Annotated in this window: 57 protein-coding genes (2 of these 57 running past the window's edge); 13 read left to right on the top strand and 44 right to left on the bottom strand. The window is 64.6% G+C overall.

Features of this window, described 5'->3' with window-relative positions; all coding sequences use genetic code 11:
* From purF to FQK05_RS15595, 6 genes are all read left to right on the top strand, one after another.
* Positions 1–510: the 3' portion of an amidophosphoribosyltransferase gene (gene purF / locus FQK05_RS15620; RefSeq protein ID WP_158968442.1), read on the top strand. It extends 945 nt beyond the left edge of the window; only the last 510 of its 1,455 coding nucleotides appear in the window; the start codon falls outside the window, past its left edge; the stop codon is at positions 508–510.
* Between the two features lie 165 nt (positions 511–675).
* Positions 676–951 (top strand): pilus assembly protein PilZ, encoded by a 276-nt coding sequence (locus FQK05_RS15615; protein WP_158968440.1) that lies wholly within the window; start codon positions 676–678, stop codon positions 949–951.
* A 67-nt stretch (positions 952–1,018) separates the two neighbouring features.
* Positions 1,019–1,726: an SDR family NAD(P)-dependent oxidoreductase gene (locus tag FQK05_RS15610; protein WP_158968438.1), complete on the top strand. Its 708-nt coding sequence runs from the start codon at positions 1,019–1,021 to the stop codon at positions 1,724–1,726.
* Between the two features lie 212 nt (positions 1,727–1,938).
* Positions 1,939–2,721, top strand: a complete 783-nt coding sequence (gene surE / locus FQK05_RS15605) for a 5'/3'-nucleotidase SurE (protein ID WP_158968436.1) — start codon at positions 1,939–1,941, stop codon at positions 2,719–2,721.
* On the top strand, positions 2,718–3,365 hold the full coding sequence (locus tag FQK05_RS15600) for a protein-L-isoaspartate(D-aspartate) O-methyltransferase (RefSeq protein ID WP_158968434.1): 648 nt from the start codon (positions 2,718–2,720) through the stop codon (positions 3,363–3,365). The genes surE and FQK05_RS15600 overlap by 4 nt, the downstream gene beginning before the upstream one ends.
* A 74-nt stretch (positions 3,366–3,439) precedes the next feature.
* On the top strand, positions 3,440–4,594 hold the full coding sequence (locus FQK05_RS15595) for a peptidoglycan DD-metalloendopeptidase family protein (RefSeq protein WP_158968432.1): 1,155 nt from the start codon (positions 3,440–3,442) through the stop codon (positions 4,592–4,594).
* A gap of 268 nt (positions 4,595–4,862) precedes the next feature.
* On the opposite strand, the gene FQK05_RS15590 is transcribed toward FQK05_RS15595, so the two are convergent.
* The 4 genes from FQK05_RS15590 to tatA are packed head-to-tail and all read right to left on the bottom strand — an operon-like array spanning position 4,863 to position 7,504.
* Positions 4,863–5,735 (bottom strand): ATP-binding protein, encoded by an 873-nt coding sequence (locus FQK05_RS15590; RefSeq protein ID WP_158968535.1) that lies wholly within the window; start codon positions 5,733–5,735, stop codon positions 4,863–4,865.
* 31 nt (positions 5,736–5,766) lie between these two features.
* Complete coding sequence (tatC, locus tag FQK05_RS15585; RefSeq protein WP_158968430.1) at positions 5,767–6,738, bottom strand: twin-arginine translocase subunit TatC; 972 nt, start codon at positions 6,736–6,738, stop codon at positions 5,767–5,769.
* A gap of 9 nt (positions 6,739–6,747) precedes the next feature.
* A complete protein-coding gene (tatB, locus tag FQK05_RS15580) occupies positions 6,748–7,281 on the bottom strand; it encodes a Sec-independent protein translocase protein TatB (protein ID WP_158968428.1) in 534 nt (177 codons plus the stop codon).
* 7 nt (positions 7,282–7,288) lie between these two features.
* The gene (gene tatA / locus FQK05_RS15575) at positions 7,289–7,504 is read right to left on the bottom strand and encodes a twin-arginine translocase TatA/TatE family subunit (protein WP_158968426.1); all 216 of its coding nucleotides are present in this window, start codon (positions 7,502–7,504) and stop codon (positions 7,289–7,291) included.
* A gap of 199 nt (positions 7,505–7,703) precedes the next feature.
* Here tatA and FQK05_RS15570 point away from each other — a divergent pair, with 199 nt between their 5' ends.
* Positions 7,704–8,378 carry a helix-turn-helix transcriptional regulator gene (locus tag FQK05_RS15570; protein WP_158968424.1) on the top strand — a complete coding sequence of 225 codons (675 nt, stop codon included), beginning with the start codon at positions 7,704–7,706 and terminating at the stop codon, positions 8,376–8,378.
* 34 nt (positions 8,379–8,412) lie between these two features.
* Here FQK05_RS15570 and FQK05_RS15565 read toward each other — a convergent pair whose 3' ends face one another.
* From FQK05_RS15565 to FQK05_RS15555, 3 genes are all read right to left on the bottom strand, one after another.
* Positions 8,413–9,474: a Hint domain-containing protein gene (locus FQK05_RS15565; protein ID WP_158968422.1), complete on the bottom strand. Its 1,062-nt coding sequence runs from the start codon at positions 9,472–9,474 to the stop codon at positions 8,413–8,415.
* A gap of 300 nt (positions 9,475–9,774) precedes the next feature.
* Positions 9,775–10,884 (bottom strand): ABC transporter ATP-binding protein, encoded by a 1,110-nt coding sequence (locus FQK05_RS15560; RefSeq protein ID WP_158968420.1) that lies wholly within the window; start codon positions 10,882–10,884, stop codon positions 9,775–9,777.
* Positions 10,885–10,982: 98 nt separating this feature from the next.
* A complete protein-coding gene (locus FQK05_RS15555; protein ID WP_158968418.1) occupies positions 10,983–11,762 on the bottom strand; it encodes an SDR family oxidoreductase in 780 nt (259 codons plus the stop codon).
* 170 nt (positions 11,763–11,932) lie between these two features.
* Between FQK05_RS15555 and FQK05_RS15550 the strand changes: the two genes are divergently transcribed.
* From FQK05_RS15550 to FQK05_RS15540, 3 genes are all read left to right on the top strand, one after another.
* Complete coding sequence (locus FQK05_RS15550; RefSeq protein WP_158968533.1) at positions 11,933–13,540, top strand: peptide chain release factor 3; 1,608 nt, start codon at positions 11,933–11,935, stop codon at positions 13,538–13,540.
* Positions 13,541–13,565: 25 nt separating this feature from the next.
* Positions 13,566–14,312, top strand: coding sequence for a hypothetical protein (locus FQK05_RS15545; RefSeq protein WP_158968416.1), 747 nt, complete (start codon positions 13,566–13,568; stop codon positions 14,310–14,312).
* A gap of 384 nt (positions 14,313–14,696) precedes the next feature.
* Positions 14,697–16,211, top strand: a complete 1,515-nt coding sequence (locus tag FQK05_RS15540; protein ID WP_158968414.1) for a DEAD/DEAH box helicase — start codon at positions 14,697–14,699, stop codon at positions 16,209–16,211.
* A gap of 354 nt (positions 16,212–16,565) precedes the next feature.
* Here the strand turns inward: FQK05_RS15540 and FQK05_RS15535 are convergent, their stop codons facing one another.
* From FQK05_RS15535 to FQK05_RS15395, 30 genes are all read right to left on the bottom strand, one after another.
* Complete coding sequence (locus FQK05_RS15535; RefSeq protein ID WP_158968412.1) at positions 16,566–18,236, bottom strand: ribonuclease J; 1,671 nt, start codon at positions 18,234–18,236, stop codon at positions 16,566–16,568.
* 4 nt (positions 18,237–18,240) lie between these two features.
* Complete coding sequence (locus FQK05_RS15530) at positions 18,241–19,014, bottom strand: type III pantothenate kinase (protein ID WP_158968410.1); 774 nt, start codon at positions 19,012–19,014, stop codon at positions 18,241–18,243.
* Positions 19,015–19,044: 30 nt separating this feature from the next.
* Positions 19,045–19,800, bottom strand: coding sequence for a biotin--[acetyl-CoA-carboxylase] ligase (locus FQK05_RS15525; protein ID WP_158968408.1), 756 nt, complete (start codon positions 19,798–19,800; stop codon positions 19,045–19,047).
* Positions 19,790–21,235, bottom strand: coding sequence for an NADH-quinone oxidoreductase subunit NuoN (gene nuoN / locus FQK05_RS15520; protein ID WP_158968406.1), 1,446 nt, complete (start codon positions 21,233–21,235; stop codon positions 19,790–19,792). The genes FQK05_RS15525 and nuoN overlap by 11 nt, the downstream gene beginning before the upstream one ends.
* A 15-nt stretch (positions 21,236–21,250) precedes the next feature.
* Complete coding sequence (locus tag FQK05_RS15515; RefSeq protein WP_158968404.1) at positions 21,251–22,798, bottom strand: NADH-quinone oxidoreductase subunit M; 1,548 nt, start codon at positions 22,796–22,798, stop codon at positions 21,251–21,253.
* Entirely contained in the window at positions 22,798–24,924 is a 2,127-nt protein-coding gene (nuoL, locus tag FQK05_RS15510; RefSeq protein WP_158968402.1) for an NADH-quinone oxidoreductase subunit L, read from the bottom strand. The genes FQK05_RS15515 and nuoL overlap by 1 nt, the downstream gene beginning before the upstream one ends.
* A gap of 4 nt (positions 24,925–24,928) precedes the next feature.
* Entirely contained in the window at positions 24,929–25,234 is a 306-nt protein-coding gene (nuoK, locus tag FQK05_RS15505) for an NADH-quinone oxidoreductase subunit NuoK (RefSeq protein WP_158968400.1), read from the bottom strand.
* A gap of 112 nt (positions 25,235–25,346) precedes the next feature.
* Positions 25,347–25,949 (bottom strand): NADH-quinone oxidoreductase subunit J, encoded by a 603-nt coding sequence (locus tag FQK05_RS15500; protein WP_158968398.1) that lies wholly within the window; start codon positions 25,947–25,949, stop codon positions 25,347–25,349.
* Positions 25,946–26,356, bottom strand: a complete 411-nt coding sequence (locus FQK05_RS15495) for a carboxymuconolactone decarboxylase family protein (RefSeq protein ID WP_158968396.1) — start codon at positions 26,354–26,356, stop codon at positions 25,946–25,948. Before FQK05_RS15495 ends, FQK05_RS15500 begins: the two co-directional genes overlap by 4 nt.
* Before the next feature lie 115 nt (positions 26,357–26,471).
* The gene (gene nuoI / locus FQK05_RS15490; protein ID WP_158968394.1) at positions 26,472–26,966 is read right to left on the bottom strand and encodes an NADH-quinone oxidoreductase subunit NuoI; all 495 of its coding nucleotides are present in this window, start codon (positions 26,964–26,966) and stop codon (positions 26,472–26,474) included.
* A gap of 15 nt (positions 26,967–26,981) precedes the next feature.
* Positions 26,982–27,770, bottom strand: a complete 789-nt coding sequence (locus FQK05_RS15485; RefSeq protein ID WP_158968392.1) for a class I SAM-dependent methyltransferase — start codon at positions 27,768–27,770, stop codon at positions 26,982–26,984.
* 5 nt (positions 27,771–27,775) lie between these two features.
* Entirely contained in the window at positions 27,776–28,816 is a 1,041-nt protein-coding gene (gene nuoH / locus FQK05_RS15480) for an NADH-quinone oxidoreductase subunit NuoH (protein ID WP_158968390.1), read from the bottom strand.
* A 6-nt stretch (positions 28,817–28,822) separates the two neighbouring features.
* A complete protein-coding gene (locus tag FQK05_RS15475) occupies positions 28,823–29,188 on the bottom strand; it encodes a hypothetical protein (RefSeq protein WP_199252686.1) in 366 nt (121 codons plus the stop codon).
* Between the two features lie 26 nt (positions 29,189–29,214).
* Positions 29,215–31,230 carry an NADH-quinone oxidoreductase subunit NuoG gene (nuoG, locus tag FQK05_RS15470; RefSeq protein ID WP_158968385.1) on the bottom strand — a complete coding sequence of 672 codons (2,016 nt, stop codon included), beginning with the start codon at positions 31,228–31,230 and terminating at the stop codon, positions 29,215–29,217.
* 4 nt (positions 31,231–31,234) lie between these two features.
* Entirely contained in the window at positions 31,235–31,675 is a 441-nt protein-coding gene (locus FQK05_RS15465) for a DUF5333 domain-containing protein (protein WP_199252681.1), read from the bottom strand.
* A gap of 98 nt (positions 31,676–31,773) precedes the next feature.
* On the bottom strand, positions 31,774–32,115 hold the full coding sequence (locus tag FQK05_RS15460) for a hypothetical protein (protein WP_158968383.1): 342 nt from the start codon (positions 32,113–32,115) through the stop codon (positions 31,774–31,776).
* Between the two features lie 203 nt (positions 32,116–32,318).
* Complete coding sequence (locus tag FQK05_RS15455; RefSeq protein WP_158968381.1) at positions 32,319–32,741, bottom strand: MAPEG family protein; 423 nt, start codon at positions 32,739–32,741, stop codon at positions 32,319–32,321.
* An 84-nt stretch (positions 32,742–32,825) separates the two neighbouring features.
* The gene (locus tag FQK05_RS15450; protein WP_158968379.1) at positions 32,826–33,254 is read right to left on the bottom strand and encodes a DUF5333 family protein; all 429 of its coding nucleotides are present in this window, start codon (positions 33,252–33,254) and stop codon (positions 32,826–32,828) included.
* A gap of 47 nt (positions 33,255–33,301) precedes the next feature.
* Positions 33,302–34,582 carry an NADH-quinone oxidoreductase subunit NuoF gene (gene nuoF / locus FQK05_RS15445; protein WP_158968377.1) on the bottom strand — a complete coding sequence of 427 codons (1,281 nt, stop codon included), beginning with the start codon at positions 34,580–34,582 and terminating at the stop codon, positions 33,302–33,304.
* 4 nt (positions 34,583–34,586) lie between these two features.
* Positions 34,587–34,814: a DUF5337 domain-containing protein gene (locus FQK05_RS15440; RefSeq protein WP_158968375.1), complete on the bottom strand. Its 228-nt coding sequence runs from the start codon at positions 34,812–34,814 to the stop codon at positions 34,587–34,589.
* A gap of 19 nt (positions 34,815–34,833) precedes the next feature.
* The gene (locus tag FQK05_RS15435) at positions 34,834–35,934 is read right to left on the bottom strand and encodes an NADH-quinone oxidoreductase subunit E (protein ID WP_158968373.1); all 1,101 of its coding nucleotides are present in this window, start codon (positions 35,932–35,934) and stop codon (positions 34,834–34,836) included.
* A gap of 68 nt (positions 35,935–36,002) precedes the next feature.
* Positions 36,003–37,223 carry an NADH-quinone oxidoreductase subunit D gene (locus FQK05_RS15430; RefSeq protein ID WP_158968371.1) on the bottom strand — a complete coding sequence of 407 codons (1,221 nt, stop codon included), beginning with the start codon at positions 37,221–37,223 and terminating at the stop codon, positions 36,003–36,005.
* Positions 37,223–37,393, bottom strand: coding sequence for a hypothetical protein (locus FQK05_RS25895; RefSeq protein ID WP_199252680.1), 171 nt, complete (start codon positions 37,391–37,393; stop codon positions 37,223–37,225). Before FQK05_RS25895 ends, FQK05_RS15430 begins: the two co-directional genes overlap by 1 nt.
* A gap of 2 nt (positions 37,394–37,395) precedes the next feature.
* Positions 37,396–38,001, bottom strand: coding sequence for an NADH-quinone oxidoreductase subunit C (locus FQK05_RS15425; RefSeq protein WP_158968369.1), 606 nt, complete (start codon positions 37,999–38,001; stop codon positions 37,396–37,398).
* A 148-nt stretch (positions 38,002–38,149) separates the two neighbouring features.
* The gene (locus FQK05_RS15420) at positions 38,150–38,683 is read right to left on the bottom strand and encodes a NuoB/complex I 20 kDa subunit family protein (protein WP_199252679.1); all 534 of its coding nucleotides are present in this window, start codon (positions 38,681–38,683) and stop codon (positions 38,150–38,152) included.
* A complete protein-coding gene (locus FQK05_RS15415) occupies positions 38,674–39,039 on the bottom strand; it encodes an NADH-quinone oxidoreductase subunit A (RefSeq protein ID WP_158968367.1) in 366 nt (121 codons plus the stop codon). Before FQK05_RS15415 ends, FQK05_RS15420 begins: the two co-directional genes overlap by 10 nt.
* Positions 39,040–39,312: 273 nt before the next feature.
* On the bottom strand, positions 39,313–41,265 hold the full coding sequence (locus tag FQK05_RS15410; protein WP_158968365.1) for an acetyl-CoA carboxylase biotin carboxylase subunit: 1,953 nt from the start codon (positions 41,263–41,265) through the stop codon (positions 39,313–39,315).
* 3 nt (positions 41,266–41,268) lie between these two features.
* Positions 41,269–41,706: an ASCH domain-containing protein gene (locus FQK05_RS15405; RefSeq protein WP_158968364.1), complete on the bottom strand. Its 438-nt coding sequence runs from the start codon at positions 41,704–41,706 to the stop codon at positions 41,269–41,271.
* A 70-nt stretch (positions 41,707–41,776) separates the two neighbouring features.
* A complete protein-coding gene (locus FQK05_RS15400) occupies positions 41,777–43,390 on the bottom strand; it encodes a carboxyl transferase domain-containing protein (RefSeq protein ID WP_158968363.1) in 1,614 nt (537 codons plus the stop codon).
* A gap of 52 nt (positions 43,391–43,442) precedes the next feature.
* Positions 43,443–44,972 carry an AMP-binding protein gene (locus FQK05_RS15395; protein ID WP_158968362.1) on the bottom strand — a complete coding sequence of 510 codons (1,530 nt, stop codon included), beginning with the start codon at positions 44,970–44,972 and terminating at the stop codon, positions 43,443–43,445.
* Between the two features lie 95 nt (positions 44,973–45,067).
* Here FQK05_RS15395 and FQK05_RS15390 point away from each other — a divergent pair, with 95 nt between their 5' ends.
* Entirely contained in the window at positions 45,068–45,670 is a 603-nt protein-coding gene (locus tag FQK05_RS15390; protein WP_158968360.1) for an OmpW/AlkL family protein, read from the top strand.
* A gap of 88 nt (positions 45,671–45,758) precedes the next feature.
* Here FQK05_RS15390 and FQK05_RS15385 read toward each other — a convergent pair whose 3' ends face one another.
* From FQK05_RS15385 to FQK05_RS15370, 4 genes are all read right to left on the bottom strand, one after another.
* A complete protein-coding gene (locus tag FQK05_RS15385) occupies positions 45,759–46,277 on the bottom strand; it encodes a lysozyme inhibitor LprI family protein (RefSeq protein WP_158968358.1) in 519 nt (172 codons plus the stop codon).
* The gene (locus FQK05_RS15380) at positions 46,274–46,666 is read right to left on the bottom strand and encodes a DUF1622 domain-containing protein (protein ID WP_158968356.1); all 393 of its coding nucleotides are present in this window, start codon (positions 46,664–46,666) and stop codon (positions 46,274–46,276) included. Before FQK05_RS15380 ends, FQK05_RS15385 begins: the two co-directional genes overlap by 4 nt.
* A gap of 4 nt (positions 46,667–46,670) precedes the next feature.
* Positions 46,671–47,834, bottom strand: coding sequence for an isovaleryl-CoA dehydrogenase (locus FQK05_RS15375; RefSeq protein ID WP_158968354.1), 1,164 nt, complete (start codon positions 47,832–47,834; stop codon positions 46,671–46,673).
* Positions 47,835–48,239: 405 nt separating this feature from the next.
* Positions 48,240–49,826 (bottom strand): putative bifunctional diguanylate cyclase/phosphodiesterase, encoded by a 1,587-nt coding sequence (locus FQK05_RS15370; RefSeq protein WP_158968352.1) that lies wholly within the window; start codon positions 49,824–49,826, stop codon positions 48,240–48,242.
* Between the two features lie 198 nt (positions 49,827–50,024).
* On the opposite strand from FQK05_RS15370, the gene FQK05_RS15365 reads away from it, so the two are divergent.
* Positions 50,025–50,456, top strand: a complete 432-nt coding sequence (locus tag FQK05_RS15365; protein ID WP_158968350.1) for a hypothetical protein — start codon at positions 50,025–50,027, stop codon at positions 50,454–50,456.
* Between the two features lie 200 nt (positions 50,457–50,656).
* Here the strand turns inward: FQK05_RS15365 and FQK05_RS15360 are convergent, their stop codons facing one another.
* A complete protein-coding gene (locus FQK05_RS15360; RefSeq protein WP_199252678.1) occupies positions 50,657–52,423 on the bottom strand; it encodes a SulP family inorganic anion transporter in 1,767 nt (588 codons plus the stop codon).
* A gap of 48 nt (positions 52,424–52,471) precedes the next feature.
* Entirely contained in the window at positions 52,472–54,151 is a 1,680-nt protein-coding gene (locus FQK05_RS15355) for a bifunctional protein tyrosine phosphatase family protein/NAD(P)/FAD-dependent oxidoreductase (protein WP_158968348.1), read from the bottom strand.
* 551 nt (positions 54,152–54,702) lie between these two features.
* Here FQK05_RS15355 and FQK05_RS15350 point away from each other — a divergent pair.
* Positions 54,703–55,455 carry an SDR family oxidoreductase gene (locus FQK05_RS15350; protein ID WP_158968346.1) on the top strand — a complete coding sequence of 251 codons (753 nt, stop codon included), beginning with the start codon at positions 54,703–54,705 and terminating at the stop codon, positions 55,453–55,455.
* Positions 55,456–55,585: 130 nt separating this feature from the next.
* Here FQK05_RS15350 and FQK05_RS15345 read toward each other — a convergent pair whose 3' ends face one another.
* Positions 55,586–55,934, bottom strand: partial view of an alanyl-tRNA editing protein gene (locus FQK05_RS15345; protein WP_158968344.1) — the final stretch only. It continues 377 nt past the right edge of the window; 349 of the gene's 726 nt are visible here — the last part of the coding sequence; its start codon lies beyond the right edge, outside the window — the gene reads right to left on this strand; the stop codon is at positions 55,586–55,588.

Raw genomic sequence — 55,934 nt, 5'->3', positions numbered from 1 at the left:
ATTCCCTATGCCATGGGGATCATCCGGAACCAGTATGTGGGCCGGACCTTCATCGAACCCACGGAACACATCCGCAACATGGGCGTCCGGCTGAAGCTGAACGTCAACCGCGCCCTGATCAAGGGCAAGCGGGTGATCCTGGTCGACGATTCCGTCGTGCGCGGGACCACCACCCGCAAGATCAAGGAAATGCTGCTGGAATCCGGCGCGGCCGAGGTCCACTTCCGCATCGCCTCGCCCCCCACGGCCTGGCCCTGCTTCTATGGCGTCGACACGCCGGAACGGGAAAAGCTGCTGGCCGCGACCATGACCGAAGACGAGATGCGCAACCATCTGGGCGTCGACTCGCTCAAGTTCATCTCGCTCGACGGTCTCTACCGCGCACTGGGCGAAGAAGGCGGTCGGGACACGCGGCATCCGCAATATTGCGATGCCTGCTTCTCGGGCGAATACCCGGTCCAGCCCAGCGACCAGATCGATCAGGGATTCCAGCTGAAGGCTGCCGAATAGATCGTGACTGACGGCAAGGCGCTGCCGAGTGCAGCGCCGGCCCCTTTCCTTTCCCGTTTGCCAGACCTATGTCCGCCGCCCGACACGCAGTCATCGCCTGCGCGTCGGACACCGAAAACGGACAATGATCGTGGCGGATCTCTGCCGCGGCTGGGGAAAACGAAAATGACCAATGCCCTTCCGGGTCAGGGCCTGACGCCCGAGAACGTGGCCAAGCTGGCCACCAACGAAACAGACCTGAACCTGCGCACGACCACGCTGATCGGCCTTCTGGGCTCTCCCAAGGCGCCCTCGGCCCTTCTGCGTCTGTCCTCGGGCAAGATCGTGACCGTGCGACCGGGCGACCGTGTCGCCGGCCGTCAGGTTTCAGCCATCGGCGACGACAGCATCACGCTGGGGACCGGCGCCGGCACCAAACGGCTGCACATGCCGGGCAGCTGAGGCCGCCACACTCTTGGGCGCTGCGCCGCACTTGACGGCGCCGCGCCGGCGATGCACATCGCGGTCCATGACCAGCACCCTGCCCGACGCCTCCGACACTCCCTCCGCTGCCGCGCCTTCCGGCCCGAAACCGGTTCTGGTGACCGGCGCGTCCCGCGGCCTGGGCTTTGCCCTGGCCGAAGCGCTAGCCCCCGATCACCACGTCGTGGCCGTGGCCCGCACCATCGGTGGCCTGGAAGAGCTGGACGACCGTATCAAGGCCAGGGGCGGCCGGGCCACGCTGGCGCCGATGGACATCAACGTACCCGAAGCCATGGCCACGCTCTGCCGCGGGATCTGGGATCGCTGGGGCGGTGTGTCGACCTGGTATCACTGTGCCATCCACGCAGCCCCACTGGGCCCGGTCGATCACATGGACGACAAGGACTGGTCCAAGTCGATCGAGACCAATACCAATGCCACCGCGCGCCTGATCACCTATGTCTCGCCTCTTCTGGGGACCGAGGGACGTGCGGTCTTCTTCGATGACGTCCACGCAGGCGAGAAATTCTATGGCATCTACGGCGCCACCAAGGCTGCGCAGATCGCGCTGGCCCGCAGCTGGGCGAACGAACAGGCGGCTTTCGGCGACCGGATCAAGATCCTGACGCCGCCGCCGATGCCGACCGCGCTGCGCGGCCGGTTCCACCCGGGCGAGGATCGGACGCGCCTGACACCCCCGGCCCAGGCCGCAGCACAGCTTCTGGCGGAACTCGCCACCGTGACCGCCGCCTGACGGCGCGCGCGAACACCACCAAGGTCTTCAAGTCCGCGTCCCCCCACCGGGGCGGCGCATCGCGTCTTGACCGTCGGGGCGGGCGGGTCGGGTGCGAGAGGCGCGATCCCCTGCCTCGATCAAGGGGCGCCGACCTGTCGCTGCCTGCTGGGCGCGGGCCCGGTTGCTCCGCCCCTGCCCCATGGGTATCAAGGACGCGGAAAGGATCCTTCATGCGTATTCTGGTCACAAATGACGACGGCATCGCGGCCCCGGGCCTGGCCGTCCTGGAAGAGATCGCGGCCGAGATCGCGGGCCCCAAGGGCGAGGTGTGGGTCGTGGCCCCCGCCTTCGAGCAATCGGGCGTGGCGCACAAGATCAGCTATACCCACCCGATGCTGATCGCCAAGCTGGGCCACCGCCGCTATGCCGCCGAAGGCGCGCCGGCGGATTGCGTGCTGGCCGGCATCCACGATGTCATGGAAGGCCTGATGCCCGACCTCGTGCTTTCTGGCGTGAACCGCGGCAACAACTCGGCCGAGAACGCGCTTTATTCCGGCACACTGGGCGGGGCCATGGAAGGCGCGCTGCAGGGCCTGCGCGCCATCGCCCTGTCGCAGTTCCTGGGCCCCAGGATCTTCAACGCGCCCGATCCGTTCGAGGCCGCCCGCGTTCACGGGGCCGAAGTCGTGCGCCGGATCCTGGCCCACGATCCCGAGGACCAGGTCGATTACCGCCTGTTCTACAACGTGAACTTTCCGCCCGTTCCCGCGGCGGACGTGCAGGGCTTTCGCGTCGTGCCGCAGGGCTTTCGCCGGGACACCGCCTTCGGGGTGGAACCGCACCTGTCGCCCTCGGGCCGGCGGTTCCTGTGGATCAAGGGCGTCAACCAGCAGATCCGCACGGCGCCCGGTACGGATGTCGATGCCAACCTGGACGGCCATGTCTCGATCACGCCGATGCGCGCCGATCTCAGCGCTCACGACATGATCGACCGGCTGAAATCCATCGAATGACCGGCCCCGGCCCGGACGTGCTGATGCAGTTCCTCTACGCGCTGCGGTCCAAGGGCGTGACCGACAAGGCCGTCCTGACCGCCATGGAAGGCGTCGACCGCGGCCGCTTTGTGCGCGGCATCTTTGCCGAACGCGCCTATGAAGACCTGCCGCTGCCCATCGCCTGCGGCCAGACCATCTCGCAACCGTCCGTCGTGGGCCTTATGACCCAGGCGCTGGAGGTAACGCCCCGCGACAAGGTGCTGGAGGTCGGCACCGGATCGGGCTACCAGGCGGCCGTGCTGGCGCGGCTGGCGCGGCGGGTATATACCGTCGATCGCTTTCCGCAGTTGGTCCGCGCGGCCCGCGATCTCTTTGCCGAGATCGGGCTGTCGAACGTGACCGCGATCACCGCAGACGGGTCCCGCGGACTGCCGGAACAGGCGCCCTTCGACAAGATCCTGGTCACAGCCGCGGCCGAAGATCCGCCCGGCCCCCTGATGGCCCAGCTGAAGCCCGGCGGCGTCATGGTCGTGCCTGTCGGGCAGTCGGATGCGGTGCAGACGCTGATCCGTGTGCGGCGGCTTGCCGACGGATACGACTATCAGGAAATACGGCCCGTCCGTTTCGTCCCGCTGCTTGAAGGGCTGGGCAAGGACGGGTAGGACCGGACCAGGGGACATAGTGGGGACCGGCTGGCCTCGGCTGGCGGTCCCGCAATCGTGGGAACGAGGAAAGCATGATCCGAATGAACGATATCCGCACTGCACGGATCGGGTCCTGCCTTGTGGCACTGACCCTGGTGGCCGCCTGCTCGGAACCCTTCGACTATGACCTGCGGGGCAAGATGGGCGGATTTTCCACCTCTCAGGCCGCGCGCACCGCGACCGAGGCGCGGCCCAAGCCCGATGCCAACGGCATCATCTCGTACCCCAATTACCAGGTGGCGGTGGCCCGGACCGGCGACACCGTGACCACGCTTGCGAACCGGATCGGCCTGACCCCGGCCGAGGTCGCGACCTATAACGGCCTGCAGGTGGGCGACCCGCTGCGCGCCGGCGAGGTGGTGGCCCTGCCCCGCCGCGTCGGTCCCGGAGTGGCGGCGCCCGGGTCGGTCGATATCGCGACCCTGGCCGGCAATGCCATCGACACGGCGCCCGCCACGCCTGGCGCGGCCACGACGACCGGCACCGCCGCGGCCACCGCCGCCGGCAGCGAACCTGTCCGTCACAAGGTCGAACGGGGCGAGACGGCCTATACAATCGCCCGGCTTTACAACGTGCCGGTGAAGGCTCTGGCGGACTGGAACGGGCTGGATGCGGAATTCACCGTACGAGAAGGCCAGTACCTGCTGATCCCGGTGACGACCGCCGCGGCGCCGAAGGCCGCGGCCGCATCGACAACGCAGCCCGGCCAGGGCTCGCCCACGCCGCTGCCGCCGAGTGCCGCCAAGCCGCTGCCGGCCGAGACCATCGCCACGACGCCCATCGCCGAGGCGCCGAAACCCAGTTCGACCGTGGCGCTGACTCCCACGGCCAAGTCCTCGGCCCGGATGTCGATGCCGGTGTCGGGCAGCATCGTGCGGCCCTACAGCAAGGGCAAGAACGACGGGATCGACATTGCGGCGGCGCCCGGAACCGCCGTGCACGCGGCCGAAGGCGGCACGGTAGCGGCGATCACCGCCGATGCCGACCAGGTGCCGATCCTGGTGCTGCGCCACCCGGACAACGTCCTGACCGTCTACGCGAATGTGCAGGACATCAAGGTCAAGAAGGGCGACACCGTGTCCAAGGGCCAATCGATCGCCCAGCTCCGCAGCGGCGACAATGCCTATGTCCACTTCGAGGTCCGCAAGGGGTTCGAGAGCGTGGACCCGATGCCCTATCTTCAGTGATGTAGGAACGGTGCGTGCAGAGCACGCACCCTACCGGTCGGGCGAAGGTCCGGCGTCTTGATCGTGTTCAGGCTCGCATTGGGGGCGCTGCCCCCGCCGCACCTTTGGCGCGACTCCCCCGAGGGTATTTGGAGACCAAAGAAGTGAGGGCCCGCACCGGGGTTTCGGGTGTCAGCGCGCACATGGCAGGTTCGGGAAAGAAGCCGGGCAAGCCTTGCGGCGTGCCCGGTAGCGGACCCGGTGGCAGACCGGCCTAGACCAACCCCGACTAGCCCAGGCGGACGCCGTGGCGGCCGGCCAGGTCGGTGAAGAACTGCCAGGCGACGCGGCCGGAACGGGCGCCGCGGGTCGCCTGCCATTCGATGGCTTCCGCGGTCAGGACATCGGGGTCGACCGCCACATCCCAGGCGTCGCAATAGCCGCGGATCATGGTCAGGTATTCGTCCTGGCTGCAGGGATGGAAGCCCAGCCAGAGGCCGAAACGGTCCGAAAGCGAGACCTTTTCCTCGACCGCCTCGGACGGGTTGATCGCTGTCGAGCGTTCGTTGTCGATCATGTCCCGTGGCATCAGGTGGCGACGGTTCGAGGTGGCATAAAGCACCACATTGGCAGGACGACCGCCGATGCCGCCATCCAGGACGGCCTTCAGGCTTTTGTAATGCTGGTCGTCCTGGCTGAACGAGAGGTCGTCGCAGAACAGGATGAAGCGCTGCGGGGCGTTGCGCAGGTGGTCCAGCAGCCGGCCCACCGAAGGCAGATCCTCGCGCTGCAGTTCGACCAGCTTCAGGTCGGGATGGCCTTCGGCGACATCGGCATGGATCGCCTTCACCAGGCTCGACTTGCCCATGCCGCGCGCGCCCCACAGAAGCGCGTTGTTCGCCATGAAACCTTCGGCAAAGCGCAGCGTGTTGTCCAGCAGCGTGTCCCGGGCCCGGTCGACGCCGTGCAGCAGCGTCAGGTGAACGTGGGCGACCTGATCGACCGGTTCCAGCCGGTCCGGGTCCACATGCCACACGAAGGCCGAGGCCCGGCCGAAATCCGGGGCGGGCCCCGGCGGCGGCGACATCCGCTCCAGCGCGTCGGCGATCCGTTCGGCGGCAGCGGTCAGACCGTCGCCTTCCAACCCCAGTTCGCCGGCCATCGCCTGCAGCAATCCGTGTGCATCGGTTCCATCAGCGGTCACGGGTGTCGTCCCCTTCGTCTTCTCCGGCATCGTCGCCGAATTCGGCTGCAAGCGGATCCTCTCCGAGGTCGTCATCTTCGAAATACCCTTCCGCACGAAGTCGTGCCTCTTCCTTCTTCTCGACACGTTTCACGAGGAAGATCGAGATTTCGTAAAGACCGTAGACGACCACGAAGAGAATGACCTGCGTGATCACGTCCGGCGGCGTGATGATCGCGGCCAGGATCAGGATCGCGACCACGGCATATTTGCGCACCGATCCCAGGCCTGCGGCTGTCACCAGGCCAGCCTTGCCCATCAGGGTCAGAAGAACGGGCAGCTGGAAACACAGGCCGAAAGCCACGATCAGTTTCAGGGTGATGTCGAAGGTTTCGTTGACCTTGCCCTGAAAGACGATGGCGATGCCATGGGGCGTCGTGGGCATCTGGATCGGATCGGAGGCGGTGGCGCCCAGATCGGCCAGCCCGGTGTCCTGCAGCAGGGGTGCCACCAGCGAACTGGCGTCGGCGAAGCCCAGGAAGAACTTCATCGCCATCGGCGTGACGATATACTGCGCGAAGCTGCCGCCCAGGATGAACAGGAAGGGCGAGGCGATGATGAACGGCAGGAACGCGTTCTTTTCGCTGCGATAGAGCCCCGGCGCCACGAAACGCCACAACTGGTAGGCGATCACCGGAAAGGACAGCGCCAGGCCGAACACCATCGAGATCCGCACCAGCGTAAAGAAATACTCCTGCGGCGCGGTATACTGCATGGTCGGGTTCGGATCCCCCAGCGCCCGCAGAGAGGATTCGATCGGCATCAGCAGGAAATCGAGGATCGTCGAGCCGAAGGTGAATGTGATCACCATCCCCACGATGAAGGCGATCACGGAATAGATCAGCCGCTGGCGCAGTTCGGCCAGATGCTCGATCAGGGGCGCGGTGGAATCGTCGATGTCGTCGTCGGTGGCACTGGTCATCAGGTGATATCAGCTCTTGTCCGGGTCCGCCGGCATGTCGTCGGTGGCCGTCAGGCGCGCTTCGGCTTCCTGGGCGCGTTGCAGGGCCTCGTCCGCCTCGCGCTGGCGGCGTTCGGCCAGCTTGCGGGCGGCGATGGCTTCCATCCGCTTGGCGGTTTCGGCTCTTTCCGCCTCTTTCTGGGCGGCCAGCTTGCCGGTTTCGCTGTCGGGGTCATAGGCCGGCTTCTTTGCCGGTTGGGACGCGGTGTCCTTATCCAGCTTGCGCGGATCGAAATCCGCGGTCAGGTCGCCGGCGGCCTTCCGGACACCGTCCATGGCGGTGTTGATCGGATTGGTGGCCGCGCGCAGGGTCTTGGAAATGTCGCTGACGCCGGCATCGTCGGCGGCGTCATGCATCGCACGGGTGAATTCGCGCGCCATGCCACGGGCCTTGCCGACGAACTGGCCGACGCTGCGGAACAGCACCGGCAGGTCCTTCGGGCCCACGACGATCAGCGCGACGATGCCGATCAGCAGAAGCTCGGTCCAGCCCAGGTCGAACATGGCGCGATCAGGCCTTGTCCTTCTCGGGTTCCGGCGTGATGTCGCGCGCGGTCTCGCCCGTATCGTCCGTGATCTCGTCGTTGGCATCCTTCACGCCGCGCTTGAACGCGGTGATACCCTTGCCGACTTCGCCCATCAGCGACGAAATCTTGCCGCGGCCGAAGAGAACCAGGACCACGACGGCGATCAGAAGCAGGCCCGGCAGGCCGATGTTGTTGAGCATGTCAGTCTCCCTTCGCTGGGGCCGCCGCGCACGAAAGGCGGGCGCGGTCGGCAAATGTGCTCTGTCCGGCCCGGTCTAGAACGGGGCCGCGGCAGGCGAAAGACGCGACGGGGCTTCGGGACGGGCCAAAGCCGCGGGTTTCTGGGGCGCTTGGCGCTGCGACTTGACTCCTGACATGTTTTTGTCAGTAAATACCCCCATGACCCGCCCCGATCGCCTGCTTCGGATCCTGGACATCCTGCGCGACGGACAACGCCACCGTGCGGGCGACATGGCGCTGGCGCTGGATGTGTCGGAACGCACAATCTATCGCGACATGGACCGGCTTATGGCCGCGGGCGTGCCAGTCGAAGGCACGCGGGGCGCGGGCTATCGTGCGACCGGCGCCGTGACCTTGCCGCCCCTGACCCTGTCCCCGGCCGAGGCCGAGGCGCTGACCTTGGGGCTGGCCATCGTGGCCGAAGCCGCGGACGACCGGCTGCGCGGAGCGGCCGAGGCGCTGGCCTCAAGGATCGACGCCGTCCTGCCGGTGGATGTCCTGCCCGAATCCGAAAGCTGGCGCACGGCGCTGACGCCCTTTGCAGACACCGCGCGCGGCGTCGGACAGCTGGCGCGGATCCGGGCGGCGATCAACGGCAGGCAGAAGCTGCGGCTGGCAACGCTGCACACGGACGGAACCCGGACGGACCGGACCGTGCGCCCGCTAACGCTGGAAAGCTTGGGACGGTTCTGGACCCTGCTGGCCTGGTGCGAATGGCGGCGGGATTTCCGCCGCTTCCGACTGGACCTGATCGTCGAGGCAACCGCCCTGCCCGAACTGTTCCGGGACGAGCCCGGCAAGACACTGGCGGATTACCGATCCGGTCAAGTCTGAGACTGAGACTGAGACTGAGACTGAGACGGTCGGATCACGCGCAAAGCGCGCGACGGACAGCGACAGTCCGGATCCCGTCCAACTCATTGGCCACCACGTCCGCCTCGTACCGGCGCAGGACCGGCAGGCAGGTCGGGCCATAATAGCCGCGGCGGGCGACGATGGCATCCAGCACCTTCTGCCCGGCCGGATCCAGGACGGCGACGGCCTGAGGTCCCGGATACAGACTTTCGGCGGCGACGCCGTTTGCGACGATGACCTCGTGCCGGTCCAGCAGCAGGTTGTGATAGTGCAGATCGCGGGCAACCGGCGGTTCAGGCAGGCGCAGGCTGCCGGGCAGATGCTTGGCCGGAAGAAAGGCCGCATCCTCGCCACAGACCAGCTGCACGGCATAGCCCGTGATCCGCAGGCAATGGTTCCGCGACACGCCCAGCGGTCGGTTCGGCAGGCCCGCCCCAAGGGCGTCGGGCGCGATCATCACCGGCCGGAGGGACGGATCGCGCAGCCGTGCAAAGGGGTCCACGATACTGGTGGCCAGCCAGCGCACCCGCACCACGCGGCCATCGGCCGTCAGAACCGTGTCGCCGGGACGGAAGGCTTCAACCGGACGGTCGCCTTCGGGCGTCCGGATCAGGGTGCCGGCCAGATAACACAGCGGTTCCGGCGTGGGCGATCCATCCATATCCTGGACCCGGAATGCGCCGTTTCCGAAATCGTCCATGTCCTCTTGCGAGGCGCTGTTTTTCGGCAGGAAGACCAGACGGGCCGACTGGCCCGGCGCGGGATAGTCGATCACCGTGATCAGGTTCATCACGTCGCCCTTGTACTGGTCCGGGATCTGGTTGCCGCCCAGGTTTTTCCGCGTCGGAAGGGTGCCTGTGAACTCGTAGACGAAGGAATAGGTTTCGCCGTCGATGCTGATCACCGTCGTGGGATCGGGAATCCCCGCCCCCGGCTGCTGCAGCACCAGGTCGCCCGGGTCGCCCGAAGGCGTCAGCGGCAGGAATTCGATCCGGATCGCGCCGGCGGGCGTCAGATTGACGCCCGGGTTCTTCGCGTTGCTGTTATCTGTCCGGGCCCAGAACGAAACGACCATCGATAGTTTTCCTGACGCAGACGGCGCGGAAGTCCCGGCGCCGGATGTTACGAATGCAACCCGGTCATCGGATGCCCGACGACCGGCAGGGCCGGATATCAGAACTTCGGGAAAAAGAGAAAATCCCCCGAGCTGCCTTTCACAGAAATTTCAGAAACTTGTGCCAGGCATGAGCGGGAACCGACCGATGCAGCGCCCAACAGTTTACGTGGTGAAAGCATCTTCAACCGCAAGACGCGCGCGGCCTTTTGCAGACCGGGCGCGATCGGATCTTTGTTTCATGAACCGGGTCGCGGCAGATCAGGCGTTGGCCCGATTCTGTGCCGGGAAGATGAAACAGCGGTCGCGACGGACGGTCAGCCATAGCGGCGTGCCGGCCGACGGCAGGAAGACGCCCGGGACCGTGGCCTTCAGGTCGGATCCGTCGTGGTCCATGCGGAACTCGATCAGGCTTTCGTGGCCCAGGAACCGGGCGCGGGCGACCCGACCCCGGGCGGCCACGCCATCGGTCGGCGTGGGTCGCGGCCCATGCCCGTTGCGGTCGAAATCCAGCCGGACGTGCTGGGGCCGGAAGACGATGTCGACGGCCGTGCCGTCCGGGATCCCCGGCGCCAGGAAACGGCCGAAGGCGGAATCGGCCAGCGCCCCGTCCACCTTGGCTTCCAGCACGTTAACGTCGCTGAAGAAGGCCACCGCCGCCCGGTCCACCGGGTGGGTATAGACATTGTAGGGCGCGCCCCGCTGCACAATCCGCCCGTCGCGCATCAGCGCGATCTCGTCCGCCATGCGCATCGCCTCGTCCGGTTCGTGGGTCACCAGCAGAACGGCCGTGTTCTCGGATTTCAGCAGATCCAGCGTCTGGTCCCGGATCCCGTCCCGCAGACGGTTGTCCAGGCCGGAAAACGGCTCGTCCATCAGCATGATCCGGGGCCGCGGCGCCAGCGCGCGGGCCAATGCCACGCGCTGCTGTTCGCCCCCCGACAGTTGGTGCGGATAGGCATCGATGTGGCGCAGAAGATCCACCCGCTCCAGCAGTTCGACCACCCGGGCCCGGCGCTTGTCGCGCGGGCCCTTCAGACCGAAGGACACGTTGTCGGACACCGACAGGTGCGGGAACAGCGCGAAGTCCTGAAACATCAGGCCGATCTCGCGCTCCTCGGGCGGCACGCGGGTGATCGTGTCGCAAATCAGGCGGCCGTCGACCCAGATCTCGCCCTGCTCCTGCATCTCGACCCCTGCCACCATGCGCAGCGTCGTCGACTTGCCACAGCCAGACGGGCCCAGCAGGCAGGTCACCTGCCCCGGCATGACGGCAAGCGACACATTGTCGACCACTGGTCGGCCGTTGAACCGGCGGGTCAGGTTGCGGATTTCAAGCCGCGGCGCCAGCGGAGGATTGGGCTGCTGCAACGAACGGGCCTCTTGCCTTTTGTCCGATAGAATTGGTCAGGATCCCGACCGAATAGCAACCCGGACAGGATCCTGCAACGCGGCGGGTTGGCACCCTGTCACATGGTCAGAAGCGTGGCGCCGCCGTCCAGCATCAGGTTCTGCCCCACGATGAACCCCGCGTGCTGCGAACAAAGGAAGGCGCAGGCCTTGCCGAATTCCTCGGCCGTGCCATAGCGCCGGGCCGGGATCGTGGCTTCGCGCCGTTCGCGGGCTTCCTCGGCCGTGATACCCTGCGCCGCGGCCACCCCGCCATCGAGCGAGACCGCCCGGTCCGTGGCATGGATCCCCGGCAGCAGGTTGTTGATGTTCACGCCATAGGGCGCCACCTGACGCGCGGTGCCCGCGACATAGCCGGTCAGACCGGTACGCGCCGCATTCGACAGGCCCAGCTGCGCAATCGGCGCCCGGACGGATTGCGAGGTGATGTTGACCACCCGGCCCCAGCCCCTGTCCATCATGGCCGGCATCAGCCCCTTCATGAAGGCGATGGGCGTCAGCATGTTGGCATCCAGGGCCTTGATGAAATCCTCGCGGTCCCAGTCGGACCACATCCCCGGGGGCGGCCCGCCCGCATTGGTCACCAGAATGTCGACACCTGCCGCGGCCTCCAGCACCTCGGCCTGGCCCTGGGGCGAGGTCACGTCGATGGCGACCGTGGTGACCGTCACACCGTAATCCCTGCGGATCGCCTCGGCCGAAGCCTCCAGCGCCTCTGCCCCGCGTGCGTTCATCACCAGGTCGACGCCTTCCGCCGCCAGCGCCTGCGCACAGCCCAGGCCCAAGCCCTTGCTCGACGCGCAGACCAGCGCGCGTTTGCCTGCGATTCCAAGATCCATGGCCGACCCTTTCCGATAGTCCTGTCCCTAGGCGCGCCGGTCCTTCGGCGGCCCCTCGCGCCACCTAAACACCCCGCGTCGTCCTAGACCAGCCCCTCGGGCCGCGGGCGGGCCTCTGCTACCCGTTGCGCCGGACCCGCCCCGACGCTATGGGCAGGCGCATGACCGACATGCCCGAAATCCGCTCCAACCGTCCCGCGCTGCCGCCGGAAATCGCCCGGCGCCGGACCTTTGCCATCATCTCGCACCCAGATGCCGGCAAGACCACGCTGACCGAGAAATTCCTGCTATATGGCGGCGCGATCCAGATGGCCGGACAGGTCCGCGCCAAGGGCGAGGCGCGGCGCACCCGGTCGGACTTCATGCAGATGGAAAAGGACCGCGGCATCTCGGTTTCCGCCTCGGCCATGTCCTTCGATTACGGCGGCTACCGGTTCAACCTCGTCGACACGCCCGGTCACTCGGACTTTTCCGAAGACACCTATCGCACGCTGACGGCGGTGGATGCGGCTGTCATGGTGATCGACGGCGCCAAGGGCGTGGAAAGCCAGACCCAGAAGCTGTTCGAGGTCTGCCGCCTGCGCGACCTGCCGATCCTGACCTTCTGCAACAAGATGGACCGCGAAAGCCGCGACACGTTCGAGATCATCGACGAGATCCAGGAAAACCTGGCCATTGACGTGACGCCCGCCAGCTGGCCCATCGGCCAGGGCCGCGATTTCATCGGCTGTTACGACATCCTGCACGACCGGCTGGAACTGATGGACCGCGCCGACCGTAACAAAGTGGCGGAATCGATCCGGATCGACGGGCTGGACGACCCGAAGCTGGCCGAACATGTCCCTGCCCAGCTGCTGGAGCAGTTGAAGGAAGAGCTGGAGATGGTGCGCGAGCTGATGCCGCCGCTGGACCGGCAGGCGCTTCTGGACGGGACGCTGACGCCGATCTGGTTCGGCTCGGCGATCAATTCCTTCGGGGTGAAGGAACTGATGGACGGTGTCGGCGCTTTCGGCCCCGAACCCCAGGTCCAGAATGCCGAACCGCGCAAGATCGCGCCCGAGGAAGACAAAGTCGCAGGCTTCGTCTTCAAGGTGCAGGCCAACATGGACCCCAAACACCGCGACCGGGTGGCGTTCCTGCGCATGGCCAGCGGCCATTTCAAGCGCGGCATGAAGCTGACCCATGTCCGTTCGAAAAAGCCGATGACGGTGTCGAATCCCGTGCTCTTCCTCGCCTCCGACCGGGAACTGGCGGAAGAGGCCTGGGCCGGCGACATCATCGGCATCCCGAACCATGGACAACTGCGCATCGGCGACACTTTGACCGAGGGGGAGGCCCTGCGCGTCACCGGCATCCCGTCCTTCGCGCCGGAGCTGCTGCAAAGCTGCCGCGCCGGCGACCCGATGAAGGCAAAGCACCTGGAAAAGGCCTTGATGCAATTCGCCGAGGAAGGCGCGGCCAAGGTCTTCAAGCCCTCGATCGGGTCCGGCTTCATCGTAGGTGTCGTGGGGGCACTCCAATTCGAGGTCTTGGCATCCCGGATCGAATTGGAATACGGTCTGCCTGTACGGTTCGAAAGTTCACAATTTAACTCTGCCCGATGGGTACATGGCCCCAAGCTTGCAGTCGAGAAACTGGTCGCTGCCAACAAGCAGCACATCGCCCACGACCATGATGGCGACATCGTTTTTCTGACAAGATTGCAATGGGATATCGACCGCGTTGTACGCGACTACCCGGACGTCACACTGTCGGCGACCAAGGAGATGATGACCTGATGCACGGGATGACTGACCTGCCCAGATGGACCTAGATGATACGATCTATCCAGGCGGTTTTTATAGCCTGATGCGGTTTCTAGAGGCCAAGGAAGTCCCCTACGACGATCCTCTGGCGGTGCTGCCGCCGGTCGATGTGGACCTCTCCGAACTGGCTGCGCGCACGGTGCGCGCCGATACGTCGCCGCTGGGCCCCTACGAGGCGCAGGATGCGAAACGCAAATATGCGACGCTGACGGCGGAACTGGACGGCATGAACGAACTGGCGCTGGTCCACGCGATGTGCGTGGCCGTGCTTCGCCGCAGGGATCCCCCGCGCGAGGCGCTCTGCCTGTTCCGTCGCATCTGGGCCGAACAGGGCGATGCGATGGCGAACGTCCTGCCGGTGCGCTGGCTGGTTTCGGCCTGCGTGACCTTCGCAACCCATGGCGAAAACCAGGCCCAGGTGTCGGGCGGCATGGGGATCGCCATGCTTTTCGACATGATCAAGCTGCACGACAGCGAACGCCGCTTGTCCGGACGCCGCAATGATCAGGCCTTCCCGAAAAAGGCAGAACGCCCGCGTCATCCCATCGCCTTCGATCTGACACCCTATGCGCTGGACACGGGCGACATGGACCGTTTGATCCTGGCCCGGCTCTGGCGCCTGGCCGAAGAAGACCCGCTCCTGCGCCCGCTGGGCTTCCGCTTGCTGCGGCTTCTGATGACCGAACGACGCACCGTCTTCGCCCGCTTGCAGCGCTTCAAGAAGCACCGGTCCACCGACGAATAAGCGGCGCGTGCTTGGCACCCCCCCGACCGCCCGGACCACGGTAGATGCGGAAAGCGCTGTCCCCCTGACGTCTTCGGTCCTCAAGTAATCCCGGGGGTGCGGAAGCAGCGGCCCCGGTTCACCGCACGCCGAGCGTGAACCATCGTGGCTCTCTCCCAGGGGCTCCTTCAATCTGAAAACGCCGCAAGGTGAACTTTCGGCGCGGCAACGCCCCCGATCCGCCGGAATGCGGCCCCCCGGCAAGTACACGCGGATTTGACCCCGGCGCCACAATTTGCTATGGCCCGGCCACATGTGCACAAGCCGGCGCTCCGCCGCGGCCATCCGGGTCGGCATGAACCCAGACGTGCGGGCCAAGTCAGTGTCCGCAAGCAACGGACACATATGACCAAGTTCTCTGATCTGAACCTCAATCCGAAGGTCCTGCAGGCTGTCGCCGACGCAGGCTATGAAACGCCGACACCGATCCAGGCCGGGGCCATTCCGCCCGCCCTGGAAGGCCGCGACGTGCTGGGCATCGCCCAGACCGGCACCGGCAAGACGGCGTCCTTCACGCTGCCGATGATCACCCGGCTGGCCCAGGGCCGCGCCCGGGCGCGCATGCCGCGCAGCCTCGTGCTCTGCCCTACCCGCGAACTGGCGGCCCAGGTGGCGGAAAACTTCGACACCTACACCAAATACCTGAAGCTGACGAAGGCGCTGCTGATCGGCGGCGTTTCGTTCAAGGAACAGGACGCACTGATTGATCGCGGCGTCGACGTTCTGATCGCCACGCCCGGCCGCCTGCTGGACCATTTCGAACGCGGCAAGCTGCTGTTGACCGGCGTGCAGATCATGGTCGTGGACGAAGCCGACCGGATGCTGGACATGGGGTTCATCCCCGACATCGAACGCATCTTCTCGCTGACGCCCTTCACCCGGCAGACACTCTTCTTCTCGGCCACCATGGCGCCAGAGATCGAGCGTATCACCAACACCTTCCTGTCCGCACCCGAACGCATCGAGGTCGCCCGTCAGGCCACCGCATCGGAAACGATCGAACAGTCGGTCGTGCTTTTCAAGGGCTCGCGCCGCGACCGCGAAGGGTCGGAAAAACGCAACCTGCTGCGTGCACTGATCGACGCCGAAGGCGACAAGTGCACCAATGCGATCATCTTCTGCAACCGCAAGACGGACGTAGATATCGTCGCCAAGTCGCTGAAGAAATACGGATATGACGCGGCGCCGATCCATGGCGACCTGGACCAGAGCCAGCGGACCCGGACACTCGACGGTTTCCGCGAAGGGACACTGCGGTTCCTGGTGGCATCCGACGTCGCCGCCCGCGGCCTGGACGTCCCCAGCGTCAGCCACGTCTTCAACTTCGACGTGCCCAGCCATGCCGAGGACTATGTGCACCGGATCGGCCGCACAGGCCGCGCCGGCCGCGAAGGCAAGGCGATGATGATCTGTGCCACGCGCGACGAGAAGAACATGGCCCAGGTGGAAGCCCTGATCCAGAAGGAAATCCCGCGGATCGAGAACCCGCTGAAGAGCTCCGCCCCGGAGACCGAGACGGAAGAGGCAGAAACCTCGACCTCCGGCAGCGGCCGGTCGCGCACGCGGACCCGTGCCTCGGGTTCGTCGCGCGGGTCTTCGGACAAGGGTTCGGACAGGGGTTCGGAGAAAGGGTCGGACAAGCGCTCCGACAAAAGCCAGGTCAGGGGATCGGACAAGAGCGTCGAAGAGACGGTCGAAAAACCGTCCGAGAAGGCCGCGTCGGGGTCCGACAGCAGGTCGCGGTCCTCGAGTGGCCGGGGACGAAAGTCCGATGGCGGAAGTGGCGGTCCCGTGGTGGGCATGGGCGATCACATGCCCAGCTTCATCGCGCTGAGCTTCGACGAACGCCGCGCCAGCTGAGGAAATGTCGGATCCGGCGCGCCATCGCATTGCCGATTGCCGGATCCGCCCGAGATCGCCCGAAGGGCGCCTCCGGCGCCCCCATAACCGCCGACCGCCCGTCGAACGACGGTCCTGTCGCCCGCATCCGGGCACGCGCGACCAGCCGCCGGCGATCTGTTTTTCAAGAACATGAAGAACTTTTGACGGAGTGCGGCGCCGGCCGCTTCTTGATGCGGTCGGATAACCCGACGCCGGAAGGCCTGACCGGTTCTGTCGGAACCCAGCCGACCGCCACGCGTCCCGGGCAGACGGGGGGCGCTGCCCCCCGGCCCCCCGAGATATTTGAAGATCAAAGAAGTGGCGGCGCGCGCGCTATTCCAGGCGCGAGATGATGACGGTGACTTCGGGCTTCTTGCCGATTTCACTATTGGCGGTCTGCCGCGCGATACGGCGGATCGCATCGTCGATCTTGCCGTCGTCCTTCATCAGCTTGCGGTCGGCGCGGGCAAAAAAGGAGGACAGCTCCTTTTCGATCCGGTCTGCCACGGGCTTTCGGGACTGGCCTTTCGGCGGCAGGCCCATCGGTTCGCACCAGGGATCCCCCAGCAGGCGGTTTTCCTCGTCGATGATGATGTTCACCGTCACGTGGCCGTTCAGCGCCATCCGGATCCGGTCGCGGACGATGCCGTCGAAGGCGCCGATCTTGACCGAACCGTCGACATAGGTGCGCCCGGCTTCCAGCAGCTCCAGCACCTGCGGCGTGTCGCCGGTCAGATCCAGCATGGTGCCGTTGACCGCGATGGCCGAGGCAAAGCCGGCCTCTTCCGCCAGTTTCACATGTTCCCGCAGGTGGCGGTGTTCACCGTGCATCGGGATGATCATCTTCGGCTTCACGATGGAATGGAGCCGCTGCAGGTCGGGCCGGTTCGCGTGGCCCGAGACGTGGTAGCGGCCGCCGCTGTCGTCCACGACGTCGATGCCGCGTTCCGACAACTGGTTCATGATCCGGATCACGTCGCGTTCGTTGCCAGGGATGGTCTTGGACGAAAACAGGAACGTGTCCCCCGCCTTCATCTCGATCCCGAGGAACTTGCCGCGGGCCAGTTGGGCCGAGGCCGCGCGGCGTTCGCCCTGGCTGCCGGTGGCCAGCACCAGCAGATTTTCGCGGGGAATCTGGGCCGCGTCTTCCGGGCTGACGACGCCCGGGAAATCGGTCAGGATGCCGGTTTCGACCGCGGCCTCAACCATGCGGCGCATGGCACGGCCCAGAAGGACGACGGACCGGCCGACCTTCTGCGCAGCCTCGGCGATGGTCACCAGGCGCGCGATGTTCGAGGCAAAAGTCGTGGCCACGACCATGCCGGGCGCGTCGGCCAGCAGGTCCTGGATGGGACCGGACAGTTCAGATTCCGACCGGCCCGGACTGGGCGAAAAGACGTTGGTGGAATCGCACATCAGCGCGTGAACGCCAAGCGCCGCGACCGAAGCCCAGAGATCGGGATCGAAGGCTTCGCCCACCACCGGTTCGGGGTCGAGCTTGAAATCGCCGGAATGGATCAGGCGACCTTTCGGCGTGTCGATGACCAGACCGGCGCTTTCGGGAATCGAATGCGCGATCGGCAGGAAGCCCACCCGGAACGGGCCCGCCTTCACCTGGTGCGGCCAGGGATCGACGACATGAACGGCGCTTTCCGGATGGCCCTGTTCGTCCATCTTGCGGCGGGCGATGTTGGCCGTGAAGGCACGGGCATAGACCGGTACGTCGAGATCGGCATAGAGATGCGCCAGCGCGCCCACATGGTCTTCGTGTGCGTGGGTGATGAAGATCGCGTCCAGCCGGTCGCGGCGTTCCTTCAGCCAAGCGATATCGGGCAGGATCTGTTCGACCCCCGGGGTCGTGTCCATGTCGGGAAAGGTGATCCCCAGGTCGACGAGGATCAGGCGTCCCTTGCCCGGTTTGCCATAGCCGTAGACATAGGCGTTCATGCCGATCTCGCCGGCCCCGCCCAGGGGCAGGTAGATCAGTCGGTTTTCATCAGTCATTAAGTCAGGTCGTTTCCTTGTTGTACCTGTGGATCACGGACAGTCCGTGCATCGTCAGGTCGTCCACGAATTCGTCGAACAGATCGACACTTTGCTGGAAGAGCGGCGCCAGCCCGCCTGTAGCTATGACACGCATCGGCCGGTCTCGTTCGGCCTTGATGCGCGCGCAGATTTCGCGAACGAGGCCGATATAGCCCCAGAAGATCCCCGACTGCATGCAGGCCACCGTATTGGTGCCCACCACGCGCTGGGGCTTCGAAATATCGACATGCGGCAACGCGGCCGCCGCCATGTGCAGCGCTTCCAGCGACAGGTTCACACCCGGCGCGATCACGCCCCCCACATAGGCGCCGTCATTGCCCACCACGTCGAAGGTGGTGGCGGTGCCGAAATCGACGACGATCGCATCGCCGCCGAAGAGGTCATAGGCCGCCACCGTGTTGACCAGCCGGTCCGGCCCAACGGCCGTTCCGGTATCGACGCGGACGTCTATCGGCAAATGGCAGTCCGGCTTGCCGACCACAAGGGGGCGCGTGTGATAATAACGGTCGGCGAAGACGCGCAGGTTGAAAACCACCCGCGGCACCGTCGACGACACGATCACGTCCGAGATCTGCGCCTCGATCTTATGAAGCTGCAGCAAGGCCGAGAACCAGACATAGTACTGGTCCGCCGTCCGCCTGCCGTCGGTCGATGTCCGCCAAGTCGCGAGGAACGTCTCGCCGTCCCAGATTGAGAACACGGTGTTCGTATTGCCACAGTCGATGGCCAGGAGCATCGCTCCCTCCCCCCAAAATCAGTTATGCGGTCAGAAAAAGACCTCGGCCGCCGGGATCGCCCTGCGACCGCCGAGCGTGGATAGAACAAGGTTGCCCTGCTCGTCCACCGTGTCGAACCGGCCGATGATTTCGTCCTTGCCGGTACGCGCGGTGATGACTTCTCCCAGCTTCGCGGCGCGGGCCAGCCACGCCGCTCGGATCGGGGCAAAGCCTTCGGCGACAAAGCGCGCCTCTTGCCGTGCATAGGACTGGGCCAGCGCGTCAAGGAAGGCTTCCGCGCCGATGTCCACGCCCGCTTCTCCCAGAAGGGACACGGGCCGCAGGGCGCGCGCTTCCACCTCGGACGGTTGCGGGGCAGAGGCGAGGTTCACCCCGATCCCAATGAACAGATGCGTGACTTTCGTTCCAAGCCCGCTGCTTTCCAGAAGGATGCCCGCCAGCTTGCCACCGTTCAGAAGCACGTCATTGGGCCATTTCAGCCGCAGGCCCGTGTCGGATCCCACCACCTCGGCCACGGCATCGTAGAGTGCCAGCGCGGTCACAAAGCTGCGCAGCGCCACATCGCCGGCGGGTTCGGACGGGGTCAGGATCAGGGTGGCGGCAAAGTTGCCGACCGGCGTCGACCAGGCGCGCCCGCGCCGGCCCCGGGCCGCGGTCTGACGATGCGCCAGGATCCAGGTCGGCCGGTCCAGCGTGGCGGCCACGCGGGCCGCCTCGCTCAATGTGCTGTCGACCTCGTGCAGGACACGGCGGTCGTAGCCCGTGGGCCAGTCCTCAGTGGACAAGAGTAGCCGCCGCCGCGGCTGCTGCGGTGTCCACGCCGAACATGTTGAACACGCCCAGGACCATGGCCGCAGCCGAGACCATCAGGAACCCCCAGAGGACGGGCTGGGTGCGATGGTCCAGCTCTTCGGCCTCTTCCCCGAAATACATGATGTAAACAAGGCGAAGGTAGTAGAAGAGACCGATGACCGAGGAGATCGCCGCGATCACCGTGAGCCAGTACAGACCGGATTCGATGGCTGCCGTGAAGACCGCAAATTTGGCGAAGAAGCCCAGCATCGGCGGCACACCCCCCATCGAGAACAGCAGGATCAGCATCGCCATGGCCTTGGCCGGATCACGTGCGCCCATGCCGCCCATTGCCTTGATGTCGGTCACCGGCTGGCCGTCGCGTTCCAGCGACAGGATGAAGGCAAAGGCGCCCACGTTCATCGTGACATAAATGGCCAGGTAGACCAGCATCGCCTCGACCCCGGCTTCGGTGCCGGCGGCCAGACCCATCAGGGCATACCCCATGTGGGCGATGGACGAATAGGCCATCAGGCGCTTGATGTCGGTCTGGCCGATGGCCGCGATGGAGCCCAGCAGCATCGATGCCACCGACAGCAGCACCAGCACCTGTTGCCAGTCGCCTACGGCACCGCCGAACGCGTCGTAAAGGACGCGGGCGAAAAGCGCCATAGCGGCCATCTTCGGCGCGGTTGCGAAGAAGGCGGTCACCGGCGTCGGCGAGCCTTCATAGACGTCTGGCGTCCACATGTGGAACGGCACGGCCGAAACCTTGAACGCCAGGCCCGAGATCACCAGCACCACGCCAAACAACATGCCGATGGAAACGCCGTCTTGTGTCGTCTGGATGATGCCGGAAAACAGCGTCGTCCCGGAATAGCCGTAGACCAGCGATGCACCGAACAGCAACAGGCCCGACGACAGCGCGCCCAGAACGAAGTACTTCAGGCCCGCCTCGGTCGACTTGATGCTGTCCCGGCGCAGCGCAGCCACGACGTAGAGCGCCAGCGATTGCAGTTCGAGCCCCATGTAAAGCGTCATCAGGTCGCCGGCCGAAACCATGACCATCATGCCAACGGCGGCCAGGCAGATCAGCACCGGGTATTCAAAGCGCAGCAGCCCGTGCTTCGACATGTACTCCTGGCTCATGATCAGGACCACCGCGGCGGCGATCAGGATCGTGAACTTCGCGAAGCGGGAAAAGTCGTCATCGATGAAGATGCCGCCGAAAGCCATGTGCGTGCCGGATTCGACAGCGCCGACATATACGGCCAGCACCGCCATCACCGCCGCGGTCAGCCAGACCAGCACCGGCGCCAGCGCGTCCTTCTTCGTGTAGACCGCCCCGATCAGGGCCGCCATCGCGAAGAGCGCCAGGACGATCTCGGGAAGGATGACGGCCAGATCGGCCTGCAGGTTCGGTTCCATCGCGCGTCTGGCTCCTTAGTGGGATGCGATCTGGGTCGCGGTCTTCGCCGCTTCCAGCGCGGTGTCATAGTGCTGGACCAGCGCCGCCGTCGAGGGCCCGATCAGGTCGGTGATCAGCGACGGATAGACGCCCAGCAAAAGGGTCATGACGACAAGCGGAGTGAAGATGAACTTCTCGCGCGGGGTCATGTCGGTAATGGTCTTCAGGCTTTCCTTGATCAGGTCGCCCATCGCGACCCGACGGTAAAGCCACAGGGCATAGGCAGCCGAGAAAATCACGCCCGATGCCGCCACGAAGACGACCCAGGTGTTGACCTGGAAGGTGCCCATCATCGTCAGGAATTCGCCGACGAACCCGGACGTGCCCGGCAGGCCCACATTGCCCATGGTGAAGAACAGGAAGACGGTCGCATAAGCCGGCATCCTGTTCACCAGGCCGCCATAGGCCGTGATCTCGCGCGTGTGCATCCGGTCATAGATGACGCCGACGCAAAGGAAGAGCGCCGCCGAGATGAAGCCGTGGCTGAGCATCTGGAAGATGGCGCCGTCGATCCCCTGCTCGTTCGCCGCAAAGATGCCCATGGTGACGAAGCCCATGTGCGCGACGGACGAATAGGCGATCAGCTTCTTCATGTCTTCCTGCACCAGCGCCACCAGCGAGGTGTACACGATGGCAATAGCGCTCATCCATAGGACGACCGGGGCCATGACGTCCGCGCCCACCGGGAACATCGGCAGCGAGAAGCGCAGGAAGCCGTAGCCGCCCATCTTCAGAAGGATGGCAGCCAGAACCACGGAACCCGCGGTCGGCGCCTGAACGTGGGCGTCGGGCAGCCAGGTGTGGACTGGCCACATCGGCATCTTCACCGCGAAGCTGGCGAAGAAGGCCAGGAACAGCAAGGTCTGCAGGCCGCCAATGACATGGATGCCAAGCACGCTGAAGGAGTCGCTGGCGAACTGCCAGCCCATCAGGGTCGGAATGTCGGTGGTGCCGGAGATCGAATACATCGTCACCATGGCCACCAGCATCAGGACCGAGCCGAAGAAGGTGTAGAGGAAGAACTTGAACGAGGCATAGACACGGTCCGCCCCGCCCCAGATGCCGATGATCAGGAACATCGGGATCAGGCCGGCCTCGAAGAACAGGTAGAACAGCACCAGGTCCAGCGACATGAACACGCCAAGCATCAGCGATTCAAGCAGCAGGAAGGCGATCATGTATTCCTTGACCCGGGTCTTCACTTCCCAGCTGCACAGGATGACCAGCGGCATGATGAAGGTGGTCAGAAGGACGAACAGAACGGAGATCCCGTCGACGCCCATCTTGTAGGTCAGGCCCATCAGCCACTCGCCCTCTTCCACCATCTGGAAGCCGGTGTTGGACGGGTCGAACTGGAACAGGATGCCCAGCGAGACCAGGAAAGTGACCGTGGTGGTGAAGAGCGCGTAGTACTTGGCCAGTTGCTGCGCAGCCTCGTCCGTGCCGCGCTGGACCACAGCGAGGATCACGGCCGCCACCATCGGGATGAAGGTGACGATGGAAAGGATCGAGTCCGTCAGCATCAGTGCGCCCCTCCGCTGAGCGACATCCAGGTGAACAGGAATGCAAGCCCGAGCACCATCCAGAAGGCGTAAGTAAAGATGTAGCCGGATTGCGCCCGGCCTGCGAGGCGGGTGAAGAACGGCACCACGCCCATGGCCAGCCAGTTCAGGAAGCCGTTGATGACAGACCCGTCACCCCGCTTCCAGAACAGTTTGCCAAGCAGCAGCACGGGCTTGACGAAGATCACGTTGTAGATCTCGTCGAAGTACCACTTGTTCAGCAGGAACTGGTAGATGGCCGGTTGGCTTTGCGCCAGGCGGACCGGCAGTTTCGGGTTCACGATGTAGAACAGGTAAGCCATCGCCAGGCCGAGCAGCATCGCGATCGTCGGCGACAACTTCAACAGCCACGGGATTTCGTGCGCCCGTTCCAGCGCGTGGTTGTCCGGCGCGATATAGATCGCCCCCTCGCCCGGCGTGCCGGCAAAGACCATGTGGCCCGCACCGTGATCGCCTTCCGCCGCCTCTCCATGACCTGCCTCGGCCGTGGCATGGCTGTCGGTCTCGCCATGGCCGGTATCCGCAGCGGCATGATCGCCGCCGGCAACCGCCGACGCTTCGGCCACGGGGATGCCCATGAACTTGGCAACCTGGTCGGTATGACCGAAGAAGCTGTTCAGGAAGATCATGCCCGAGAAGATCGCCCCCAGGGACAGGACCCCCAGCGGGATCAGCATGTTCAGCGGGCTTTCATGGGCATGGTCATGCGCATGACGGTCGCCGCGCGGCTTGCCGTAGAAAGTCATGAACACCAGCCGCCAGGAATAGAAGGCCGTCAGCGCAGCGGCGATGACCGTCATCCAGAAGGCGTACATGTTGCCCGCGCCCCAGGTGGATTCGATGATCGCGTCCTTGGATTGGTAGCCGGCAAAGCCGATGTCCGTGAACGGAATGCCCACGCCCGTGATGGCCAGCGTACCGAACATCATCGCCCAGAAGGTAAAGGGCACTTTCTTCCGCAGAGCGCCATAGTTCCGCATGTCCTGTTCGTGGTGCATCGCGGTGATGACCGAACCGGCGCAAAGGAACAGCAGCGCCTTGAAGAAGGCGTGCGTCAGCAGATGGAACATCGCCACCGAATAGACGCCCGACCCGGCCGCGGCGAACATATAGCCCAGCTGGGAACAGGTCGAATAGGCGATGACGCGCTTGATGTCGTTCTGCACCAGACCGATGGTCGCCGCGAAGAAGGCGGTGGTGCCGCCCAGGACCGCGATGAACAGCTTCACGTCAGGTGCGAATTCGTACAGCGGCGACATCCGGCAGACCAGGAAGACGCCGGCCGTCACCATCGTGGCGGCGTGGATCAGCGCCGACACCGGGGTCGGGCCTTCCATGGCGTCCGGCAGCCAGGTGTGCAGGAAAAGCTGGGCCGACTTGCCCATGGCACCGATGAACAGCAGCAAGGCACAGACCTCTGCCGCGTTCCAGTCGGTCCACAGGAAATGAAGCCGGGTTTCCGCAATCGTCGGCATGTCGGCAAAGATGACCGAGAAGTCGATGCTGTCCGACAGGAAGAACAGCGCGAAGATGCCCAGAGCGAAACCGAAGTCACCGACCCTGTTGACGACAAAGGCCTTCATGGCCGCGGCACCCGCCGACTGTTTCTTGTAGTAGAAGCCGATCAGCAGATAGGACGCGACGCCCACGCCTTCCCAGCCGAAGAACATCTGAACCAGGTTGTCCGAGGTGACCAGCGCCAGCATCGCGAAGGTGAAGAACGACAGGTAGCTGAAGAAGCGCGCCTTGTACTTCACGTCCGGGAACTGGGGATCGTCGGCCATGTAGCCCCAGGAATAGAGGTGCACCAAGCTGGAGACCGTGGTGACCACGATCAGCATGATCGCCGTCAGCCGGTCCAGGCGGATCGCCCAGTCAGTCGACAAGGAACCGCTTTCGATGAACCGCATGATCGTGATGATCTGGGTCGTGCCGTCGAAGGACAGGAACACGATCCACGACAGAAGCGCCGCCAGAAACAGCAGGCCGGTCGCGATCACCATGCCGGCTTTCTCGCCGATGACCCGCCAGCCGAAGCCGCAGATCAGCGAGCCGATCAGGGGAGCGAAGAGGATGATCAGTTCCATGGGCTCACCCCTTCATCACGTTGACATCTTCCACCGCGATGGAGCCGCGGTTGCGGAAGAAACACACCAGGATTGCCAGGCCGATGGCGGCCTCGGCGGCGGCGACCGTCAGGATGAACAGGGTGAACACCTGCCCCGTGAGGTCCCCGAGAAAGCTCGAGAAGGCGACCATGTTGATGTTGACCGAGAGCAGCATGAGTTCGATCGACATCAAAAGGATGATGATGTTCTTCCGGTTCAGGAAGAGCCCGAATATCCCGATGACGAAGAGCGTCGCCGCCACCGTCAGATAATGTTCCAGTCCGATCATGTCGTCCCTCGGTTCTTCTGGATCGCGCGGGGACCGTCGGCCCCGAACGTTTGGCTTTGCTGTGCCCCTCGCCGGGGCTGGCATCACTTTCAGTCGCCCAAAGGGCGCCGGGTCAGACGCCCTGTCCCGGCTTCACATCCTTCAGTTCCATCGACTTGGCCGGATCGCGATAGATCTGGGTCAGGATGTTCTGGCGCTTGATGTCCGTCCGGTGACGCATGGTCAGGACGATGGCCCCGATCATCGCGACCAGCAGGATCAGGCCCGACAGCTGGAACAGCAGGAAGTACTTGTCGTAGAGGATCATCCCCAGCGCGTTGGTGTTGGGAATGTCCGCGGGGGTCACGTTGCCGCGCAGCGTCTCGGCGGCCGAGTTCGCATCCCAGGCGCCGAAGGCCAGGAAGAACTGCATCAGCAGGACCAGCGCGATCACCAGTGCAAGGGGCATGTATTTCGCCATCTCTGCCTTCAGTTCGGCAAAGTCGACGTCCAGCATCATGACCACGAAGAGGAACAGCACCATCACGGCGCCGACGTAGACGATGATCATCAGCATCGCCACGAATTCCGCCCCCAGAAGGACGAACAGCCCCGCCGAGGACAGGAAGGCAAGGATCAGCCACAGGACCGAATGGACCGGCTGCCGCGAGACGACGGTGAAGAACCCGCCGACCAGCACGCAGATGCTGAAAAGGTAGAAGGAAAAGGCGATCATGTCGCTTGCTCCTCTGGCTTGTCCAGAACCTCGCGCGCCAGATCAAGCGCACGGGTCATGGCCGGGACGCCGGCGAATACCGACATCTGGCCAATTGTCTCGATTATTTCCTGCTTGCGCGCGCCGGCCTCGATCGCGTGGCGCACCGTCTGGCGGATCGCCGTGTCGGCCTGCGCACCCTGCATCGTAAGGCCCGCCAACGTCAGCAGAAGGCGGGTGCGGGCATCAAGCCCGTCCTTGTTCACAGCGTTGCCGAACCAGAATTCCATCATCTCTTTCGGCATGGTCGGCCAGAGAGTTTCGAAATCCTTGGTCGAAAAGCTGACCAGCGCGGGATTGACCGTCTTGGCCATGTCCATCGCCTGGCGCACCATCGCCTCGAACGGGTTGTTCGGCTGATCGTTCATGACAGCCCCCCATGCCGCCGGACGCTAGCCGCCACGCGGGAGCCGGGAACACCAAAGCAGTCCGCGGGGATCGTCCCCGCGGTGCCTTCCATTCCGATCTGTCCCGAAAAGGCGGTCATCTGTAAGGTGCATCCATTTCCAGGTTGCGGGCGATCTCTGCTTCCCAGCGCTCGCCGTTGGAAAGCAGCTTTTCCTTGTCATAGAACAGCTCTTCGCGCGTTTCGGCGGCGAATTCGAAGTTCGGACCTTCGACGATGGCATCCACCGGGCACGCCTCCTGGCAGAAGCCGCAATAGATGCACTTGGTCATGTCGATGTCGTACCGGGTCGTCCGGCGGCTGCCGTCCTCGCGCGGTTCGGCGTCGATGGTGATTGCCTGGGCCGGGCAGATCGCCTCGCACAGCTTGCAGGCGATGCAGCGCTCTTCCCCGTTGGGATAGCGGCGCAGCGCGTGCTCGCCCCGGAAACGGGGGCTCAGCGGGCCCTTCTCGTAGGGATAGTTGATCGTCTGCTTGGGGCTGAAGAAGTACTTCAGACCCAGCTTGAACCCTTTGAAGAAGTCGGCCAGCAGGAAGTACTTGGCGGCGCGGGCATAGTCGATTTGCGTCATTGGATGCGCCCCTTATCAAGACCTGGCTTCATGTTCATGCCGGCGCGCCACGATCGGTGAATCGTAACGCCCCTGCGCGACGTCGTGCTGGGACCACCGGGCGACATAATCGGTCTGCAATGCCCGGCGGTAAGGATGGGCCCAAGGCCCCTTCTGGACTTCATAGTACAGGTAGACCCGTTGATTAGGGACGACAGTCCCGGCCACCGCGTCGTGATTCAGCCCTGCCGGATCCGGAATCTCCCGCGCCTTGTCGCGCGGCATTTCCGGCAGCATCAGGCACGAACACACGTCGTAGCCGCAGCCATGTTTCCAGTAGCCGTACACCAGTTCAGGGCTGAACTGATAGAAGCCATGGGTGAACCAGTTGTTGCCGGGCGCGCAGGACACGAAGATCCCGCCCGGCGCCAGCATCCGGTCCACATTGGCCATGGTCGTCGCCACGTCGAAGACATGTTCCGTGGTGCCGCCGTCGAAGACGATCCCGAACCGGCCGTACAGATGGTCCGGCACCGGATCGTTCAGGTCGTGCAGGATGTCGGCACCTTCATAGTCCGACAGGTCCATGCTGAGCACCGACGGGAAGCCCAGCTTCAGGAACAACGTCTCCGAAAAGCCGTCTTCCTGCAGCAGGTCGGCGAAAGTGAAGTCGTAACCGGCACCGGCCAGGATCCCGTCCAGCGCCGCGGCGTGCTTCGGTCTGACCTGGATGGCCTGCCGGCCCAGCATCAGAACCTCGCCCTTGATCGGCATGGATGCCGCCAGACGGATGATCTGCTTGGCCGATGCGTAGTCGAGCGCCATGCCTGTCAGCCCCCCACGGCCCAGCGGGCATAGGTGCCCCAGAGCCAGTCGAACTTGGCCGCGAAGGCAACGAAGACCACCCAGACCAGGCTCATCGGCAGGAAGACCTTCCAGCCCAGGCGCATCAGCTGGTCATAGCGGTAGCGCGGGGTGATCGCCTTCACCATCGAGAAGCAGAAGAAGACGATGACCATCTTCAAGAGCATCCACAGCAGCCCGTCGGGCAGGCCCGGCACCGGCGACAACCAGCCACCGAAGAAGAGCAGCGAAACAAGCGCGCACATCAGCGTCATCGCCACAAGTTCGCCCAGGAAGAACAGAACGAAGGGCGTGGACGAATATTCGACCTGGTAGCCGGCAACCAGTTCCGATTCCGCTTCGGGAAGGTCGAAGGGCGGGCGGTTGGTTTCGGCCAGGGCCGAAATGAAGAACAGGAACAGCATCGGGAAGTGTGGCAGCCAGTACCACGAGAAGAGACCGTAGGAACCCTTCTGCGCGTCCACGATGTGGCCGAAGTTCATGGAGCCCGACGAGATGATCACACCGATGATGATCAGGCCGATCGATACTTCGTAGGAAATCATCTGTGCGGCCGACCGCAGCGAGCCCAAGAACGGATATTTCGAGTTCGAGGCCCAGCCGCCCATGATCACGCCGTAGACCTCCATCGAGGAGATGGCGAGCACGTAGAGGATGGCCACGTTGATATTGGCGACGACCAGATTCTCGCCAAAGGGGATCACGGCCCAGGCGACCAACGCCATGACGGCCGAAATGATCGGCGCCAGGATGAAGACGAAGCGATCGGCGCCGGCGGGAAAGACGACTTCTTTCACGATGTACTTCAGGAAGTCGGCGAAGCTCTGCAGCAGGCCGAAGGCCCCCACGACGTTCGGGCCGCGCCGAAGCTGGACCGCTGCCCAGATCTTGCGTTCGGCCAGCATGATGAAGGCCTGCGCAACCAGCAGCGGCAACAGGACCAGCAGGATCTGTCCTATGATGACCAGAGCGATACCCAGATAGGTGTCGGAAAAGAAGCTAGCCATTGGTCCTCACACCGTTGGTATTCCATGTTCCTGGCAAGCTGCCACCACCGTTTTGGCGTCGATGGTGCGCAGCCCCTGGGGCAGTGCCGGCGAGATCGTGTAAACCGCATCTGCCGTCCACACGCCACCCTTTTCCTGCAGATTTGTGCGCAAATGCCGCGCAAAACCGTAGCCCCGGATCAGAGCATACTGCGCTGCTGCACAATCGGCAAAAGCTTCAATGTCGGCCAGCCCTTTGGGATGCTCGACCGTCACGAAAAGCTGTACCAGATCTTCGTCCAGCTTGCGTGTTTCCACCGGCCTGTAGACCATCGGAACCTCCGGGTCGCCTTTCGGCTCACCCGGAGAGCAGGCTGCAAGTGCTATCGTCATGACCACGCTCGCTCCGCGCCCGACGGTCATTCAGCGGCGATCTTTTCCCCGTTGCGCGCGGCGGCCCTGGCCGACAGATCCGCCATCAGCACCGAGGCGCGGGCAATCGGGTTGGTCAGGTAGAAATCCGTGAGGGCCGGGGCGAAGTCCGAGGCGATCAGCTCGCCTGCCTCGATCTCGCCCACTTCGTTTTCGGGCACCGAGTCGATCTGGGCAAGGTGCGGGACCGCAGCAACCAGGGCCTGGCGCAACTGTGCCAGCGAATCGAACGGCAGCGTCGCCCCCAGTTCGGCCGACAAGGCCCTGAGAATCGCCCAGTTTTCCTTCGCCTGACCCGGCGCAAAGCCCGCGCGCAGCGCGAGCTGCGGACGACCTTCGGTGTTCACGAACAGCCCCTGCTCTTCGGTGTAGGCCGCGCCCGGCAGGATCACGTCGGCACGGTGCGCGCCGCGGTCGCCGTGGCTGCCCTGGTAGACCACGAAGGCGCCCGGCGCGATTTCGACTTCGTCGGCGCCCAGGCTATAGATCGCCTCGGCCCCCGAAACGGCGTTCATGCCATCATCGTTCACCGCGTCCACGTCCATCGCACCCACGCGCGAGGCGGCGGTGTGCAGAACAAGAAGCTTCGCCCCGGCCGCTTCGGCCATGGCGGTACAGGTCGCCAGGACCGCGGCCCCGTCTTCCCCTTGCAGCGCACCCTGCCCCACGATCACGACACCGGGGATGTCCTTCTTGTCGGAATGATCCATCTTCGACAGCTTGCTCAGCGCATCGCGGTCGGTGCCGATCTCGGAGACATCGTAGGTCAGGTCCACCGGCGCTCCGATGCGCGCGACCTTGGCACCCGCCGCCCACGCCTTGCGGATGCGCGAGTTCAGCACCGGCGCTTCAACAGCCGGGTTCGTGCCGATCAGCAGGATCATCTTGGCGTGGTCGATATCCTCGATCCTCGCCGTACCGACATAGGCACCGCGATTGCCCGCAGGCAGCTTCGCGCCATCGGTCCGGCATTCGACAACACCGCCCTGCCCTTCGACCAGCTGTTTCAGCGCGAAGGTGGCTTCGACCGGGGCCAGATCGCCGACGAGGCCGACCAGCTTCTTGCCTTTGATGCCTTCAGCAGCGGCGGCCAGCGCCTCGGTCCACGTCGCCGGGACCAGCTTGCCGTTCTTGCGGATATAGGGCTTGTCCAACCGCTGACGGCGCAGGCCGTCCCAGACAAAGCGCGTCTTGTCCGAAATCCATTCCTCGTTCACGCCGTCATGGTTGCGCGGCAGGATCCGCATCACTTCGCGGCCCTTGGTGTCCACGCGGATATTCGACCCCAGCGCGTCCATCACGTCGATGGTTTCGGTCTTGGTCAGTTCCCACGGGCGGGCGGTGAAGGCATAGGGCTTCGACACCAGCGCGCCCACCGGGCACAGATCGATGATGTTGCCCTGCATGTTCGAATGCAGCGTCTGGTTCAGATAGCTGGTGATTTCCGCGTCTTCGCCCCGGCCGGTCTGGCCCATCTGGTGGATGCCTGCGACTTCGGTCGTGAAGCGCACGCAGCGCGTGCAGGAAATGCAGCGGGTCATATGGGTTTCGACCAGCGGCCCCAGGTCCAGGTCTTCCGACGCGCGCTTGGGTTCGCGATAGCGGGACATGTCGATGCCATAGGCCATCGCCTGATCCTGCAGGTCACATTCACCGCCCTGATCGCAGATCGGGCAGTCCAGCGGGTGGTTGATCAGGAGGAATTCCATCACCCCTTCCCGGGCTTTCTTGACCATGGGCGAGTTGGTCTTGATCTCGGGCGGCTCGCCATTGCGGCCGGGACGCATGTCGCGAACCTGCATCGCGCAGGACGCGGCCGGCTTCGGGGGGCCGCCGACGACTTCCACAAGACACATCCGGCAGTTGCCGGCGATCGAAAGACGCTCGTGATAGCAGAAGCGGGGGACTTCGATCCCGGCCTGCTCGCAGGCCTGGATCAGCGTCATCGCGCCGTCCACTTCCACTTCCTGCCCGTCGATCACGATCTTGCGGAGGTCAGACATGGTCCTATTTCTCCTTCAGCAGCGCACCGATGGCGCTTCCCTTGGCAATTTCCGAACGCCCATAGGCGCAATAGGTTTGCGGGTCGTTGACCGGCCCGTACTTGGCGAGGATTTTCATCCCCTTCGCCCGCATCCGGGCCTTTTCGTCGGGCGACCGGACATAGGCGGTTATCTCGGCATCGGTATAGCCCAACTGATTGGCCCGCGCGCGCAATTTCCACAAGACGCCGATGCCTTTCGTCACACGGCCGGCAATCGTGGGACACGTTTCGCGGATCTCGTTGGCAACGGCAACGGCGAAAAGCGGATCCTCGATCTCCGGAATGTCGCGGAGCGACGGCTTGCCGGCAGCAAGACCCGGCGCGGCGACCAGCATCGCGGCCAAGGCAGCGCCTGCGGCGGCTTTGGTAGAATGACGAGCTGCGTTCGACTTGGTAAGGGACATTGCGAACTCCTTGTTTTGGTCGGCCCCCAGAGGCCATGACCGCAGCAAGTTATGCAATAACATCCCGGATCCAATAGGGCGAGAGCCCCTGCCCGCGGTCAAGGATCGCACTGCCCGCTGACCACCAGCTTGCCGTCGACGATCTTGGGCTGGGCCTCCGGACTGTTGGCATTGTTCTCCCAGACGATCTGCGAGGTGCCGAATTTCTCGATGCAATAGCGGGTGCCTTCGTAGATCCCCGCCTGCCGTGCGCCTTCCAGCGACTGGCTGGGGTTCTTAACTTCGACTCGGAACGGGGACAGGCTTTCCTTGGACGTGCCTTTGGCCTTGGCCCGGAACTGCTTGCCCTCGAACAGGATCGGCTCCTTGTTGCTCAGGGACGAACACCCCGCGGCCATCGCCGACAACAGGCAGATAAGCGCTACTGGACCAGGCCTCATCGGCCGCCCTCCTTTACGAACGTCGTGCAGGATGTCCCGACCGGTTCCCGGCCCCGCCGAAGCGCGGTCCATCCCGCCGGACGGGGATGCCCCAATACGGCAAGATATTCAAGCAATGACCAAGGCTTGCGGCAAGACGCACCCCAATTCGCGGACCCAAGGCCCCGACTCGTGACCCTGCGGGGCGCCTGTTCCGCCCGCGTTCAAACGGAAAACGCGCCAATCACGGCCATCATCGCCAGAATGACGCAGCAGGCCCATCCCAGGGTGAAGATCACAGAGCGAAGACCCATGTTCTCGCCGCCGATTCCGGTGACGTGAATCACCGTATGCAGAAGCCGTAGCCCCACGAAGGCAGATGCCAGCAGATTGACCCAGCCCGGGCTGGCCCCGGTCAGCATCGCGGCCGTGGTCGCCATCGCGAAGGACACACCGATCTCGACCGAATTCATGTAGGCCCGATGCAGCCGATAGGACGGATTGTCATAGCTTTCGACCGGCGTGCCCCCGGCCGGAATTCCCGCCTTTGATTTGGGCATCGCCGAGGCCGGCCCCAGAAGCAGGATGATCAGGGCGAAAAGACCCATTGCGGCCAGGGCATGGGAATAGGCGGCGAACTGTTCCATCAATGTCTTCCCTTGGGCAGCCGATGAAAGGATCATGCCGCGCGAACGGCATTCCTGGCAATATGGAACGTCAGGCTTGCGGGCCTAGCCCATCCGCAACAGGGATCCGACGGGTGTTCCCTTCTCGATCTCGGACTGGGCCAGCGCACAGACCGAGACACGGTCGCCCAGGCTGGCGCCACGGGCGTTCACATAACCGATTTCCCATTTCAGCTGTGTTCCGGGCGACGGCATGGTCGCAGCAGCCGCAAGCTCGGCTGGATCATAGCCCAAGCCTTCCAGCTTTACGACGTAGTCCTGGGTCAGTTGGACCGGGTCCTTGTAGGCCGGCAGGACGCCATAATCGGCGCAAGCCTCGGCCAGCCCGTCGGCGATGGCAACCGTCCGCATGAAGCTGTCGACCGCCTGTTTCGCCGTGGCGCCTTCCGCCGGCATTATCGCCGGCGGCCGGGGGGTACAGGCCGCGGCCATCGCCAGCAGGGTCAGCGCGCCAAACCTGGATGAAAGTGCCATGGCCAGACCTCCCCCGATCTGTTCGCGCGCCGCCGGGGCGCGCCGGCCTATTCGGCGGCGATCGCCCGGCCCTTCTTGATGCGGTCCTCGATCTCGTCCCGGAAGTTCCGGATCAGACCCTGGATCGGCCAAGCTGCCGCATCGCCCAGGGCACAGATCGTGTGACCTTCGACCTGCTTGGTCACGTCGAACAGCATGTCGATCTCTTCCACCGATGCCTCGCCCGCGACCAGGCGCTCCATGACCCGCATCATCCAGCCGGTGCCTTCCCGGCAGGGCGTACACTGGCCGCAGCTTTCGTGCTTGAAGAATTTCGACAGCCGCCAGATCGCCTTCACGACGTCGGTCGACTTGTCCATCACGATCATGCAGCCTGTGCCGAAGCTCGACTTGTTCTCGCGCATCCAGTCGAAATCCATGATCGCTTCGTCCAGCTGATCGGCGCGCAGGACGGGGCAAGAGGCACCGCCCGGGATCAGGGCCTTCAGGTTGTCCCAGCCGCCACGAACGCCACCGCCATGCACCTCGATCAGCTCGCGGACCGACATGGACATCGATTCCTCGAAGACGCAGGGCGTGTTCACGTGGCCGGTGATGGCGAAAAGCTTGGTGCCCGCGTTGTTCGGACGGCCGAAGCTGGCGAACCAGTCCGGCCCGCGGCGCAGAATGGTCGGCACGACGGCGATGGATTCGACGTTGTTCACCGTGGTCGGACAGCCGTAAAGGCCCGCGCCCGCCGGGAACGGCGGCTTCATCCGCGGCATGCCCTTGCGCCCTTCCAGGCTTTCCAGAAGCGCCGTTTCCTCGCCGCAGATATAGGCGCCGGCGCCGTGATGCAGATAGAGGTCGAAGTCCCAGCCCGACCCGGCCGCATTCGCGCCCAGAAGACCGTTTTCATAGCATTCGTCGATCGCCGCCTGCAGCGCCTCGCGCTCACGAATGTATTCGCCGCGGATATAGATGTAGGACGCGTGCGCACCCATCGCGAACGACGCGATCAGCGCACCCTCGATCAGCGTATGCGGATCGTGGCGCATGATCTCGCGGTCCTTGCAGGTCGCAGGTTCGGATTCGTCGGCATTGATCACCAGATAGGCCGGGCGACCGTCGCTTTCCTTGGGCATGAAGGACCATTTCAGGCCGGTCGGGAAACCCGCGCCGCCCCGGCCGCGCAGGCCAGAATCCTTCATCTTCTGGATGATGTTGTCGCGACCATCGGCGATGATCTTCGCGGTGCCATCCCAGTGGCCCCGTTTCTTCGCGCCATTCAGGGAACGATCATTCATCCCGTAAAGGTTGGTAAAGATCCGGTCCTGATCCTTGAGCATGTCGTTACCCCTGGCTCTCTCGGCGCATGCGCCAGATTTGTACCATGTTGACGGCGGCATAGATCAGCGCCGCCAGCGCCGCGAAGTCGAACAGAAGCGCATAGCGCCCCGGCAGGCCCAGAACCGGCCCGCCAAACAGGTTCAGAAGCACCCACAGCGTCATCGAGCCGGCAATCACCAGCGCAACGTGACGCCCCTTGCGGGCGATTTTCTGATCCAGTTCTTCGCTCATCTCTGCGTCTTGGTTTTCGTTATTCGTTTTCCATCAGCGCCTTGGCCTGCGCGACCCAGTCGTCGCGCAGGATGCGGCCCTTGAAGCTCAGGCGATTGTCGACCCAGGCGATCTCGTTCATGGACCAGCCGGCGATCTGGCTGAAGTGATAGATGCCCAGTTCGTTCAGCATCTCTTCCAGCTTCGGACCGACGCCCTTGATCTGCTTCAGATCGTCCGGACCGCCCTCGTTGGCCTGGTTCAGCGTCATCGGCTGGCTTTCCTCGACCCCGTCCAGCGGGTTCACGTCATCGCTGTCAACGGGTGCCTCCGACGTCGGGACCGGCTCTTCCGCCTGCGTGTCATGGACAGGCGCCGGCGCGGCGGTCGGGACCGGTTCCGGGGTGGGTTCCACTGGCGTTTCCGGCAGACCGCCCTTGATCCACGGCGCGACCAGCGGAACCTCGGTCCCGTCGATGCGCTTGATCGTGTCGCCGATGTCCACCGCCCGCTGGGCAGAGGCGTTCAGCGGCAGCTTGTCGGCTTCCCATTCGGTCAGCGAGGTCAGCTTGCCCTTCGGCTCGGACGAGAAGCGGCCGTTCATCGGGCCCGGGGTCGGCACCTTCCCGGCGGCCAGATCGTCCAGAAGCTGGCTGAAGCTCTCGGTCGTCAGATCCTCGTAATAGTCCTTGCCGATCTGCGCCATCGGCGCGTTCGAGCAGGAGCCGAGACATTCCACCTCTTCCCAGGAAAACTTGCCGTCCCCCGACAGCTGGTGCGCATTGGGGGCGATCTTGTCCTTGCAGACGGCGATCAGGTCCTCTGCCCCGCAGATCATGCAGGTGGTGGTGCCGCAGACCTGAATATGGGCCACGGTTCCCACCGGCTGCAGCTGGAACATGAAATAGAACGTGGCCACTTCCAGTGCCCGAATATAGGCCATGCCCAGCATGTCGGCCACGAACTCGATGGCCGGCTTCGACAGCCAGCCTTCCTGTTCCTGCGCCCGCCACAAAAGCGGGATGATCGCCGATGCCTGCCGGCCTTCGGGGTACTTCTGGACCTGCGCATCCGCCCAGGCCTGGTTGGCCGGGGTGAAGGCGAAGCTCTCGGGCTGTTCATGGTAAAGGCGGCGGAGCATTTCGGTACCCGTTCAATCAGATTTCGTCTTGCCGGCGCGGGCCCGTCCGGGCCCGAACCGACAGGGGATCAGCGGTCGACCTCGCCGAACACGATGTCCAGCGTGCCGATGATGGCGGCAACGTCGGCCAGCTGGTGGCCCTTGGTGATGTATTCCAGTGCCTGCAGGTGCAGGAAGCCCGGCGCGCGCAGTTTCGCACGGTAGGGCCGGTTCGACCCGTCGGCCTTCAGGTAGACTCCGAATTCGCCCTTCGGCGCCTCGACCGCGGCATAAACCTCGCCCGCGGGGACGTGGAAGCCTTCGGTGTACAGCTTGAAGTGGTGAATCAGCGATTCCATGTTGGTCTTCATTTCGCCACGTTTGGGCGGCGTCAGCTTGCCGCGCGCCAGTACGTCGGTCTGGGCATCCGGTTCCCGCAGCTTGGCGATGGCCTGCAGCATGATGCTGGTCGACTGCCGCATCTCTTCCATGCGCATCAGGTAACGGTCGTAACAGTCGCCGTTCTTGCCGATGGGCACCTGGAAGTCGAATTCGTCATAGCATTCATAGGGTTGCGAACGCCGCAGGTCCCAGGCCAAGCCGGCCGAACGCGCCATGACGCCGTTCATGCCCCAATCCAGCACGATCTGTTCGTCCACCACGCCGATGTCGACATTGCGCTGCTTGAAGATCCGGTTTTCGGTCAAGAGGCCGTCGATATCGTCCAGCTTGGCCGGGAACTGGTGGCACCATGCCTCGATATCGTCCAGCAGGCCGGCCGGCAGATCCTGGTGCACCCCGCCCGGACGGAAATAGGCGGCGTGAAAGCGCGCGCCGCAGGCCCGTTCGTAGTAGTCCAGAAGCTTCTCACGTTCGGCAAAGCCCCAGAGCGGCGGCGTCAGCGCGCCCACGTCCATGGCCTGTGTGGTCACGTTCAGCAGGTGATTCAGGATCCGGCCGATTTCGGAATAAAGCACCCGGATCAGCGAGGCCCGGCGCGGCACCACGGTGCCGGTCAGCTTCTCGATCGCCAGGCACCAGGCGTGTTCCTGGTTCATCGGCGCGACATAGTCGAGACGGTCCAGATACGGCAGGTTCTGGAGATAGGTCCGCGTCTCCATCAGCTTTTCGGTCCCGCGGTGCAGCAGGCCGATATGCGGGTCGCAGCGTTCGACGATCTCGCCGTCCAGCTCCAGCACCAGGCGCAGCACGCCGTGGGCCGCAGGGTGCTGCGGACCAAAGTTGATGTTGAAGTTGCGGATCTTCTGTTCGCCGGTCAGCGCGTCTTCGAAACCCTTGGAGCCGTCCATCAAAGTCTCTCCAGCTCTTGCAGTTTGACCCCCATCCACCAGATCAGCGCCGGTGCGCCGATCGGGATGAGGCAGGCGAACGCCCAGTATTTGTTGATGCCGAAATGCGGCAAAAGCTTCAGCATCGGCACCGTGATCGAAGCCAGGAGAAGCCAGAAAAGGAACCCCATGGTCAGGAGGTCCCCGTCTTCTCATCCCCCGGCAGGATGTATTGCGCACCTTCCCAGGGGCTCATGAAATCGAACTGACGGTATTCCTGGACCAGATCGACCGGTTCGTAGACGACCCGCTTCTCGGTCTCGTCATAGCGCAGTTCGACATAGCCCGTGGTCGGGAAGTCCTTGCGCAGCGGATGGCCGCGGAAGCCATAGTCCGTCAGGATCCGGCGCAGGTCCGGGTGGCCGGAAAACAGAATGCCGAACATGTCGAAGGTCTCGCGCTCGAACCAGTTGGCCGAGGGGTGGACGTTGATGATCGACGGCACCATGTCGTCGTCCCGGATCGAGACGCGCAGCCGGATGCGGTGGTTCATCTGCATCGACAGGAAATGATAGACCACGTCAAACCGTTTCGGACGGTCCGGGTGGTCGACACCGGTGATGTCGATCAGGGTCGTGAACTTGCAGGTCGGGTCGACCTTCAGGAACTCGACAAAGGCGACCAGACCCGCCGGCGCCACATCGACGTTCAGTTCGCCATAGGACACGTCCCAGGCCAGCACGCAATCGGGCCGCCTGGATTCGATATGGGCTCCCAGCTCGTTCAGTGCGTCGCTCACTTGGCTTCCCTTTCCGGTATCCGGTCGTTCATCTTCTAATGCGGGTTTGCCGGGTTGGCGAATTCCCAGAACACGTCCGCGCCGCCGTGGTCAGCCGCGATCGCGACCACAGCAGCTTCGCAGACCGATACATTTTCCACCACGGGGATCATCGCGCCAGCGTACCGGTACGGCGAATCTTCCGCTGCAGCTGCATGAAACCGTAAAGCAGCGCCTCGGCGGTCGGGGGGCAGCCCGGCACATAGATGTCCACCGGGATGATCCGGTCGCAGCCGCGCACCACGGAATAGCTGTAGTGATAGTAACCGCCGCCATTGGCACAGGACCCCATGGAGATCACGTAGCGCGGTTCGGGCATCTGGTCATAGACCTTGCGGAGCGCGGGCGCCATCTTGTTGGTCAGCGTGCCGGCCACGATCATCACGTCCGACTGGCGCGGAGAGGCGCGCGGCGCGATCCCGAACCGGTCGGCGTCGTAGCGGGGCATCGAGGTGTGCATCATCTCGACCGCGCAGCAGGCCAGGCCGAAGGTCATCCAGTGAAGCGAGCCGGTGCGCGCCCAGTTGATGAGGTCGTGGCTGGCCGCCAGAAGGAAGCCGCGGTCTTCCAGTTCCCGGTTCAGGGCCTGGGTGGCAACCTCCGGATCGGTACCGGCGGTGTTGGGACCCGTCATCACTCCCATTCCAGCGCTCCTTTTTTCCATTCGTAGGCAAAGCCGATGGTCAGGACGCCCAGGAAGATCATCATCGACCAGAAGCCCACCATCGAGATGTCTTTGAACGCGGTGGCCCAGGGAAACAGGAAGGCGATTTCGAGGTCGAAGATGATGAACAGGATCGAGACCAGGTAGAAACGGATGTCGAACTTCATCCGCGCGTCGTCGAAGGCGTTGAAGCCGCATTCGTAGGCCGACACCTTTTCCGGATCGGGATTGCGCACCGCGATCAGGATGGCAGACGCAGCCAAGGCAATGGCGATGACGACGGCCACAGCCAGAAAGACGAGGATGGGCAGATATTCCCTAAGCAGATCCTGCAAGACTGACATCCTTTCCCGGCACCTCTTCGGGTGCCGCGCATGAGCCGGGCCATGCAGTTTGTCTACTCCTGCCGCCCGGACGGGTCAACCGACCCTGCCCCTTCCCTGCGGGCCGGATCGCCGCAGGTGTATTGCATCGGGATTAACAGCCAGTGATCTGATTTCCAAGGCAAAGAATGCCGCGGCAAACCGGGGCCAAGGCCGACCAAAACCGGCTTGCCGGATCCGGGCCACAGGTCCCGGATCCGGCAAAGGCCCTTCAAAGGGCCCTGGCTACGCTTCTTCCGTCTCCTGAAGACGGATCAGCGGCGCGCCGGCCTCGACCTGGTCGCCGGCCTTGCACAGGACTTCTGCCACCACGCCGTCCCGCGCGGCCAGCAGTCCGTGTTCCATCTTCATGGCTTCCAGCACGGCCAGCCGGTCGCCCTGCTTCACCTCCTGCCCGGCCTCGGCAAAAAGCGATTTCACCAGGCCCGGCATCGGCGCCTCGACGACATCGCTGGACCCGCCGGCCGCCGAATCCCGGACCAGGGGATCGACGATCTTGAACGGATAGCCATTGCCCCAGAACACGGTCAGATCCTCGCCGTCCCGCACCGTGCGCGCCAGAACCTTGGTGTCGTCCACCCACCATAGCCCGTCATGGCAGGTCACGACCGTCCGCACCTCGCCCAGGTCGATCTCGAACCGCCCGGGACCTGCGGCCGCGACCTTGGCCGCGATCTCCTCGCCGCGATGTTCCAGCACCACCGAACGCACCAGCGGCGACCAGAGCGTGAAACCCGCATCCGCCACGCCCGCAGCGCCGTCCCACAGTCCCAGCGCGGCCAGGGCCGCGACCGACTGGGCCTTGGGGCAGGCCACAGGCGCCGGCGCAAGGCTGTCCAGTTCCCGTGCGATCAGCCCGGTATCGACATCGCCCGCAACGAATCCCTTCTCCGAGGCCAGCGCCCGCAGAAAGCTGACATTGGTCACGGTTCCCGCAATCTCGGTCCAGCGCAGCGCCCGCTCTAGCTGCCGCAGCGCCGCGCCGCGGTTCGGCCCGTGCACGGTGACCTTCGCGATCATCGGGTCGTACCAGGGGCTGATCGTGTCGCCGGCCCGCACGCCGGAATCGATCCGCGTACCTTCCGGGAAGACCAGGTGCGAAATCGTCCCCGTGGCCGGCAGAAAGCCCGCCGGCACGTCCTCGGCATAGACCCGCGCCTCGAAGGCGTGACCGGTGATCGACAGATCCTCCTGCCGCGCCGGCAGCGATTCCCCGCTGGCCACCCGCAGCTGCCATTCCACCAGGTCGACACCCGTGATCTCCTCGGTCACCGGATGTTCGACCTGAAGCCGCGTGTTCATCTCCATGAACCAGAACCGGTCGGGGCGCAGCCCCTCGGACCCGTCGACGATGAACTCCACCGTCCCGGCGCCCGAATACCCGATGGCCTTTGCCGCCTTCACGGCCGCGTCGCCCATCGCCTCGCGCATCTCGGCCGTCATGCCCGGCGCCGGCGCCTCCTCGATCACCTTCTGGTGCCGCCGCTGCAGCGAACAGTCCCGTTCGAACAGGTGCACCGCGTCCGAACCGTCGCCGAAGACCTGCACCTCGATATGCCGCGGTTTCTGGACATATTTCTCGATCAGCACGGCCGGGTTGCCGAAAGCATTCCGCGCCTCGCTCTGGGCACTTTCCAGCGCCTCGGCAAAGGCGCCCGGCGCCTCGACCAGCCGCATCCCCTTGCCGCCGCCGCCCGCGACCGCCTTGATCAGCACCGGATAGCCGATCTGGTCCGCAGCGTCGGCCAGATGCTCCGGATCCTGGTTCTCGCCATGGTATCCCGGCACGACCGGGACCCCGGCTTCCTCCATCAACGCCTTGGCTGCATCCTTCAGGCCCATGGCCCGGATCGCGCTGGCCGACGGCCCGATGAAGACCAACCCGGCGGCCTCCACCGCGTCCACGAACTCCGGGTTCTCCGAAAGGAAGCCGTATCCCGGGTGGATCCCCTGCGCCCCCGAGGCCCTGGCGGCGGCGATGATCGCATCCCCCCGCAGGTAACTGTCCTTGGGCGCCGCGCCCCCGATATGCACCGCGCGATCGGCCAGCGCCACGTGGCGCGCCGCGGCATCGGCGTCGGAATAGACGGCCACCGTGGCCACCCCCAGCTTCCGCGCCGTCTCGATCACCCGACAGGCGATCTCGCCCCGGTTCGCGATCAGGATCGTGTCAAACATGCGCTACTCCTCCGCCCCGCCTGCCGCGGGCCCAAAATCCTCGACCACCCGGAACCGCTCGATCACCATCAGCGCATCGGGTGCAAAATGTCCGGCCCGCTCCAGATAGGCCCGGTACCCGGCACGCCAGTGCGCCAGATCCCGGAACTCTCCCTGGTCCGACACCATGCCTTCCGTCACCGCATCGAACGGCACCAGCGTGACCTCGACGGTCTCCACCGCCAGCGTGGGCCGGCCGTCCCAGTCAAGCGAGATATCCACCCGCCCCGGCTCCGGCAGCGCTTCGCCCCCGACCTCGAACGCCGCCGCGGCCCCGCAGGTCACCGTTTTCTTCCCGGCCCGCACCAGCTGCAGGATCTGCGCGTTCAGGGCAGCACTGTCCCCGAAGGTGAAGGTCACTGCCCCCGGATACCGCACCAGAACCTGCTCCACGCCGCTCATCGCAGCGCCCCCGGCTTCTTCTCTTCGAAAATACTCCCGCCGGAGGCCCCCGACCCGAAAGACCGGCCCATCACATCCGGAACACGCCGAACCGCGTGTCCTCCACCGGCGCGTTCAGCGCCGCCGACAGCGACAGGGCCAGCACGTCCCGGCTCTTGCGCGGATCGATCACCCCGTCGTCCCACAGCCGGGCCGAGGCATAAAGCGGATGCGACTGCTCCTCGAACATCTCGATCGTGGGCCGCTTGAACTCGGCCTCGTCCTCGGCCGACCAGCTGCCGCCGCTCCGCTCGATCGCATCGCGCCGCACGGTCGCCAGAACGCCCGCAGCCTGGGCGCCGCCCATGACGGAAATGCGGGAATTCGGCCAGGTCCACAGGAAGCGCGGCTGATAGGCCCGGCCCGCCATGCCATAGTTGCCAGCCCCGAAGGAGCCGCCCACCAGCATGGTGATCTTCGGGACAGAGGTCGTGGCAACGGCGGTCACCATCTTGGCCCCGTGCCGCGCGATGCCCTCGTTCTCGTATTTCCGGCCCACCATGAAGCCGGTGATGTTCTGCAGGAAGACCAGCGGCACCTTCCGCTGGGAGCACAACTCGACGAAATGCGCCCCCTTCTGGGCGCTCTCGGAAAACAGGACTCCGTTGTTGGCGATGATGCCGACGGGTATCCCCTTCACTTGGGCAAAGCCGCAGACCAGCGTCTCGCCGAAGCGCGGTTTGAACTCGTCGAAATAGGATCCGTCGACCACCCGGGCGATGACCTCGCGGATATCGTAGGGCGTACGCAGGTCGCCGGGCACGACGCCCAGGATCTCTTCCGGGTCATAGGCCGGCTCTTCCCAGCCAGCAGCCAGCAGCTCGGGCTTGACCCGGCCGCCCACACCCGCCAGCGACCGCACCGCGCGGCGCGCCAGGGCCAGCGCGTGGGCATCGTCCTCGGCCAGGTAATCCGCGACGCCGGACAGGCGTGTATGGACGTCGCCGCCGCCCAGGTCCTCGGCCGAGACCACCTCGCCCGTCGCGGCCTTCACCAGCGGCGGGCCGGCCAGGAAGATCGTCCCCTGTTCGCGCACGATGATCGACACGTCCGACATCGCCGGCACATAGGCACCGCCCGCCGTGCAGGACCCCATGACGACGGCGATCTGCGGAATGCCCCGCGCGCTCATGTTGGCCTGATTATAGAAGATGCGCCCGAAATGTTCCCGGTCCGGGAAGACCTCGTCCTGGTTCGGGAGGTTCGCCCCGCCCGAATCCACCAGGTAGATGCAGGGCAGGTTGCATTCCGCCGCGATCTCCTGCGCGCGCAGGTGCTTCTTCACCGACATCGGGTAATAGGTCCCGCCCTTCACGGTGGCGTCGTTGCAGACCACCATGACCTCGCGCCCCTCGACCCGGCCAACACCGGCCACGACACCCGCGGCAGGCGCATCGCCGCCGTACATGCCATGGGCCGCCGTCGCCCCGATCTCCAGGAACGGCGCGCCGGGATCCAGCAGGTTCGCCACACGTTCCCGCGGCAGCATCTTGCCCCGCGCGACATGGCGTTCCCTGGACTTGGCGCCGCCCCCCTCGGCGGCCAGTGCCGCAGCCTCCGAGATCTGCTTCAGGGCCTCCAGATGCGCGGCCCGGTTGGCCTGGAAGGCCTCGGACGACGGAATGGCCTTGGATGCGATTTTCATGCGGTCCTCCCACAGAGTGTTCCTGCCCATGCGCCGGCAGCGGTGGCACGGGTCATGCCGTCCCCTCCGCCGCAGCGCGGGCCTTGAGTTCCTTGCGGATCACCTTCCCGGTGACCGTCATCGGCAGCGCGTCGAGGAAGGTGACCTCGCGCGGGTAGGAATAGCTGGCAAGCCGCGCCTTGACCCAGTCCGACAGCTCCGGCCCCGTGGCCGCGGCGCCGGGTTTCAGGACGACATAGGCCTTCACGATCTCGGTCCGCAAAGCATCTGGCTTGCCCACCACACCAACGGTGGCCACGGCCGGATGGGTCAGCAGGCAGTCCTCGATCTCGGCCGGGCCGATGCGGTAACCGGCCGAGGTGATCACGTCATCCTCGCGGCCCACGAAGCGCACGTATCCGTCTTCGATCACGCCCTTGTCGCCGGTCACCAGCCAGTCGCCCCGGAACTTCCCGGCCGTGGCCAGGGGCTTCTTCCAGTATTCCAGCAGCATAGAGGCCGATCCGCGGCGCACGGCGATATCGCCCTCGCCATCCGTCACCCGGCCCGCCTCGTCGATCACGGCGACCTCGTGCCCCGGGACCGGCTTGCCGATGGATCCCGGACGCACCGGATCGTCCACCGCACAGCCGGACACGGTCATGTTGCATTCCGTCTGGCCGTAGAATTCGTTGATCGTCAGGCCAAAGGCGCGGCGGCCCCAGTCCAGCATCTCGGCGCCCAGCGGCTCTCCCCCGGAGGCGACCGACCGCAGGTCCCGGATCAGCAGGTCCGCGGCCTTCAGCATGCGAAGCGCAGTGGGCGGGAAGAAGACGTTGCGCACCCCTGCCCGGTCCACGACCTGTGCCGCGCCTTCGGGGGTGAACTTCTCCATCCGCGCGGCCACGACCGGCACGCCAAGCGCCAGCCCGGGCATAGCCACGTCGAACAGGCCCCCGATCCAGGCCCAGTCGGCCGGCGTCCAGATCACGTCGCCGGGCTGGCCCAGGTGATCGTGGCTGAGCGCGACGCCCGGCAGATGACCGGTCAGCACCCGGTGGCCGTGCAGCGCGCCCTTGGGCGAACCCGTCGTGCCGGAGGTATAGATAAGAACCGCCGGATCCTCGGGCCCGGTATCGGCGAAGGGCACCGGCGCGCCCTCTTCCCCTGCTTCGGACACGATCACCGCGGGGGCCAGGTCGCCAAGCTGCACCGCGCCATCCAGATCCGTCAGCACCAGAACCGGATCGGCATCGCCGATCCGGCTGGCCAGCGCGTCGTGCTGGAACAGCTTGAACAGCGGGACCGAAATCGCGCCAACGGTCCAGATCGCCAGATGCGCGGCCGCGCACCAGGGCGATTGCGACAGCAGCACGCCGACCCGGTCGCCCGATTCCACCTCTCGCATCAGCCGCCGGGCCAGGGCCTGGGTCATCGCCGCCAGTTCGCCCCGCGGAACATCCCGGCGCGCACCGCCGGTCAGGTCGATGATCGCCAAGCCGTCCGCCGGTCCGGCCAGCGCCTGCGCAGCCATGTTCAGACGGTCGGGAATGTCCCAGGCATGCCCATCACGCAAACCGGGTATGTGAACTTGACGGGTCATCCTGCGGAAATCCCACAACTTTCTTGATCCAGATCAGTGTAGGACAAGTCCGGACATGGGAGACTGAGGGCACCAATCGAAGACTGGACAGACCCATGACCACGAAAATCGTTGCACTGACCCTTGCGACCGCGCTGACCGCCGTCGCTGCCCCCGCCTTCGCCCAGAACCAGGGCGACTGGACCGTCGGCATCGGGCTTGGCTATGTGAATCCGAAATCCACGAACGCCACGGTTGGCGGTTCCAAGCTGGAAGTAGGCGACAACACCCGCCCGACGCTGACCGTCGAATACTTCATCCGCGACAACTTGGGGATCGAGCTTCTGGCTGCCGCCCCGTTCGAGCATGACATCTCGCTGGGGGGCAACAATATCGGCTCTACCAAGCAGCTGCCGCCCACGGTGTCGCTGAACTATCACTTCCCGACCCAGACGATCTTCAAGCCCTTCGTCGGCGTCGGTGTGAACTATACCACCTTCTGGGACACGCAGAGCTCCCTGGGTGACCTGAGCCTCGACAACTCGTGGGGCTATGCGCTCCATGCCGGTGCCGACTTCCAGTTCACCGACAACGACGCGATCCGTTTCGACGTGCGTTATATCGACATCAGCACCAAGGCCACGCTGAATGGCACCTACCTTACGGACGTGGACGTCGATCCGGTGGTACTGGGCGTGTCCTACGTCCATCGCTTCTAAGAAGGCATGACCTACGGCGGCCCCCATCGGGGACCGCCTCCCGCTGGCGGCAACCGGAACCGGGATATGCGGCCAGCCCTCCATCGCGTCAGAACGGGTCCGACCCAAGGAAGATCGCCTGTTCGGCGGTCGTGCGCAGAAGACAATCGACAAAGGCCGTCGACGCACCGGTTCCATTGGTCCAGAGCGAGGCCACATAGGCACACTTGTCGTCCCGGAACGCGATCCAGCTGCGCTGCATCGTCCGCAGCGCTTCTGCCTGGCTGGGCACGTCGATGCCGTCTTCCTTCATCATCGCATCCGAGGTCGCAGCCCGGCCCATCGCGTCCTTGTAGGTTGTGTTCAGCAACCGGTCCCACCAGCCGGCTTCGTCCTGCAGGCAGGCGCCGATGCCGATGGTCGTGCTGCCCCCCGGCGCATCCATGCATTCGTTTGTCGATTTCCCGATGCAAAGACGCCGCGCGTCGTCGCCTTCGGCGGTCGCATAGCAATCAGCGGTGGCGGTGCTGGACAAGGGCACCTCGGGCACGTCATCGGCCCATGCGCCAACCGCCGTCACAAGCGTCACAAGCGCCGCGGAAAGGATGGACATACGTATCAGGGTCATTCCTCGATCTCCTGTCTCAGGGTGCGGATCTCGCGATCCAGGAAGAAGCTGACGACCGACCGGATCGCCACAAGTGCGGCCAGGAAGATCAGATCCTGCAAGGACAGGCTCAGCGCGGTGTGGATCAGATCAGAGACGATCATCAGTTCCAGCGCCGACAGGATGTAGCCGCCCAGCTGGATCCGGACCTGGTTCATCTTCCGTATCCGCGCGTCCGGGTCCATGCGAAGTTCGTTCCGCACGATGGCAAGGATGAACCGGGCCGTGCCCAGCAGCATCATGGCCACCGCGATCAGTTCGATTGCAGTGGCCAGCCAGTCGAGCACATGGACCAGACCGCCCAGCCCCAGATCTTCCGGCGCACGGGTCGACGACTGCAGATCCACCATGGGATCAGCCCATCGTGCCCATCAATTCGCGTCCGATCAGCATGCGGCGGATTTCCGACGTGCCGGCGCCGATCTCCATCAGCTTGGCATCGCGGAACAGCCGTGCAACCGGCGCATCGGCAAGGAAGCCCGCGCCGCCAAAGGCCTGCACCGCCTGATGCGCCTGCACCATCGCCTGTTCCGACGCATAGAGACAGCACGCCGCCGCATCCTGGCGCGTGACATCGCCCCGGTCACAGGCCTTGGCGACCTCGTAAACATAAGCGCGCGCCGAATTCATCGCCGTGTACATGTCGGCGATCTTGCCCTGCATCAGCTGGAAGGACCCGATGGGCGTGCCGAACTGCTTGCGCTCGACCATGTAGGGCATGACCTCGTCCATGCAGGCCGCCATGATGCCCGGCCCGATCGCCGCCAGCACCACGCGTTCGTAATCCAGCCCCGACATCAGTACGGCCACGCCGCGGCCTTCCTCGCCCAGGATGTTCTCGAACGGGACTTCCACGTCTTCAAAGATCAGTTCTGCCGTGTTCGATCCCCGCATCCCCAGCTTGTCGAAATGGGGTGAGGTCGAGAAGCCCTTGAACTCCTTCTCGATCAGGAAGGCGGTGATGCCCTTGGACCCGGCGGTCTTGTCGGTCTTGGCATAGACCACCAGCGTGTCGGCATCGGGGCCGTTGGTGATCCAGTACTTGTTGCCGTTCAGACGGTAATGGTCGTTCCGCTTTTCCGCGTTCAGCGTCATCGACACGACGTCGGATCCGGCGCCCGCTTCGGACATGGCCAGCGCACCGACATGTTCGCCACTGACCAGGCGCGGCAGGTACTTTGACTTCTGTTCCGGCGTTCCGTTCAGGCTGATCTGGTTCACGCAGAGGTTCGAATGCGCGCCATAGCTGAGCGAGACACTGGCCGAAGCGCGGGCGATTTCTTCCACCGCCACGGCATGGGCCAGGTATCCCATGCCGACGCCGCCATATTCTTCCTCGACCGTGATGCCCAGAAGGCCCATCTCTCCCAGTTCGCGCCAAAGCGCGGGCGGGAAGGCGTTGGTCCTGTCGATCTCGCCGGCCATGGGGCGGATCCGCTCCTGCGCGAAGCGATGGACCGTATCGCGCAGCTGATTGACGTCCTCGCCCAGATCGAACTGCATGCTTGCGTTGAACATCTTCCCCTCCCCGTGGTGGCGTTCTGCGCCCAACGATAGCCCCCGCCTGCGCCGGTTGCTACCGCGATGCGCGGGCATTTATTGAACACTTGTTCATATACATAGAAGGAGGTGCCGTCCTGCGTCAAGAGCCGAGAGCCGGGGAACGGTGCGTGGGGACCACGCACCTTGCGCCAAGGTTCCGCCACGCCGGGCCAGGGGCGATGGGCCGGGACGATCAACGGTTGAAAGAACTGAAGAGCAAGCGCCAGGGGCACCAAGACATCGACCACATCGATCCATGGCCGATGTTCCCGCCACGCCGATCGACGCCCGACGGTCGGCAAGCCACGCGGTCCCCACACACCTTGCCCCGGAAAGCCCTGCGAGAGACACATAGTGCCCGAGAGCCCCAGGCTTGCCCGGTCAGGCCTGCCTGCTCGCCGGGAAATGGACCTTCGGCCGTTCCTCGCAGTCCTCGACGGCGTCCAGCAGCCAATCGACTTCATCGGCCGAAATCGCCTTGTTGAAATAGAACCCCTGCCCGTATTCGCAGGCCAGAGCGCTGACGAATTCCAGATCGCTTTCGGTTTCGATGCCTTCGGCGGTGACGCCGATCTTCAGGCCGCGGGCCAGCGACAGGATGCCTTCGACGATCCGCTGGTTGCTGGGATCGGCCGCGATATTGGTGATGAAGCTGCGGTCGATCTTCAGCCGGTCGAAGGGCAGACGGCGCAGGTTCGACAGGCTGGAGAAGCCGGTCCCGAAATCGTCCAGCGCCACGGTCACGCCCATGGACTGCAATTCGCGGATCGCGCTGCCGGCAAAGTCCATGTCGACGATCACCGCGTTCTCGGTGATCTCGATCTCCAGGCAATGCGGGTCAAAGCCTTCTTCCCGCAGGATATCGCCGATCTTCTGCACAAGCGCACCGTCCAGGAACTGCTTGGGCGAGATATTGACCGCCAATGTCAGGTCCTTGGGCCAGTTTCGGGCCCGGCGGCAGGCCTGGCGCAGGATGGTCCAGCCCAGTTCACTGATCAGACCCGTATCCTCGGCAATCTCGATGAAAACGTCCGGAGAAATCGGGCCGCGCTGCGGATGGGTCCAGCGGGCCAGCACCTCGAACCCCCGGATCTCGTTCGTGCCAAGGCCGCAGATGGGCTGAAAGAAAGGAAACACTTCCTCGTTCCGCAGGGCCATACGCAGGTCGTTTTCCAGTTCCGCCCGCTCGCGCGAGCGCTGGCCCAGATCGGCATCGTACCAGGCCAGCGCGCCGCGCCCGGCCCGCTTTGCCACGTAAAGCGCCCTGTCCGCCTGCTGCAGCCCTTCGGTCACCAAGGCGTCGGCCCCGGCCCGCGCCAGCCCGATGCTGGTGCCGATCACCACCGTCAGGTCGTCCGCCCGAAATGGCTGCCCGATGCTGGTGATGATCCGGCGGGCGATACGCTCTGCCTCGTTGGTGTCGGTTTCCTCTCCGAAGAGGATGGCGAATTCGTCGCCGCCCAGCCGCGCGACGGTGCTTTCGGCGTCCAGTTCCGCCTGGATACGCCGGGCGACGCATTTGAGGACCGCATCGCCCACGGCGTGGCCGTGCAGGTCGTTGACGGGCTTGAACCGGTCCAGGTCGATGATGGCGACGATGCGGCAAGCCCCTGCCCCGGCTTCGGCCAACGACTTGAGCCGCGACTGAAAATAGCGCCGGTTGGCCAGCCCCGTCAGCGGATCGAACCAGGCATGCTGTTCCGCCTGCCTTTGCGCCTCATCCCGTTCGCGCAAGGCCTGGGACAGATGGCGCCAGCGCCAGATCAGCGCCCCGCCCGTGGCCACGGAGCTGAGAAGGACCAGAATCCCGATCTCGTCCAGTTCCCAGTCTTCGTGCTGGCGGCTGAATTCGTGGAACCGTTCGAACAGTTCCAGCGTCACCGCAATCTGCCAAAGCACCAGCGTGATGGCCACGATGGCCAGGTAACCAAGGTTGGACTTGAGGTGTTTCCACACGGTGATCGGCATCCGGAACATTCAACTGGGGCAGCCACCGGACAGTACCGCCGATAGTCTTGGCGCCGGGTTAACGGATCCGGAAAATCGCAACCTCCGGCGTGGCTGCCGCCGCCTTCCCGCATGCCACTTCTTGCCTGGCAGAAGGTGGGGCCTTAGGGTCGGCCATGACAGCAAGAGCCCGCAATCAAGCAATCCAGAGGTGATCGAATGCGCCAACTATTCCTTGCGGCCGGCTTGATACTCGCGACGGTCGGCGCGGCCCGGGCGGAGGAGATCCCCGACCTGACCGGACGCTGGACCTTCACGGCCGAAGCGGTGGGTTTCACTTTCGACAAGTACGGCGTCAGCGAAGAGACGGCGTTTCGCACTTTCGAAAGCACGGTTGACTTCGACCGGCAGGACGGGCGGCGTGTGGCCGGGCACGAGGTGGACCACAAGGTCTCGTCGGGGCCCGACCCGATCGGGATCGAGCGGGTGGTCGCCGTGATCGGGCATGACAACAAAAGCGTCTACATGGTGGACGAGAACGGGTTCCGGGACTGCGTGATCCTGGATGCCGACACGATGAGCTGCGTCTATCGCCACACGCTGGAGCATCGTTCGGATATCTCGGTCGGCTATTGGAAGCGGCAGAAATAGCGGCCGAGGTGCACCTTACGGCGCGTCGGCGTCGCCGCGGGGCATGCGGTTTCCAAGCAGCTTGCCCGGGTTTGCCAACGGCGGTTGAAGACCACGCACCCTACGGGTTCCAGAGGGCTTCCGGCCTGGGCTTGCGGTAGGGTGCATGCTCCGCACGCACCATCCCACGGTTTACCAGCCGTGCGGGGCGACCACGCACCCTACGCGTGACAGGCCTGGACCAGACGCTTGCCACGCAGGGTTTCCATGGCCAGTTCGGGCTCCAGCGCCGAGAAGGCGTCGTACTGGGTCAGGTACACCCCGCCCGTGAGCGCATCAAGGAAATGCGAGCGTAGCAGGCGGTCCATGACCGGGCCCTTCACCTCGGACAGATGGAAGGTGACGCCGGACTCCTTCAGGTGATGGTTGATCTCTTCCAGCGCCTCCAGGGCCGAGGCATCGATCTCGTTCACGGCCGAACATTGCAGGACCACATGCTGCACCGTCTTGTCCTGCGCGACCGCTTTGTAGATCCGGTCCTGAAGATATCGGGCGTTCGGGAAATAGATGCTTTCGTCCATCCGCAGCATGTAGAGCCGGGGGCTGGTCACGACCCGGTGGCGTTCGACGTTGCGGAAATGCTCGGTCCCCGGAACCTGCCCCACCACGGCACAGTGCGGCCGCGAGGTGCGATAGAGATAGAGCGTGATCGACAGCAGCACACCGGCAACGATGCCGACCTCGACCCCGAAGCCCAGGGTCAGGACGATGGTGGCAAACTGCGCGGCGAAGTCGCTTTTCGAATAGGACCAGATCCGCTTCAGCGCGCCGAAATCGACGAGGCTGAGGACGGCGACGACGATGGTTGCGGCCAGCGTCGCCTTGGGCAGGAAATAGACCAGCGGCGTCAGCGCCACGGCCGCGATGGCCAGACCCACGGCGGTATAGGCCCCCGCGGCGGGCGTTTCGGCGCCCGCGTCGAAGTTCACGACAGAGCGGGAGAAGCCGCCCGTCACCGGATAGCCGCCCGTGAAGGCCGCGCCGATATTGGCCGCGCCCAGGCCGATCAGTTCCTGGTCCGGATCGACCCGCTGACGCTTTTTCGCGGCGAAGGTCTGCGCCACAGAAATCGATTCGACGAAGCCCACGACCGAAATCAGCAGCGCCGGAACCGCAAGCAGCTCGATCATGTCTAAGGACAGCGCGGGGATCGTGAAGGGCGGCAGGCTTTGCGGCACCGCGCCCACGATCTTCACCCCGGCTTCGTCCAGGCGGAAGACCCAGACGGCGACGGTAGTGGCGACGACGGCGGCCACGGGGCCGGCCTTGGTCAGGACATCAGCCAGCTTGGGCTTCAGGCCCAGGGCCAGCAGGCGCGGTTTCAACCCCTTGCGGACCCAGAACAGGAAGCCGGTGGCGGCCGCGCCCAGAACAAGGGTGATGATATTGGTCTGACCCAGGTGCAGGACGATGTCATACAGCATCTCGGGCAGCGTGTGGCCGCCGGCATCGATGCCCAGAAGGTGTTTAAGCTGGCTGGCCGCGATCAGAAGACCGGAGGCCGTGATGAAGCCCACGATCACCGGATGCGACAGGAAGCTGGCCAGAAAGCCCAGCCGGAAAATCCCCATGGCCATCAGCATGACGCCCGACAGAAGCGCCAGCGTCAGCGCCGCGGCGGCATAGCCCATGGTCCCCTGCTCTGCCACTTGCCCCACGGCCGCGGCAGTCATCAGGGACACGACCGCCACCGGGCCCACGGCCAGCGCGCGCGAGGTGCCGAAGATGGCATAAAGGATGATCGGCGCGATCGAGGCATAGATGCCCGCCTCGGGCGGCAGGCCCGCCAGAAGCGCATAGGCCAGGGACTGCGGGATCAGCATGATCGTCACGATCACCGCGGCGATCATGTCGTTGCCGAAGGTTTCCCGCGTATAGGTTTTGCCCCAGTCCAGGATGGGCATGTAGGTCTTGATGCGCTCGATCATCTTGTGCCTCGTGGCGCCGGGGTTTCGCCCGGTCTGCGTCGGTCTGTATCAGTGTTTGGCGGCTGAAATGGATTCGGGTTTTGCCATCCATTCCCGCCCGCGCAGCATGGCCATCCAGTAGATCGGCGGCAGCATGCGTTCCTTCATGAACCATGCCGCACGCGTGGCCTTGGTGCCGTCGATCAGGAACTTGGGGAAACTGGGAAGCAGTACCCCGCCATAGCCGAATTCCGCCAGCACGATCTTGCCGCGCTCCACCGTCAGCGGGCAGGAGCCGTAGCCGTCGTATTGCGCGGCGGGCCCGTGGCCCTTGATGTCGGCCAGCACATTTTCGGCCACCACCGGCGCCTGCTTTCGCGCGGCAGCCGCAGTCTTGGCGTTGGGCGCGTTCATGACGTCGCCCAGGCTCCACACATTCTCGTAGGTCTTGTGGCGCAGCGTCACCTGGTCGACATCGACCCAGCCGGCCTCATCGGCCAGCGGCGAGACGCGAATGAAATCCGGCGCCACCTGTGGCGGGCTGACATGCATCATGTCGAAATCGACCGTCACGCGGGTGGCTTCGGTATCGGGCGCCTTTACCTCGAAGGTCGCTTTCTTCGCGGGGCCATCGACGGCGACAAGGTTGTGGAAGAAGTTCAGGTCGATCCTGTATTTCTTCACGTATTCCTCCAGCGCCGGGACATAGTCCTTGACCCCGAACAGCACCCCGCCCGCATTCATGAACTGGATGTCGATGTCCTGCAAAACGCCGGCCTTCGTCCAGGCATCGGCGGACAGGTACATGGCCTTCTGCGGTGCGCCCGCGCATTTGATCGGCATCGGCGGCTGGGTGAACAGCGCCCGGCCGCCCTTCATGTCCTGCACCAGTTTCCAGGTATAGGGCGCCAGGTCATAGCGATAGTTCGAGGTGACGCCGTTCCGTCCCAGCGTTTCCTCCAGCCCCTCGATCCGCCCCCAATCCAGCTTCAGCCCCGGGCAAACGATCAGGCGAGCGTATTTGACCACCCGGCAACCGTCCAGAATGATGGCGTTCTTTTCAGGCTCGAAGGCGGCAACGGCGGCCTTGATCCAGTGGACGCCGGCGGGGATCAGGCTGCCCATGGTCTTCGCAGTATCGGCCGCCTGGAAAACGCCGCCGCCGACCATGGTCCAGCCGGGCTGATAGTAATGAATGTCCGCCGGGTCGATCAGCGCGACCTGAAGCGAGGTGTCGCGGGCCCTTAGGCTGGCCGCAACTGAAATGCCCGCAGCACCGGCGCCCACGATCACCACGTCGAATTCGGCATCGGCCACGTCGGTCGGCGTGCGCCCGCCGTTGGCAATGCGGCGCGCCACGCCGTTCATGTCGTATCCGGCGGCCTTGGTCCTGGCCAGGATCTCCGACAGCGGCAGCTGGTTGGCCTGCATCAGCGACCAGAGCGTGGCCGACCGAGTGCCGGTCCGGCAATAGGCCAGGACCGGCCCCGGCAGCGCCTGCAGGGCGTCGGCAAAGGCGGCCGTATCCTCGTCCCGGACCATGCCGGCAGTCACGGGCACATAGCGGACCTCAAGCCCGGCCTCCCTGGCGGCGGTCTCGATCTCCTCGACGGACGGCTGGTCGGCACCTTCCCCGTCGGGACGGTTGCATATGATGGCGCGGAAGCCCCGATCCTTCAGCGCGGCAATGTCACCGGCCGCGATCTGCGGGCTGACGGACAGGTCGGACGTGATCGAGCGGATTTCCATGGCAGGCCTCTGGCAGTTGCGGCCCGGTCGCAGGCTGATGCGCCGACCGGGCGGTTCGGGTGCGTTCACTCTCCTTCAACGCGCTGCCAGAGGGTCGTCAGACCCCCGAGAACGCGAGACGGCCGCAAAGCCCCGCTGCGTGGTCCCTGCCCGTCTCCCCTGACGATGGCAGCGCCCGCAGGCCAAAGCGGCGTCTGCGAAACACATATATATATGCGAATATATTATCAAGAGGTGGCTGGAGGTCCCGCAGCAGGCGATCCGTTGGGGACAATCGACAAGTCTGACCGCACGGAGCGCGCGATGTGTCTGGCCCAAGAAAATGCTAGTCTTCCTGTCAGGCCTTCGCCCCGAAGGGCGCCAGATGGAAAGCCGATGCGCAGGCCCGACGCGGCAAAAGTCCGACGTTAAGCCCAACCTTCCGGACACCGCACCACAAGCGACGAGTTGATCTCGCCCTTCGAACGAGCGCGTTTGCGCAAGAAGCGGATCGTTCGAACAGCAGGCCATTGCCTAAGCAGTTCCCGACACATCATCAGACGGAGACGGAAATGCTTCTGGAAGGCAAGACAATCATCATTACCGGCGCAAGCAGCGGCATCGGAGCCGCGGCAGCAAAGATTTTCGCAGCCGAGGGCGCAAGACTTGTCCTCGGTGCGCGCCGTGCTGAACTGCTTGAGTCAATCGTAGACGAGATTTCGGCTGATGGAGGCGAAGCGGATTTCATCGTCGGGGACGTTGAAGAGAACGGCTATGCAGAAGAGTTGGTGAAACGCGCCGAAGAGCGCTTCGGTGGTCTTGATGGTGCGTTCAACAATGCGGGCACGACAGGAGACGTGGGACCAATCCCCGACATGGATGAGAGCAACTGGCACAAAGTGATGGCGGTGAACCTCAACAGCGGATTCTATGCGGCGAAACATCAGATACCGGCGATGCGCAAACGCGGCGGCGGCTCGATTGTCTTCACTTCCTCCTTCGTTGGGCACACGATCGGGCTGCCTGGCATGGGCGCCTATGCCGCGGCGAAGGCGGGCCTGATCGGTATGACCCAGGTTTTGGCGGCGGAACACGGGCCGGAGAACATCCGCGTCAACGCGCTCCTGCCTGGAGGCACCATGACACCGATGGCTGGTGAGGATGCCGGTTATCATGAGATCGTGCGGAGTTTTCATGCACTGAAGCGCATGGCTGATCCATCCGAGATCGCGCAGGCGGCTCTCTTCCTGCTTTCCGATCATGCGTCATTCGTGACCGGGACCGCAATGATCGCGGATGGCGGAAATTCGATCACCAAACTCTAAGGTACACGAAGCGGACATTGGCCAATCAAGTGCCGGCGTCCGCTTCGTCCCGCACCTCGGACCCAATTGCATTGCAAGTCATGATCGGCGTGGACGGCCCTGAGTGCAGGCGACATAGGCCGCGACAGGATCACCCGTCCAGATGCACGTAAACCCGCCGGTTCTGCCGGCCCTTCTTTTCGATCTTGCCAATGCGGATGCGGCCGATCTGGCTCGTGCGCGCAACATGAGTTCCGCCGCAGGGTTGCAGGTCGACCTGCGTGTCTTCGTCCCCGATCCGGACCAGCCGCACGCGGCCGGCACCCCGCGGCGGTGCAACGGACATGGTCTTGACCAGGCCCGGATTCGCATCCAGTTCCGCCTCGGTGATCCAGCGTTCGGTAACCGCCAGATCGCGGTCGATCAGCGCCTGAAGCTCGGCCTGAAGCGCCTCCTTGTCGGAAGGCGGGGTTTCCATGGCAAAGTCCAGCCGGCCCTTG

Source organism: Chachezhania sediminis (assembly GCF_009765275.1).
Taxonomy (GTDB): Bacteria; Pseudomonadota; Alphaproteobacteria; order Rhodobacterales; family Rhodobacteraceae; genus Chachezhania; species Chachezhania sediminis.
This window is presented reverse-complemented; position numbering and strand designations above follow the sequence as displayed.

Excerpts from the sequence above, each read along its gene's own strand:
- FQK05_RS15385 (WP_158968358.1), bottom strand. The coding sequence starts at position 46,277 with ATGACCCTGATACGTATGTCCATCCTTTCCGCGGCGCTTGTGACGCTT.
- FQK05_RS15550 (WP_158968533.1), top strand. The coding sequence starts at position 11,933 with ATGCCCGAAATCCGCTCCAACCGTCCCGCGCTGCCGCCGGAAATCGCC.
- FQK05_RS15475 (WP_199252686.1), bottom strand. The coding sequence starts at position 29,188 with ATGACGATAGCACTTGCAGCCTGCTCTCCGGGTGAGCCGAAAGGCGAC.
- FQK05_RS15350 (WP_158968346.1), top strand. The coding sequence starts at position 54,703 with ATGCTTCTGGAAGGCAAGACAATCATCATTACCGGCGCAAGCAGCGGC.
- FQK05_RS15365 (WP_158968350.1), top strand. The coding sequence starts at position 50,025 with ATGCGCCAACTATTCCTTGCGGCCGGCTTGATACTCGCGACGGTCGGC.
- FQK05_RS15435 (WP_158968373.1), bottom strand. The coding sequence starts at position 35,934 with ATGCTCCGCCGCCTTTACCATGAACAGCCCGAGAGCTTCGCCTTCACC.
- FQK05_RS15355 (WP_158968348.1), bottom strand. The coding sequence starts at position 54,151 with ATGGAAATCCGCTCGATCACGTCCGACCTGTCCGTCAGCCCGCAGATC.
- nuoN (WP_158968406.1), bottom strand. The coding sequence starts at position 21,235 with ATGGAACCGAACCTGCAGGCCGATCTGGCCGTCATCCTTCCCGAGATC.
- FQK05_RS15530 (WP_158968410.1), bottom strand. The coding sequence starts at position 19,014 with ATGCTCCTGGCCATCGACTGTGGCAATACGAACACCGTGTTCTCAATC.
- FQK05_RS15610 (WP_158968438.1), top strand. The coding sequence starts at position 1,019 with ATGACCAGCACCCTGCCCGACGCCTCCGACACTCCCTCCGCTGCCGCG.
- FQK05_RS15555 (WP_158968418.1), bottom strand. The coding sequence starts at position 11,762 with ATGGATCTTGGAATCGCAGGCAAACGCGCGCTGGTCTGCGCGTCGAGC.
- FQK05_RS15500 (WP_158968398.1), bottom strand. The coding sequence starts at position 25,949 with ATGATCGCCTTTTCCTTCTACCTTTTCAGCATCTGCGTGCTGGTCGGC.
- FQK05_RS15600 (WP_158968434.1), top strand. The coding sequence starts at position 2,718 with ATGACCGGCCCCGGCCCGGACGTGCTGATGCAGTTCCTCTACGCGCTG.
- FQK05_RS15375 (WP_158968354.1), bottom strand. The coding sequence starts at position 47,834 with ATGTTCAACGCAAGCATGCAGTTCGATCTGGGCGAGGACGTCAATCAG.
- FQK05_RS15565 (WP_158968422.1), bottom strand. The coding sequence starts at position 9,474 with ATGGTCGTTTCGTTCTGGGCCCGGACAGATAACAGCAACGCGAAGAAC.
- FQK05_RS15545 (WP_158968416.1), top strand. The coding sequence starts at position 13,566 with ATGGACCTAGATGATACGATCTATCCAGGCGGTTTTTATAGCCTGATG.
- FQK05_RS15485 (WP_158968392.1), bottom strand. The coding sequence starts at position 27,770 with ATGGCGCTCGACTACGCATCGGCCAAGCAGATCATCCGTCTGGCGGCA.
- FQK05_RS15570 (WP_158968424.1), top strand. The coding sequence starts at position 7,704 with ATGACCCGCCCCGATCGCCTGCTTCGGATCCTGGACATCCTGCGCGAC.
- FQK05_RS15360 (WP_199252678.1), bottom strand. The coding sequence starts at position 52,423 with ATGATCGAGCGCATCAAGACCTACATGCCCATCCTGGACTGGGGCAAA.
- FQK05_RS15410 (WP_158968365.1), bottom strand. The coding sequence starts at position 41,265 with ATGTTTGACACGATCCTGATCGCGAACCGGGGCGAGATCGCCTGTCGG.
- FQK05_RS15495 (WP_158968396.1), bottom strand. The coding sequence starts at position 26,356 with ATGAACGATCAGCCGAACAACCCGTTCGAGGCGATGGTGCGCCAGGCG.
- FQK05_RS15420 (WP_199252679.1), bottom strand. The coding sequence starts at position 38,683 with ATGGGAGTGATGACGGGTCCCAACACCGCCGGTACCGATCCGGAGGTT.
- FQK05_RS15390 (WP_158968360.1), top strand. The coding sequence starts at position 45,068 with ATGACCACGAAAATCGTTGCACTGACCCTTGCGACCGCGCTGACCGCC.
- FQK05_RS15430 (WP_158968371.1), bottom strand. The coding sequence starts at position 37,223 with ATGGACGGCTCCAAGGGTTTCGAAGACGCGCTGACCGGCGAACAGAAG.
- FQK05_RS15450 (WP_158968379.1), bottom strand. The coding sequence starts at position 33,254 with ATGGCACTTTCATCCAGGTTTGGCGCGCTGACCCTGCTGGCGATGGCC.
- FQK05_RS15400 (WP_158968363.1), bottom strand. The coding sequence starts at position 43,390 with ATGAAAATCGCATCCAAGGCCATTCCGTCGTCCGAGGCCTTCCAGGCC.
- nuoH (WP_158968390.1), bottom strand. The coding sequence starts at position 28,816 with ATGGCTAGCTTCTTTTCCGACACCTATCTGGGTATCGCTCTGGTCATC.
- FQK05_RS15370 (WP_158968352.1), bottom strand. The coding sequence starts at position 49,826 with ATGCCGATCACCGTGTGGAAACACCTCAAGTCCAACCTTGGTTACCTG.
- tatB (WP_158968428.1), bottom strand. The coding sequence starts at position 7,281 with ATGTTCGACCTGGGCTGGACCGAGCTTCTGCTGATCGGCATCGTCGCG.
- nuoL (WP_158968402.1), bottom strand. The coding sequence starts at position 24,924 with ATGGAACTGATCATCCTCTTCGCTCCCCTGATCGGCTCGCTGATCTGC.
- FQK05_RS15395 (WP_158968362.1), bottom strand. The coding sequence starts at position 44,972 with ATGACCCGTCAAGTTCACATACCCGGTTTGCGTGATGGGCATGCCTGG.
- FQK05_RS15465 (WP_199252681.1), bottom strand. The coding sequence starts at position 31,675 with ATGTCCCTTACCAAGTCGAACGCAGCTCGTCATTCTACCAAAGCCGCC.
- nuoG (WP_158968385.1), bottom strand. The coding sequence starts at position 31,230 with ATGTCTGACCTCCGCAAGATCGTGATCGACGGGCAGGAAGTGGAAGTG.
- nuoF (WP_158968377.1), bottom strand. The coding sequence starts at position 34,582 with ATGCTCAAGGATCAGGACCGGATCTTTACCAACCTTTACGGGATGAAT.
- FQK05_RS15540 (WP_158968414.1), top strand. The coding sequence starts at position 14,697 with ATGACCAAGTTCTCTGATCTGAACCTCAATCCGAAGGTCCTGCAGGCT.
- FQK05_RS25895 (WP_199252680.1), bottom strand. The coding sequence starts at position 37,393 with ATGGGGTTCCTTTTCTGGCTTCTCCTGGCTTCGATCACGGTGCCGATG.
- FQK05_RS15460 (WP_158968383.1), bottom strand. The coding sequence starts at position 32,115 with ATGAGGCCTGGTCCAGTAGCGCTTATCTGCCTGTTGTCGGCGATGGCC.
- FQK05_RS15590 (WP_158968535.1), bottom strand. The coding sequence starts at position 5,735 with ATGGCCGGCGAACTGGGGTTGGAAGGCGACGGTCTGACCGCTGCCGCC.
- FQK05_RS15440 (WP_158968375.1), bottom strand. The coding sequence starts at position 34,814 with ATGAGCGAAGAACTGGATCAGAAAATCGCCCGCAAGGGGCGTCACGTT.
- FQK05_RS15535 (WP_158968412.1), bottom strand. The coding sequence starts at position 18,236 with ATGACTGATGAAAACCGACTGATCTACCTGCCCCTGGGCGGGGCCGGC.
- FQK05_RS15405 (WP_158968364.1), bottom strand. The coding sequence starts at position 41,706 with ATGAGCGGCGTGGAGCAGGTTCTGGTGCGGTATCCGGGGGCAGTGACC.
- FQK05_RS15455 (WP_158968381.1), bottom strand. The coding sequence starts at position 32,741 with ATGGAACAGTTCGCCGCCTATTCCCATGCCCTGGCCGCAATGGGTCTT.
- FQK05_RS15380 (WP_158968356.1), bottom strand. The coding sequence starts at position 46,666 with ATGGTGGATCTGCAGTCGTCGACCCGTGCGCCGGAAGATCTGGGGCTG.
- FQK05_RS15615 (WP_158968440.1), top strand. The coding sequence starts at position 676 with ATGACCAATGCCCTTCCGGGTCAGGGCCTGACGCCCGAGAACGTGGCC.
- surE (WP_158968436.1), top strand. The coding sequence starts at position 1,939 with ATGCGTATTCTGGTCACAAATGACGACGGCATCGCGGCCCCGGGCCTG.
- tatC (WP_158968430.1), bottom strand. The coding sequence starts at position 6,738 with ATGACCAGTGCCACCGACGACGACATCGACGATTCCACCGCGCCCCTG.
- nuoI (WP_158968394.1), bottom strand. The coding sequence starts at position 26,966 with ATGACGCAAATCGACTATGCCCGCGCCGCCAAGTACTTCCTGCTGGCC.
- FQK05_RS15515 (WP_158968404.1), bottom strand. The coding sequence starts at position 22,798 with ATGCTGACGGACTCGATCCTTTCCATCGTCACCTTCATCCCGATGGTG.
- FQK05_RS15595 (WP_158968432.1), top strand. The coding sequence starts at position 3,440 with ATGATCCGAATGAACGATATCCGCACTGCACGGATCGGGTCCTGCCTT.
- tatA (WP_158968426.1), bottom strand. The coding sequence starts at position 7,504 with ATGCTCAACAACATCGGCCTGCCGGGCCTGCTTCTGATCGCCGTCGTG.
- nuoK (WP_158968400.1), bottom strand. The coding sequence starts at position 25,234 with ATGATCGGACTGGAACATTATCTGACGGTGGCGGCGACGCTCTTCGTC.